The sequence below is a fragment of the Lentzea sp. NPDC005914 genome (genome assembly GCF_040629405.1).
In the GTDB taxonomy this organism is placed as follows: Bacteria; Actinomycetota; Actinomycetes; order Mycobacteriales; family Pseudonocardiaceae; genus Lentzea.
The window spans coordinates 57,672-98,156 of record NZ_JBEXVQ010000036.1; the positions used below are offsets into that span (position 1 = coordinate 57,672).

The 40,485-nt window shown below is 67.6% G+C and carries 34 protein-coding genes and 1 pseudogene (1 of these 35 cut by a window edge); 17 read left to right on the forward strand and 18 right to left on the reverse strand.

All coding sequences use genetic code 11. From position 1 onward, the window contains the following. Window positions 1-279: pseudogene (locus tag ABZ345_RS37330) on the reverse strand (aldehyde dehydrogenase family protein) (its annotated part extends 1,017 nt beyond the left edge of the window); the annotation flags it as partial. Window positions 280-290: 11 nt separating this feature from the next. Next, a complete protein-coding gene (gene gabT / locus ABZ345_RS37335) occupies window positions 291-1,574 on the reverse strand; it encodes a 4-aminobutyrate--2-oxoglutarate transaminase (protein ID WP_359859403.1) in 1,284 nt (427 codons plus the stop codon). Between the two features lie 81 nt (window positions 1,575-1,655). On the opposite strand from gabT, the gene ABZ345_RS37340 reads away from it, so the two are divergent. Both ABZ345_RS37340 and ABZ345_RS37345 read left to right on the forward strand, forming a co-directional pair. Next, window positions 1,656-2,927, forward strand: coding sequence for a PucR family transcriptional regulator (locus ABZ345_RS37340; RefSeq protein ID WP_359859405.1), 1,272 nt, complete (start codon window positions 1,656-1,658; stop codon window positions 2,925-2,927). 259 nt (window positions 2,928-3,186) lie between these two features. After that, entirely contained in the window at window positions 3,187-5,280 is a 2,094-nt protein-coding gene (locus ABZ345_RS37345) for a peroxidase family protein (protein ID WP_359859406.1), read from the forward strand. Here ABZ345_RS37345 and ABZ345_RS37350 read toward each other — a convergent pair. Then, entirely contained in the window at window positions 5,270-6,070 is an 801-nt protein-coding gene (locus ABZ345_RS37350; RefSeq protein WP_359859408.1) for an intradiol ring-cleavage dioxygenase, read from the reverse strand. The genes ABZ345_RS37345 and ABZ345_RS37350 overlap by 11 nt on opposite strands. A gap of 48 nt (window positions 6,071-6,118) precedes the next feature. Continuing rightward, entirely contained in the window at window positions 6,119-7,291 is a 1,173-nt protein-coding gene (locus ABZ345_RS37355) for an FAD-dependent monooxygenase (RefSeq protein WP_359859410.1), read from the reverse strand. 77 nt (window positions 7,292-7,368) lie between these two features. Here ABZ345_RS37355 and ABZ345_RS37360 point away from each other — a divergent pair, with 77 nt between their 5' ends. Further along, window positions 7,369-7,827 (forward strand): MarR family transcriptional regulator, encoded by a 459-nt coding sequence (locus ABZ345_RS37360; protein ID WP_359859412.1) that lies wholly within the window; start codon window positions 7,369-7,371, stop codon window positions 7,825-7,827. On the opposite strand, the gene ABZ345_RS37365 is transcribed toward ABZ345_RS37360, so the two are convergent. From ABZ345_RS37365 to ABZ345_RS37375, 3 genes are read right to left on the reverse strand one after another with little or no spacing between them, the layout of a single operon-like run. Continuing rightward, complete coding sequence (locus ABZ345_RS37365) at window positions 7,814-10,192, reverse strand: TIM-barrel domain-containing protein (RefSeq protein ID WP_359859414.1); 2,379 nt, start codon at window positions 10,190-10,192, stop codon at window positions 7,814-7,816. The genes ABZ345_RS37360 and ABZ345_RS37365 overlap by 14 nt on opposite strands. Next, window positions 10,189-11,586, reverse strand: coding sequence for a glycoside hydrolase family 28 protein (locus ABZ345_RS37370; protein ID WP_359859416.1), 1,398 nt, complete (start codon window positions 11,584-11,586; stop codon window positions 10,189-10,191). Before ABZ345_RS37370 ends, ABZ345_RS37365 begins: the two co-directional genes overlap by 4 nt. 17 nt (window positions 11,587-11,603) lie before the next feature. Then, window positions 11,604-13,028, reverse strand: coding sequence for a glycoside hydrolase family 28 protein (locus ABZ345_RS37375; RefSeq protein ID WP_359859418.1), 1,425 nt, complete (start codon window positions 13,026-13,028; stop codon window positions 11,604-11,606). Between the two features lie 142 nt (window positions 13,029-13,170). Here ABZ345_RS37375 and ABZ345_RS37380 point away from each other — a divergent pair, with 142 nt between their 5' ends. Beyond that, a complete protein-coding gene (locus ABZ345_RS37380; RefSeq protein ID WP_359859419.1) occupies window positions 13,171-14,175 on the forward strand; it encodes a helix-turn-helix domain-containing protein in 1,005 nt (334 codons plus the stop codon). On the opposite strand, the gene ABZ345_RS37385 is transcribed toward ABZ345_RS37380, so the two are convergent. The 4 genes from ABZ345_RS37385 to ABZ345_RS37400 form a co-directional block, all read right to left on the reverse strand. Further along, the gene (locus ABZ345_RS37385) at window positions 14,160-17,909 is read right to left on the reverse strand and encodes a S8 family serine peptidase (protein WP_359859421.1); all 3,750 of its coding nucleotides are present in this window, start codon (window positions 17,907-17,909) and stop codon (window positions 14,160-14,162) included. The genes ABZ345_RS37380 and ABZ345_RS37385 overlap by 16 nt on opposite strands. A 195-nt stretch (window positions 17,910-18,104) precedes the next feature. Then, window positions 18,105-18,740, reverse strand: coding sequence for a lamin tail domain-containing protein (locus ABZ345_RS37390; RefSeq protein ID WP_359859423.1), 636 nt, complete (start codon window positions 18,738-18,740; stop codon window positions 18,105-18,107). Between the two features lie 148 nt (window positions 18,741-18,888). Continuing rightward, window positions 18,889-19,407, reverse strand: a complete 519-nt coding sequence (locus ABZ345_RS37395) for a lamin tail domain-containing protein (protein WP_359859425.1) — start codon at window positions 19,405-19,407, stop codon at window positions 18,889-18,891. 148 nt (window positions 19,408-19,555) lie between these two features. Then, complete coding sequence (locus tag ABZ345_RS37400) at window positions 19,556-19,864, reverse strand: helix-turn-helix transcriptional regulator (protein ID WP_359859426.1); 309 nt, start codon at window positions 19,862-19,864, stop codon at window positions 19,556-19,558. A 254-nt stretch (window positions 19,865-20,118) separates the two neighbouring features. Between ABZ345_RS37400 and ABZ345_RS37405 the strand changes: the two genes are divergently transcribed. The 4 genes from ABZ345_RS37405 (at window position 20,119) to ABZ345_RS37420 (ending at window position 23,815) form a co-directional block, all read left to right on the forward strand. Beyond that, complete coding sequence (locus ABZ345_RS37405) at window positions 20,119-20,529, forward strand: nuclear transport factor 2 family protein (protein ID WP_359859428.1); 411 nt, start codon at window positions 20,119-20,121, stop codon at window positions 20,527-20,529. Then, the gene (locus ABZ345_RS37410) at window positions 20,526-21,143 is read left to right on the forward strand and encodes a ScbR family autoregulator-binding transcription factor (protein WP_359859430.1); all 618 of its coding nucleotides are present in this window, start codon (window positions 20,526-20,528) and stop codon (window positions 21,141-21,143) included. The genes ABZ345_RS37405 and ABZ345_RS37410 overlap by 4 nt, the downstream gene beginning before the upstream one ends. Window positions 21,144-21,241: 98 nt before the next feature. Then, window positions 21,242-22,474: an ATP-grasp domain-containing protein gene (locus ABZ345_RS37415; RefSeq protein WP_359859432.1), complete on the forward strand. Its 1,233-nt coding sequence runs from the start codon at window positions 21,242-21,244 to the stop codon at window positions 22,472-22,474. Between the two features lie 69 nt (window positions 22,475-22,543). After that, window positions 22,544-23,815, forward strand: a complete 1,272-nt coding sequence (locus tag ABZ345_RS37420; protein WP_359859433.1) for a serine/threonine-protein kinase — start codon at window positions 22,544-22,546, stop codon at window positions 23,813-23,815. Between the two features lie 344 nt (window positions 23,816-24,159). On the opposite strand, the gene ABZ345_RS37425 is transcribed toward ABZ345_RS37420, so the two are convergent. The 4 genes from ABZ345_RS37425 to ABZ345_RS37440 all read right to left on the reverse strand — a co-directional run bounded on the left by ABZ345_RS37425 (window position 24,160) and on the right by ABZ345_RS37440 (window position 28,030). After that, a complete protein-coding gene (locus tag ABZ345_RS37425) occupies window positions 24,160-24,825 on the reverse strand; it encodes an HAD family hydrolase (RefSeq protein WP_359859435.1) in 666 nt (221 codons plus the stop codon). A gap of 22 nt (window positions 24,826-24,847) precedes the next feature. Beyond that, window positions 24,848-26,146 (reverse strand): wax ester/triacylglycerol synthase family O-acyltransferase, encoded by a 1,299-nt coding sequence (locus ABZ345_RS37430; RefSeq protein ID WP_359859437.1) that lies wholly within the window; start codon window positions 26,144-26,146, stop codon window positions 24,848-24,850. A 61-nt stretch (window positions 26,147-26,207) separates the two neighbouring features. Further along, window positions 26,208-27,107 carry an anti-sigma factor RsbA family regulatory protein gene (locus ABZ345_RS37435; RefSeq protein WP_359859439.1) on the reverse strand — a complete coding sequence of 300 codons (900 nt, stop codon included), beginning with the start codon at window positions 27,105-27,107 and terminating at the stop codon, window positions 26,208-26,210. Window positions 27,108-27,211: 104 nt separating this feature from the next. Beyond that, window positions 27,212-28,030 carry a hypothetical protein gene (locus ABZ345_RS37440; protein WP_359859441.1) on the reverse strand — a complete coding sequence of 273 codons (819 nt, stop codon included), beginning with the start codon at window positions 28,028-28,030 and terminating at the stop codon, window positions 27,212-27,214. Window positions 28,031-28,193: 163 nt separating this feature from the next. On the opposite strand from ABZ345_RS37440, the gene ABZ345_RS37445 reads away from it, so the two are divergent. Continuing rightward, window positions 28,194-28,925 (forward strand): alpha/beta fold hydrolase, encoded by a 732-nt coding sequence (locus ABZ345_RS37445; RefSeq protein ID WP_359859443.1) that lies wholly within the window; start codon window positions 28,194-28,196, stop codon window positions 28,923-28,925. On the opposite strand, the gene ABZ345_RS37450 is transcribed toward ABZ345_RS37445, so the two are convergent. From ABZ345_RS37450 to ABZ345_RS37460, 3 genes are all read right to left on the reverse strand, one after another. Further along, on the reverse strand, window positions 28,922-29,098 hold the full coding sequence (locus ABZ345_RS37450) for a DUF397 domain-containing protein (RefSeq protein WP_359859445.1): 177 nt from the start codon (window positions 29,096-29,098) through the stop codon (window positions 28,922-28,924). The two genes, ABZ345_RS37445 and ABZ345_RS37450, sit on opposite strands and share 4 nt — an antisense overlap. Then, window positions 29,073-29,924 (reverse strand): helix-turn-helix transcriptional regulator, encoded by an 852-nt coding sequence (locus ABZ345_RS37455; protein WP_359859447.1) that lies wholly within the window; start codon window positions 29,922-29,924, stop codon window positions 29,073-29,075. Before ABZ345_RS37455 ends, ABZ345_RS37450 begins: the two co-directional genes overlap by 26 nt. Before the next feature lie 66 nt (window positions 29,925-29,990). After that, a complete protein-coding gene (locus tag ABZ345_RS37460; protein WP_359859449.1) occupies window positions 29,991-30,530 on the reverse strand; it encodes an MOSC domain-containing protein in 540 nt (179 codons plus the stop codon). A gap of 358 nt (window positions 30,531-30,888) precedes the next feature. Between ABZ345_RS37460 and ABZ345_RS37465 the strand changes: the two genes are divergently transcribed. The 8 genes from ABZ345_RS37465 to ABZ345_RS37500 all read left to right on the forward strand — a co-directional run bounded on the left by ABZ345_RS37465 (window position 30,889) and on the right by ABZ345_RS37500 (window position 40,389). Continuing rightward, window positions 30,889-31,884 carry a LacI family DNA-binding transcriptional regulator gene (locus tag ABZ345_RS37465; protein WP_359859451.1) on the forward strand — a complete coding sequence of 332 codons (996 nt, stop codon included), beginning with the start codon at window positions 30,889-30,891 and terminating at the stop codon, window positions 31,882-31,884. 115 nt (window positions 31,885-31,999) lie between these two features. Further along, entirely contained in the window at window positions 32,000-33,640 is a 1,641-nt protein-coding gene (locus tag ABZ345_RS37470; RefSeq protein ID WP_359859453.1) for an ABC transporter substrate-binding protein, read from the forward strand. Next, the gene (locus ABZ345_RS37475) at window positions 33,640-34,542 is read left to right on the forward strand and encodes an ABC transporter ATP-binding protein (RefSeq protein ID WP_359859455.1); all 903 of its coding nucleotides are present in this window, start codon (window positions 33,640-33,642) and stop codon (window positions 34,540-34,542) included. Before ABZ345_RS37470 ends, ABZ345_RS37475 begins: the two co-directional genes overlap by 1 nt. Next, a complete protein-coding gene (locus ABZ345_RS37480; RefSeq protein ID WP_359859457.1) occupies window positions 34,539-35,519 on the forward strand; it encodes an ABC transporter permease in 981 nt (326 codons plus the stop codon). Before ABZ345_RS37475 ends, ABZ345_RS37480 begins: the two co-directional genes overlap by 4 nt. A gap of 3 nt (window positions 35,520-35,522) precedes the next feature. Beyond that, the gene (locus ABZ345_RS37485; RefSeq protein ID WP_359859459.1) at window positions 35,523-36,341 is read left to right on the forward strand and encodes an ABC transporter permease; all 819 of its coding nucleotides are present in this window, start codon (window positions 35,523-35,525) and stop codon (window positions 36,339-36,341) included. Next, entirely contained in the window at window positions 36,338-37,294 is a 957-nt protein-coding gene (locus ABZ345_RS37490; RefSeq protein WP_359859461.1) for an ABC transporter ATP-binding protein, read from the forward strand. Before ABZ345_RS37485 ends, ABZ345_RS37490 begins: the two co-directional genes overlap by 4 nt. Next, window positions 37,287-38,618 (forward strand): GH1 family beta-glucosidase, encoded by a 1,332-nt coding sequence (locus ABZ345_RS37495; RefSeq protein ID WP_359859463.1) that lies wholly within the window; start codon window positions 37,287-37,289, stop codon window positions 38,616-38,618. The genes ABZ345_RS37490 and ABZ345_RS37495 overlap by 8 nt, the downstream gene beginning before the upstream one ends. Window positions 38,619-39,135: 517 nt before the next feature. Next, window positions 39,136-40,389 (forward strand): SidA/IucD/PvdA family monooxygenase, encoded by a 1,254-nt coding sequence (locus tag ABZ345_RS37500; RefSeq protein ID WP_359859465.1) that lies wholly within the window; start codon window positions 39,136-39,138, stop codon window positions 40,387-40,389. Window positions 40,390-40,485: the final 96 nt, after the last annotated feature.

The following is a 40,485-nucleotide window of genomic DNA, read 5'->3' on the forward strand; positions in this document are numbered from 1 at the left end:
GGACGCGTCGGTGTCGAGGCGCTGCAGCTCGCCGGAGAACCGGCGGGCCTCCTCGGCGGCCCAGCGGAACGTGGAGATCGCGCGGGTCACCTCGACGCGCGCCCACTTCAGCGGCTTGCCCGAGTCGTCGTTGATGGCCTGCGCGAACTCCTCGGCGCGCTCGGCCAGGCGTCGCGACACGTGGTCGAGCGCGGCGGCGCGGCGGTGGGCGGGCAATGAGGCGAGTTCGGGAGCAACGGCAGCAGCAGCGGCGACCGCGCGTTCGACGTCTTCGGGGGTGTGGAACGGAATCATGCGAGCAGAGCTCCTTCGAGCACGTCGAGGCCTTCGGCGAGCAGGTCGTCCGGGATGACCAGCGGGGGCAGCAGACGGATCACGTTGCCGTAAGTGCCGCACGTCAGCACGACGACACCCTGGTCGTGGCACGCCTTCGCGACGCGGGCAGCGACCTCGGGCGTGCGTTCGGTGAACTCGATGGCGAGCATCGCACCACGGCCGCGGATGTCGGCGATGATGTCGGTCTTCTCGGCGACGGCCTTCAGGCGTGAAACGACGGTCTCCTCGATGCGGCGGGCCTGAGCGTTGAGGTCGCGCTCGCGCATCGTGCGGATGGCACCCAACGCAGCAGCACACGCCACCGGGTTACCGCCGTAGGTGCCGCCCAACCCGCCGACGTGCACGGCGTCCATGATCTCGGCACGACCCGTCACGGCCGCCAGTGGCAGGCCGCCCGCGATGCCCTTGGCCGTGGTGATCAGGTCGGGCACCACGCCCTCGTGGTCGGAGGCGAACCACGAACCGGTGCGGCAGAAGCCGGTCTGGATCTCGTCGGCGACGAACAGCACGCCGCGCTCGCGGCACCACTGCGCGACCGCGGGCAGGAAGCCTTCAGCCGGTGCGATGAAGCCACCTTCGCCCTGGATCGGCTCGATCACGACGGCGGCGGTGTTGTCCGCGCCGACCTGCTTCTCGATGGCGGCGATCGCCTTCTGGGCTGCCTCAGCACCGGTCAGGCCGTCGTGCAGCGGGTAGGACGCCGGCACCCGGTACACCTCGGGCGCGAACGGCCCGAACCGGTGCTTGTACGGCATGTTCTTGGCGGTCAGCGCCATCGTGAGGTTCGTGCGGCCGTGGTAGCCGTGGTCGAACACCACGACGGCCTGCCTGCCGGTGACGTGCCGGGCGATCTTGACGGCGTTCTCGACGGCTTCGGCGCCGGAGTTGAAGAGCACCGACCGCTTCTCGTGGTCGCCGGGGGTGAGCGCGTTGAGCTCCTCGCACACCTCGAGGTAGCCCTCGTACGGCGTGATCATGAAGCAGGTGTGGCTGAACCTGTCGATCTGCGCGTGCACGGCCTCGGCCACGGCGGGCGCGGGGTTGCCGACGTTGGTGACGGCGATGCCCGAACCGAGGTCGATGAGCTGGTTGCCATCGACGTCGATCAGCAGACCGTCGTCGGCGGACTCGATGTAGACCGGCAGCGTGCTGCCGACCCCCGAGGCGACGGCTGCTTTTCGCCGCGCCTGGAGTTCCAGCGATTTGGGACCGGGGATCGCGGTGCGCAGTCGGGTCATGTCCTCAGCATGACCCTGGTCAGCGGCGTGCGCAGTGCCTGAAATGGCGATCTGTGCACGAGAGGTTGTACAAAGTGGCACATGCCCATCACGCTGCAGGAACTCGCCCGCCAGCTCCGGCTCCCGGTGCTCGCCGGGGACGTCTCGAAGCCCGTGGGGTGGGTGCACGGGACGGAGCTCGCGGACCCGGCGCCGTTCCTGGAGGGCGGGGAGCTGCTGCTCACCACAGGCCTGCGGCCTCTCAGCGACGACTACGTCGAACGGCTCGTGCGCGCTGGAGTCGTCGGACTCGGGTTCGGCACCGGCCTCGGCCACGACGTCGTTCCGGACGCGCTGGTGCGGGCAGCGGGCGAGGCCGGTCTCGGGCTCGTCGAGGTGCCGCGCGAGGTCCCGTTCATCGCGATCAGCAAGGCGGTGTCGAAAGCCGTTGCCGCCGACGAGTACGCGGCGCTGACCCGGACCAGCGAGGCCCAGCGAGCGCTGACCAGAGCCGCCGTCCGCGCCGGGGTGGCCGGTGTGGTGCGCAGGCTCGGCCAATGGATCGACGGGTGGGTCGTGCTGCTCGACGCGACGGGTCAGCCGGTGCACGCTCACAACCCCCGCCTGGTCCCGGATCTGGCTGCCGAGCTGGCCCGGTTGAAGACCGCCGGTGGCCTCGCCAGCGCGTCGTTCGAGGTTTCCTCGACGCACGTCTTCCTGCAGGTGCTCGGCAGCAGGGCCAGGGGAGTGCTGGCGGTGGGTGCGCAAGACCCGCTCGACGCCGCCGACCTGAGCATCGTGAACACCGCGGCGTCGTTGCTCGCGCTGGCGTTGGTGCAGAACGACTCCGTGGACGCGGCCAGGCGGGAGCTGCGCACCGGGCAGTTCCGGCTGCTGCTCGCCGGACTGCCGGTCGACGGCCTTCCCGCGAGGTTCCGGGTGTACCTCGTCGACGAACCGCCGGAGCAGGACGTGTTCTGGGCCGAGTACGACGGCCGGATCGTCGTGCTGGCCGAGGACTTCGACGGCTTCGCATCGTCCGAAGTGGACATAACCGGGGTCGCGAGGGGCTACCGGGAAGCCCGGCAGGCCCGTCAGGCAGGCATCAGGAGGTTCGAGGACTTCGCCGGCAGCGCGATCATGCTTCCGGACGGGTTCGCCGACGCGTTGCTCCGCCCGCTCGACGACGAGACGCGCGAAACCCTCAAGGTCTGGCTGTCCCACCACGGCGCGTGGGACCCGGCCGCGACGGCGTTGGGCGTCCACCGGCACACGCTCCGAAACCGTGTGCGCAAGGCAGAACAGGCCCTCGGCAGGTCGCTCGACTCGCCGGGTCTGCGCGCGGAACTGTGGCTGGCGCTGGCGGCCACTTAGGCCGTGTCCTGCGAGTCTCGTCCGCGATAGCCGCGGCCGAGGGGCGCGGAGGCGGCACCGCCGAAGCACCCCAATACGCCCGGTATGAGGGCGCTCCGGCGGCACCGCCTCCGCGCCTCTCGCCCGTGACTCTCATCGAACGGACTCGCAGGACACGGCCTAAGGGGTTCGCGTCCTTATTCCGCCCCACCACACCCGCGTAGCCTGCGGAAACCGCCGTCGTGCCAACAGAAGGGGAATCGAAAGAAGGCAATCCCTCATGGCAAGACTCACCGGCGCATGGCTGCCCATGGCCGCCACTGCCGCGCTGGTTCTCACCGGTTCCGCCGGTACCTCCGCCGCGACGCCGTTCGACGACACCGTCCTCGCGTGCAGCGATCCTGCCGCGCGCACGCTCGACGGAAGCTGCAACAACTTGGTCCATCCCGAGTGGGGCAAGACCAACACCGAGTACCTGCGGGTCGCCCCAGCGCGCTATGCCGACGGCGTCGCCCGTCCGCTCGGCGGTCCGAGTCCCCGCTACGTCAGCAACCGCCTCTACAACGACACCTCGCAGAACCTGTTCTCCGAACGCGGGGTCTCGCAGTGGGGGTTCGTGTGGGGTCAGTTCATGGACCACACCTTCGGGCTGCGCCAGGAGGCCGGAGGGGAGAACGCGCCACTTCCGTTCGACCGCAACGATCCGATCGAGTCGTTCCGCAACGACCTCGGCTCCATCGGGTTCACGCGCACCCCGGCCGCTCCGGGAACGGGTACCGGGACCACGGCCAGGCAGCAGCTGAACACCGTCGACAGCTACATCGACGGCTCCAGCGTCTACGGCCCGGACACGACGCGACTCGAGTGGCTGCGCGAGGGCACGGTCGACGGCAACCTCGCCAACAACGGCGCGCGTTTGTTGCTGGACAGAGGACTTCTGCCGCGACGGGACTCACGTGGTGACGCGTCGAAGGCTCCGATCATGGCCGCGGATGGCCGCCTCCAGGGGACACCCGGCAGGGCGATGGTCGCGGGAGACGTGCGGGCCAACGAGAACATGGCCCTCACCGCCACGCACACGTTGTTCGCGTTGGAGCACAACAGGATCGTCAACGCGTTGCCGCGAACCCTGTCCGCGCAGGCCGCGTTCGACATCGCGCGCAGGGTCGTCGGTGCCGAACAGCAGTGGATCACGTACACGGAGTTCCTGCCCGCGCTCGGTGTGCAGCTCGCGCCGTACAGCGGTTACAAGTCGACGGTGAATGCGAGCTTGTCCAACGAGTTCGCGGTCGTCGGCTATCGGGCGCACAGCTTCATCCACGGTGAGATGGAGCCGATCGCACCCGAGGGCACCTACACCGACGCGCAGCTGAAAGCCTTTGCGGCGCAAGGCATCGAGGTCGAGCACGAGGACGGCGAGGTCGTGCTCGTCGTGCCGTTGAACATGGCCTTCTTCAACCCCGACCTGCTGGCGGGCATCGGCGTCGCACCGGTGCTGCGGGGCATCGGCGCCGAGCCGGAGTACCGCAACGACGCGCAGATCGACAACCAGCTGCGCAGCGTCCTGTTCCAGGTTCCCGTGCCCGGCAACCCCGGCTGTCTCGACGGACCGCAGCTGCCGCAGTGCTTCCGGGGCGTCGTGGACCTCGCCGCGATCGACATCGCCCGCGGCCGCGACCACGGCATGCCGCTGTACAACGACCTGCGCAGGGCGTACGGGCTCGCTCCGAGAACCAGTTTCACCGCGGTCACCGGCGAGTCCACGAGCTCGTTCCCGAACGACCCGCTCATCGACCAGCGCGACCCGGTCAACGACCCGAACATCATCGACTTCGTCCGGTTGCGGGACGGCGCGGGCAACATCGTGCCGCTCGACGTGCCCGACGCGGCCGAGACGATGGGCGTGACGGGCACCCGCCGGTCCTCGGACGCCGCGAGGCTCAGCGCGATGTACGGCGACGTGAACAAGCTCGACTCGTTCGTCGGCATGTCCGCCGAGCCGCACCGCAGCGGCCACGAGCTCGGTGAGCTGCAGGAAGCCATCTGGAAGAAGCAGTTCGAGAACCTGCGCGACGGCGACAGGTTCTTCTACAGCAACGATCCAGTCCTGCAGGACATCCAGACCCGTTACGGCATCACGTACCGGCACACGCTGGGCGAGATCATCGAGATGAACACCAACGCTGAGGTGGAGGACCACGTGTTCCTCTCGGACATCCCGATCCTGCCCGCGTGGGCGAACGCCACGGCGTACGCGGTCAACGACGTGATCGTCTACCGCGGCAGCACCTACGTGTGCCGCCAGGCACACAGGTCGCAACTGGACTGGACGCCACCGGTGACGCCGGCGCTCTGGCGGCAGGTCACACCTTGAAGGTGAGTGCAGCCGTGTAGCCGGACTGGACGTTCCCCGACATCGTGGCCATCTGCTGGTCCGTGCCGTCCCGGAACACCATGTCCTGCTTGAGGGAGGTCCGCGACATGTTCTGGACGCTCTGCGTGTAGCCGGTCGTGCCGTAGACCTCCTTGCAGGTCGACTCCGGCAGGGCGAGCTGCGAGGTCGTGATCTTGTTGCCCGCCTTGGTGGCCTCGGCCAGTGACGGGTAGACCTCGAAGTGGATGTGCGGCCAACGCCCGGAGTACGCGCCGGGGAAGATGCTCACGAACTTCAGCTTGCCCGACGCGTCGGCTTCCTGGACTCCGCGCAGGAAGTTCTCGTTCTTCACGCGGTCGGAGTACATCGAGTAGTCGCCGTTGATGTCGCAGTGCCACAGGTACACGGCGGCACCGGCATACGGCTTGCCGTCCTCGTTCTGGACTGCGAGCTCGATGTTCAGCTGCACACCCTCGGCCGTGCGGGTCGAGGAGCCGAAGCTGGAACGGAGGTCCGAACGCACGATCCCGCTCTGCGTCAGCGCGTTCGGGCCGTTGGAGCCGTCGCCGGTGAACGGGCCGGCGGTCTCCTCGGGGATGGTCTCCAGCACGTCGGAGGTCGTTCCCCGGGAGGACGGCGACGTGGTGGTGGGATCGGCCGAGGTCGTGATCGACGGCGCGCAGGCCACGAGAGTGAGGCCTGCCGCGCCGCCGAGCAGCGACAACGCCCGCCGGCGCCCGAAGAGCGTGGCGAGGTCGAACTGGAGGCCGCGGTCGTGGTTGTCGGTCATGGCACCCAGCCTGCGGTCGTTTCCTGTGAGCCGCCTGTGCACGAGCTGTTAGGGAGTTAGCGACCCGAACTCCGGGAGCGTCAGCGCGGAGTGCTCGGGACGCGGCACGTCGGCTGGCACGGTCGTGAGCTCACGCAGAGCGGCGTTGCGAGCAGCCAACGCCTCGGGAGTGCCGGGGAACAGCTGCGCGTTGCCCTCCTCGACCAGGCCCTGGTTCGCCTCGGCGAACGGCCGGATCTCGCGTTCGTACGCATCGTATGCGTGATCGGAAGTGGCCAGGTGACCTGCAAGCACGTAAGCACCGACCAGTGCGAGGCTCGACCCCTGCCCCGTGAGGAACGACGGAGCGTAGGCGGCGTCACCGACCAGCGCGACCCGCCCGGACGACCAGCGCGGCAGGTGGATCTGGCTGACCGTGTCGAAGAACAGGTCGTCGGCCTCCCGCATCGCCGCGACCATCCGAGGCACCTCCCACCCGGCCCCGGCGAACGTCGTCGCCACCAGTTCCCGCTGCGCCTCGGGATCGCGGAACGCCCCGAACGGTGCCTCGGAACGCGTGAAGCTCAGAAATCCGTGCACGCTCTCACCCGAGCCCACCGCGTACAGGGTCGCGGAGCGACCAGGCTCGTTCCACATCAGGCCTTCCCGCGTCAACCCGAGGTGGTTCGGCATGGTGAACCCCGCGAAGCAGTAGCCGAGGTAGCGGTGGAACTGCTCCTCCGGCCCGAACGTCAGCGCCCGCACCGCCGAGTGCAGCCCGTCCGCGCCGATGACGTGGTCGTAGGTGCGCTGGAGTCCACTTCGGAACGTCACGTCCACGCCGCCGGAGTGCTCGGTCATCGCCACGATGGTGTTGTCGAACAAGAACTCCACGTCGTCCCGCACGGTGGAGTAGAGGATCTCGGCGAGGTCGCCGCGCCGCACCTCCAGGTCCCGGTCGTCGCTGCGGGTGAGCGACTCGGGCCGGATCGACGCCACCAGGCTGCCGTCCGCGTTGAGGAACGTGAGCTGCCGCGTGTGCACGTGGGCCTCGCGCAGCCGGGGGAGCAGGCCCATCCGCTCGACCACTCCTAAAGCCGTGCCGCGGATGTCGATGGGGTAGCCACCCCCGCGCAACGCGTGAGACTTCTCCACCACGGTGACGTCGAAACCGTGTCGCCGCAGCCAGAACGCGAGCGCGGGCCCGGCGATGCTGGCGCCGGAGACCAGGACGGAACTCATGAAGAACCTCCAATTAGCTAACTTAGGTATCCTTCTCCGACCGTACCAGGCATATACCTAAGTTAGGTAGGTAATTGGTGGGCAGTCCGGACCCCGCCGCGATGCTGCGGCAACTGATGCAACTGGGCACCGTGCTCAACAAGAGCCAGCTCGTCGAGCGGGCGATGGAGCACGTGGGGATCGCGATCGACCGTCCCGGCCTCACCGTGCTGATCACGTTGCGCATGGCCGGGGAGCCGCTGCGGGTGGGGGAGATCGCCACGCGGATGCAGGTCGTCGGCCCGCACGTCACCAGGCACCTGCACGATCTGGAGCGCGCGGATCTCGTTCGGCGCGTTGCCGATCCGGACGACCAGCGGGCGCGCCTGGTCGAATTGACCGACCAGGGCGCCGCGGCGGCCGGGCGCTACCTGGAGGCCGTCCTCGGGTGGTTCACCGGCGCGATCGCCGACTGGCCGGACGAGGACCAGCGGACGTTCGGCCGGCTGCTCAGCCGGTTCGTGGACGACCTCCAGGCGCGCCTCAGCTCAGAGTGAGCAGCACGGTGCTGGAGCCATGTCGGGGTAGGAGCTTCAGCACCGTGCCGCCGAACGTGCCGGGCGTTGAGGAGACAGCCGCCCAGCCCGTCGTCTTCTGGCGGAGTTCGTCGACGGTCGAGGCCTTGAGGACCTTCCCGTCGATCACCACCTGTTTCACCCCGGCGGGCAGCATCAGCTGCGACTCCGCGGGTGCGTCCCGCAGCGTCACGAGCATGTGCCCGCCGAACGAGCGGACCCGCAGGTTGCCGAACTTGCCGTCCGCTCCGGGCGACACGAGCCAGCCCGCGCGGTCCTTGCGGTCGAGGTCGTTCACGCCCCACGCCTCGGACCAGATGTCGGGCGTGCGGAAGTTGAACGGCATGGCCGACGAAGCCCGCAGGTACAGCGGGAACTCGTCGAGCCCGGCCTCCCGCGTGATCGTCCGTCCGCCGGTCACGCGCTCACCGGAGAACAGGTCGATCCACTCGCCCTGCGGTAGCCACACGTCGACCGGTGTCGGCTTCCCGGCCGCACCGTCGGCTTCGGCGCGGTCCGCGGTCACGGGAGCCGCGAGCAGGTCCGGTCCGACCATGAACTGCTGGTCAGCCTTCCAAGCGGCTTCTTCCCGAGGGTATTGGAACGCCATCGGCTGCGTGATCGGCGTGCCGTCCTTCGAAGCGTGCACAGCCTGCGCGTACAGGTACGGGAACAGCTCGTAGTGCAGCACCGCGGCGCGCTTGAACCGGTCGAACGTCGTCGTGTCGTACACCCACGGCGTCGAGTTGCGGCCGGAGCTGCCGACCTGGAACACCGGCGACACCGCGGACATCTGCGACCACCGCACGAAAAGCGACTCCGACGGCCCGCCACCGAGGTTGCGGTAGCCGCCGGTGTCCGAGCCCTGCACCGGGTGGCCGGAGATCCACGAGTTGATGCCGCGCCGGGTCGAGAGGCGCAGACCGTCGAAGCTCATGTCCGCGTCGGCCTGCCAGAACCCGTGCAGGATCGCCGGCATCCCGTCGCCGCCCGCGCGGAACAACGTCGTGTAGTCGTCGCCGTGCACCTTCCGCAGCATCTTCACCACGGATTCCGCGTACAGCAACGGGTACTGGTTGTGGATCAGCGTGCCGGGCCCGCCCGCGAACGTCGTCTCCTCGAAATTGTGCTCCTCGCCCCGGTCGCCCTTGACGAAGTTGACGCCCATCCGGAACACGGATTCGAGCTTCGCCTCGTAGTGAGCGCGCGCGACCGGGTTCGTGAGGTCGATGTCCCAGACGTTCGTGCGGTCGGACTGCGCGAACGAGCCGGCGGGGTAGTCGTGCGGGCATTCCTTGCCGTCAGAGGTCTTGTTCAGGAACGGCGCCACCCACACACCCATGTTGACGCCACGAGAACGCATCCAGTCGATCGTGCCCTGCGCGTCCGGGTACATCGTCTTGTCGAACTTCAACGCGCCGATGCACGCATACGTCGGCCGGGCGCCCTCAGGACCTTGCTCCCACGGGTTGTCGACCCACAAAGTCGAAAGCGGGACCCCGCGCGACTGGAACTGCGTGACGTCCTCGACGACCTCGTCTGAGTGGTTGTACTTGTCGCGCCACTTCGTCAGCGCGAACTGCCGCGCGGGCGGCAAGGTGGGCATGCCGACGCGATTGAAGTACGACGAGTTGACCTGTGCCGGTGAGCCCGCATAGATCTCGTAGTCCAGCCGGGAGGTCTTGAAGCACAACTGGATCCGGTCCGGCACGCCGAACGTCACCGGACAGGGCGCGGGCTTGTCCGCGCAGTGGTCGTCGGCGAGAGCACCGGGGAACGCCGTCCGCCCGATCGCCTTGGTGTCGGCGTAGACGCCGTACCCCGAGTTGGAGATGAAGAACGTCGAAGGCGCGCCGTTCTTGTTGCACTTGCCGAACGTCGACGCACCGACGAACACGGCCTTGTTCAGCAGCACACGTCGTTGCAGGTCAACGAACATCGTGTGCGCGCCACCGCCGAGGAAGTGCTCCTCCAGCGACCCGGTGAGGTTCGCGGACACCTGGGCGACGCCCGCGGAAGGCTCCAGCGTCCAGCCCACCCGCAGCCCGCGTTCGGTGCGGGTCACGACCACGGAGGCGGTCCTGGACGCCTCCGTGGTCGCCACGACGTACCGCACACCGCCCGGAACCCGTTTCTGCGCAACGACGCTGGTCAACGAGTGCTGCGTGCCGTCCGCGAGTCGGTAGAACGTCTCGCGCTGCCCGGTCAGGGTCCGCCTGCCGTCCTGGAAATCCAGAGCGAACGGGGAGTTGACGGCCTTCCACGACAGCCCCTGGTGGGCCGTCGCGATCGGCGAACCGGCAGAAAGCCCGGCAGCGACCAGCAACAGTGCCAGCAGGTATCTCATGCCGGCACCACCCCGTTGATCGTGGTGTTGCGGAACACCAGGTTGTCGGTGTTCTCGATGAGGTTCGGCTCGGTGATGCCGGTGAACGCCGAGTTCGTGATCCGCACGTTCTTGATGTGCTGCTCCGGGAAGCCGCGGAAGCACGCCGCGAGCTTGCCGTTGGTGATCTTCATCCGGTCGACCGTCACGTTGTTGATCTGCGGGAAGAAGCCCTTCGTGCCGCCGTTCTGGTAGTACATCGACACGAACAGGATCTCGCGCTCGACGTTCTGCCCGAACACGTTGCGCAGATGAACCCCGTCGATCACGCCGCCGCGGTCCTGGTTGCACTTGATGTAGAGCGCGTGCTTGATCGGGTAGCGGCCGGGGAAGTCCGGCGCGTTGATCTCGCAGTCGCGGCAGAAGACCTTGGAGACGCCACCGGACATCTCGCTGCCGATCGTGATCCCGCCCCAGCGCCCGGAGAACTTGTTGCGCTCCGCCACGATGTGGGAGGACGGGATGCCGACCCGCCGTCCGTCGGCATCCCGTCCGCTCTTGATGACGACGCAGTCGTCATTGGTGTTGAACTTCGAGTCGTGCACGTGGGCGTAGGAGGACGAGTCGAGGTCGACGCCGTCGCCCTGGGAGTTCGTCGAGTAGACCTCGATCCGCCGCACGGTGATGTTCTGCGAGAACACGAAGTGCAGCGACCACATCGCCGGGTTCTTGATCAGCACGTCCTCGACGAGGAGGTTCCGGCAGCGGAAGAACTGGATCATGTTCGGCCGCATGTTCTTGCCGGGGCCCATGATGCGTTCCTCGACCGGGACGCCGTCCTCGCCCCACTGGCGCAGCAACGGCGTGGAGCCCGCGCCCCAGCTCGCCCACTTGCCGGAGACCGCGTCGCCGTCGATCGTTCCCTTGCCGGTGATCGCGATGTTCTTCTGCTCGAAGGCGTAGATGAACGGCTGGTAGTTGTAGCAGAGCGTGCCCTCCCAGCGGGTGAGCACGAGCGGCAGGTAGTCGTCGGGATCGGTGGAGAACTTGACCGTGGCGCCCTCGCCGACGTGGAGCTCTACATTGGACAGAAGCCTGATGCCGCCGGTGAGGAACGTGCCCGCGGGAACGACCACACGTCCCCCACCGGCTCGGTGGCACGCCGTGATCGCGCGGGAGAACGCCTCGGTGTTCTTGGTGAGGCCGTCACCCTTCGCGCCGTACGCGGTGACGTCGTAGTCCCTCCTGCGGAAGCGTGGTGGGCAGATGCGCGCCAGGATCAGCGGCACCTCTCGCCACGGGTCTTTGCCGAAGCCCCAAGAGGAGGTGGAGGGTTCGGCAGCCGCAACGCCTGCAGGGAGCAGGAGACCAGCGGCCGTCAGGCCGGACACACGCGCGAAATCACGACGTGACAAGGACACAGGTTTTCCCCTCAGACCTTCTTGCCGTTGATGGTGACGTTCGTGAACGTGGTGCCGTCAGCGTTCTTGAGGCTGGGCTTCGCGGTCGTGACGTTGGTGAACGTGCTGTTCGAGATCGCCACGTTCTTGATGTGCGACTCGGACATGCCGTCCAGGGTGACCGCGGTCTTCTTGACCCCGTTGACGGTGAAGCCGTCGACCGTGATGTTCTGCACCTTGGGGTTCACGATCGGGCCGTAGCCGGGGCCGGTGAGGCTGTAGTTCAGCGTCACCATGATCGCCTCGCGGTCGACGTCCGTCGCCTTGATGCGCCGGGCGTGGATGTTCTCCACGGTGCCGCCGCGCCGCTTGTTCGTCTTGATGTACAGCACGTGGAACGGCTTGTACGACGAGCCCTTCTTCACCGTGCAGTCCTGGAAGAACACGTTGCGCACGCCACCGGACATCTCGCTGCCGACCGTCAGCGCGCCCCAGCGGCCCTCGAACGAGCAGTTCTCGATGACGATGTTCTCGCTCGCCACGCCGATCCTGCGGCCGTCGATGTCGCGGCCGGCCTTGATCGCGATGCCGTCGTCACCGCAGTCGAACCGGCACCCGGTGATGTGGACGTACTGCGAGGCCTCGGGGTCGCAGCCGTCGACCATGCCGCCGCGGCTGTAGACGAAGATGTCGCGGATCGTGACGTTGGTGCACAGCACCGGGTGCACGTTCCACATCGCGGAGTTCCGCAGCTGCACGCCCTCGATGAGGATGTTCTTGCACTCGTAGAGCGTGACCATGTTCGGCTTGAGGTAGTGGCCCATGCCGAACTTGCGCTCGGTCACCGGCTTGTTGTCCACGGCCCACTTCTGCAGCTGCTCCCAGTCGGGCTGCCGCTTGCCGTCGTAGTCGAACCACGGTCCGGACGGGCCCTGGCCGTCGATCAGGCCGGGGCCGGTGATCGCGATGTTCTCGGCCTTGCGGGCGTAGATGAACGACGAGAAGTTCATGCACTCGATGCCCTGCCACCGCGTGAAGACCAGCGGGAAGTCCTTGGGATCGATGGAGAACTTGATGGTCGCGCCTTCGGAGACGACGAGGTTCACGTTGCTCAGCAGGGTGATCGCGCCGGTGAGGAAGCTGCCCTTGGGCACGACGACCTGACCGCCGCCCGCCGCGTTGCACGCCTCGATGGCCTTCTTGAACGCGTCGGTGTTCTTCGTCTTGCCGTCACCCTTGGCGCCGTAGGAGGTGATGTCGAACTTGGCGCTGGGGAACGTGGGCGGGACGATCTTGGCGAGGATCGCGGGCACCTGGTCCCACGGCGAGTCGGCCATCGGGATCGCCGCGTGCTCTTCCGCCGCCGCGACCGGTGCGTTGAGGAACGAGCCCGACAACATCGTGACACCAGCGGTGGTACCGGCGACCTTGAGGAAGTCGCGGCGGTTGGTCTCCATTGCCGTCCTTTCGCGCGCATGCAGTGACTCGACAGCGGCGGCGTGGCGGCATGAAAAGATGCTGTAAACCTTTTCAACGGTAGGTTTACACCTGTTTCCGGCCCCGCGTCAACGGCTGCCCGAAGTCGGCATACTGGCTTGTGTGCTCGGATTGCGGCCGGCGGAACTGGCGGTTTACGAGACGCTCGTGGACTCGTATCAACTGGGTGTGACGGAGCTTTGTCTTGCCACAGAACTGGCTGAGCGGGCCGTTCGCGCCGCACTGAGGACCTTGACCGATCTCGGTTTCGTCCACCACGTCAACGGGCTGCACACGGCCGTCGCGCCCGACGTGGCCCTCGCGATGTACTTCCTGCGCCGTGAGGACGATCTGCGGCGGGAGCGGTTGCTGGCCGGGGAACTGCAGGTGCGGTACGAACGCGCGGCCGTTGTGCGCGCTCCCGCGGACCTCGTCGAGGTGGTGCACGGGGCCGAGGCGATCTCCCATCGGGTCGACCAGGTCATGCGCACGGCCCGGCACGAGGTGAGGTTCGTGGACAAGCCTCCCTACGCCAACGCGCCCTCCTCGTTGCATCCCGTCGAGGAGGAGCTGCTGCAGCGAGGTGTGCGGTTTCGCGGGATCTACGAGCGGCAGGCGCTGGAGCTGCACGACCTGCGAGCCGACCTGGAAATGGGGCTGTCGCTGGGGGAGGAGGCGCGGGTCGTGGCGGTCGCTCCGACGAAGATGATCCTGGCCGACTCGCACCTGGGGCTGATCCCGTTGCACAGCACGGAGACGTCGCTGGAGAGCGCGGTCATCGTGCACCGGTCGGCGTTGCTGGACTCGCTCGGGGCCTTGTTCACCCGGCTGTGGGACGACGCGGTGCCTCTGGCGTTGCCCGGTGAGCGGACCGGCGACGCCGTGACGGGCAGCGCCGAGATCTCGATCTCGGACGCACGGCTGCTCGCGTTGCTGGCCACCGGACTGCCGGATCGCAGCATCGCGAAGCAGCTCGGGCTGAGCTACCGGACGTTCCAGCGCCGGCTGCACCGGCTGATGACCGAACTGGGCGCGCAGACCCGTTTTCAGGCGGGCCTGCGCGCCGCGGCACGGGGCGCGGGATCACTGCTGCCCCCGGCCCAGGGCCCGGATCAGCCGGCGGACTGAGTCCGGAACGCCTTCTGCACGGTCTGCGTGACCGTGTTGCCCGCGCCGTCCCTGGCCTCGGTGCGCAGCCACACCTCACCGCCTGGCTGGTCGATCGTGACCTGCCAGTGGTCGCCGCCCGGCTTGATCGCCGCTGGTCGCCACGTCACGCCGTCCGCCGACCACTGCACCTTCACGACCGTCACGGGCGCGCTGCTCGACGCGTACAGGCCGTAGACGAACGGTTTGCCCGCGGGAGCGGAGTTCGTCAGGTCGAGCGGCAGGTCGTGGCGGAGCTGGATCAGCGGCTGGAACTGGCAGGTCGCCTGACCCGCGTGGCACGAGTAGCCGCGCGGTGGCGGGTTGAGCGACCGGCGTGACGTGAACGTCCACGTCGTGTCGGTGCGGGGAGCCAGGGTGAACAGGACCGGGTTGACCGCTCCCGCGACGGCTCCCGGTGCGTGGGTCTCGATCTTCTCGAGGCGGTAGGTGGCCTGGTCCGGGGACAGCGGGAAGGTCGGGTAGAACGCCAGCGGTTCCTGGTTCGCGGCGATCTCCCGATCGCCCTGGAACAGCCTGACCTTGGTCGTCGTGAAGAACTTGCTGTTCTGGTAGGGATTCGTGTAGTGGCCGGGGTTGCCGTCCGTCCACTGCAGAGCGGGGACGAAGGTGTCGCCCGCCCGGCAGTCCGAGCAGAGCTGGCGCCACGCGTCACCGGCCGCCGGATAGCGGGCCGGGTGGTCGGACTGCAGGTCGATCGCGGTGCTGTGCATCGGGCCCGCGAACCAGCGTTCGACGGCCGGTGCCTGGCCTTCGCGGAACACGTTCTCCTGGTACAGGGCCATGGCGGCCCGTTGTCCCTTGGTGTCCGTGCCGCTCAGCGTGACCGAGCGCTTCCAGACGATCCGGTCGTCGCCGGGGCCGATGTACTCGTTCCACGCGGCGGGCGGCGTGAACGTGGTGCCGCGCATGATCTGGGTCTGCCACAGGCCTGTGGGGAACGGGTACCACAGCTTCTGCACGGTCAGACCGGGTTTGTCCGCGTGGTAGGAGGTCCTGCGCAGGACGAGCTTGGCCGGATCTACGACCTTGCGGTGGTTCGCGGGAATGCCGTTGCCGTCGAGGTAGCTGAGGTTGAAGACGGATTCGGGCGTCTGCCTGATGCTGAGCTTGAGCGTGGTCTGCCCGGAGAGGAACTCGCCGTCGGCGTTGCCGATGCTCAACGACGGCAGCGCGGTGCTCGTGAGTCCGGTGAGCGGCAGTGCGCCCAGAGCGTCTACATAGGACACTAAAGCCTTCTTGCCCTTCTGCGCCGCGGCGGTCGCGGCGGCGGTGGCGGCCTTCACCATGTTCGCCGGGGTGTCGAGCTTGATCTTCGCCAGCTCGAGGTCGCCGCCGACGGTCAGGTCCCGGTCGCCCGCCCACTTCGCGGACAGCACCGCCACGTCGCCGTCGGTCCTCAGCATCCGTCCCGCCGAGGTCGCGGTCACCGTGGCGGTCTGCAGGGTCACGTTGTCCTGCAAGGAGATCGCACCCAGCTTCGCGGCCGCGGCCGGCATCGCACGGACCTCCCACGGCGACGTTCCCAGCACTGCGGCGGTCTCGGCGATCAACGGCAGTTTCTCGCCCGCGGCCGGCAGCACGCGCCGCATCGTGATGGTGCGGTCCCGTTGCTCGGCCGGGCCCGGCGGCACGACCTCGATCGGGACGGTCTTCCGCGCGTCGAGTGAAACGTCGGCGGCGCTCGAGACGGCCAGCTCCGGTGCGGCGAGCGCGGACCAGCGGCGCACTCCCGCCGTGTTCTCGGTAGCCCAGCTCACGGCGGAGTAGTGGCCGCTCGGAACGTTCGCGACACCCTCGCCGTTCACGACGTCGAAGGCATAGCTGACGATGTCGTCGAACGGGTCGTTGATGTCGTCACCGCCGTTGGTGTCGTCGATCAGTTGCCCGAACGCCGGTGCCGGTGCCTTGCCCGCGGTGTCCCGCACGTGCACGGACACCGGGAACGTCTGCGGTGCCTCGTAAACGCTGACCGGAGTGCGCAGGACGGTTCCCGCGCTCGTGGCCGTGACGACGCCGCCGTACACACCCGCCGGGCCGGCTTCGGGATCGAGCGTGAGTGTCGAGGTGGACTTCGAGCGGGCCGGAATTGTCAGGCGTGCCGTGCTGAGGTGGAAGGCGGTGGTGGGGTTGCCGTCCCAGCCCTTCATGGTCGCGGCCAGGTCGAGGGTGAGGGGCGCGTCAGAACTGTTGGTGTAGCTGAGTTCTCGTGTGAGCACGCTGTTGGCTGTCCCGGAACCGCGGTCGTAGCGTCCGAAGCTCGCCGACGCGGTGGCGGTGGCCTTCTGCGTGACGGCCCTGGCCACGTCGAGCCGGCCTCCTCCCTGTTCGTACCAGGACATTCCGACGTCGGCGGCGCTGGTCACGAGCGCGTTCTTCATCGTCTCCGCGGACCAGTCCGGATGTTGCTGGGCGAGCAGCGCGGCGGCACCCGCGACGTGCGGCGTGGCCATCGAGGTGCCGGACGCCGCGGTGTAGAGGTCGTCGACAGGAGCGCCCATCGAGGTGCCCGCGGCACGGGCGGCCACGACACCGACGCCCGGCGCGTTGATCTCGGGCTTCACGAGGGCGTCGCCGACGCGCGGGCCGGTGCTGCTGAACTGCGCCAGCCTGTTCTGCCGGTCGACGGCGCCGACGGTGAGCGCGGAGGCGGCGGCACCGGGAGAGGTGACCGAACGTCCGGCCGGGCCGTTGTTGCCCGCCGCCACCACGAACAGCGCGCCCGTCTCGGAGGAGAGCCTGTCGACCAGCGCGCTGAGGTCGTCGCTCCCGTCCGTCACGTCGCCGCCGAGGCTGAGGTTGACGATCTTCGCGCCGGACCGGGCCGCCCACTCGATGCCCGCCATCACCTGGGAGGTGTCGGCGTCGCCCGCGCCGTTGAACACCTTGGCGATGACCAGCTTCGCGCCCGGCGCGACACCCTTGTACTTGCCGGCGGCACCCGCGCCGGTGCTCGCGATGGTCGCGGCGACGTGCGTGCCGTGGCCGTGCCGGTCGACGACGTCGGGTTCGTCGGAGAAGTTCTCCGCCGCGGTGATCTTCGAGGCGATGTCGGGGTGGGTCGCGTCGATGCCGGTGTCGACGACGGCGACCGTGACACCGGTGCCGTCCAGGCCCGCCTTCCAGGCTTCGGGAGCGCCGATCTGCTTCGTCGTCTGGTCGAGCGCGACGTGGATCGGGCGGTCGTACTTCACCCGCTGCCCGGATTTCACGCTCATGTCGAGGGACTGCCAGAAGTCCCGTGCTTTCGCTTTCTCCACGTGGACGCCGGAAGCGTCGAGGCTGCTGATCCTGGTGTGGGCGCTCGCGCTGAAGCCGCCGGTCATGAGAACCGGGAGAGTGGCCGTGCGGTCGTCGGACTGGCCGGTGCGCACGAGCTCGGTGACGTTGAAGAGGGTGCGGTCGACGGTGCCGGACGTGACGGAGCCGATCGCGTCCGAGGGGTAGACGTGCAGACCTTCTGCCGTCGTCATGGTGTGGAAGACCGGTTGCTCGCCGTCCCTCGGCGCCGCGTGGATCTGCGCGGTCTTGCGGCCGTCTGAGCGTTCGGTGTAGTCCACGACGTCACCGGTGATCAGCGTGATCCGGTGCGACGCCTCGGACGTCTGCGCCGGGTGCGGGGGTGCTGCTGCGGACGCGGGTGGTGCGACGAGCGTTGCCGCGGCAATGGCCGATGCCAGGACCTGTCGTATCACGGCGCCCTCCTTGTGATCAGTTCACAGCAGGATGAGGGGCCGGAATTCCTTGCGGAACAGCGATAGGCGGCGGTTAGTCGCCGTTGGCGACTTCGCGCCACACGCGGAAGTGCCCCGGGCCATCGAGGGGCGATGGCCCGGGGCACGAGGTGCACCCGCCGAGTGGCTCTCTGTCCAGATCTCCGGGTAGATCTCTTAGAAGGTGCGTTCCTGCAGCGAGAAGTCGCGCTGGTTGTTGTTCGTGTCCTGGCTCAGGATGTTGCGCGTGTTCGAGCCGTTCAGCTGCGCGGTCTGCGCGGTTTCAGGAGCGGCGTTGGTGCCTTCCTTGGGCGTGACCGCACTCGCCGAGAACGCGACGCCGTCGATCTTGAAAGCGGTCGGGGCGTTGCTGCCGAAGATCGCGACACCGCCGTAGACCGGAATTCCCTCCACGCCGAGGAAGTTCACCGGCAGGACGTGGGGCGTGGACGTGGTGCCGGAGAACTCGGCGCCCGTCAGCACGAGCGTGCTGCCCACGTTGTTCTTGGGCGCCAGCACGATCGGCTGGCCGACCACGTCGACCATCGGGATCGTCTGGATGACCTGGTTCTGCTGGTTGTAGATCTTGAGCACCCAGTTGGTGAGGTCGAGCTGCTCGTCCGTGGTGTTGATGATCTCGATGGCCTCGTCGAGCGGCCCGTTCGGGCCCATGGTCGAGACCTCGTTGATGAGCACAGCCGGAAGCGCCATGACCTCGGGGCCCGCGGGCTCCTGGGCCGCGGACGCCATCCCCGCGAACGCGATGGTGCTCGCGATTGCGAGAGCAGCGGCTCCGCTCAGCAGTCGACGCATTGTTCCAGTCCCTTCGAGAAGTTAATTCGGGGTATTTCTCGCAGTGATCTCAAACGGCCTGTCTGGCCTGGGGGATCGGCCAGTCTTGCCGCCGGGACTGACTTTGCTCGTATTCGTTCGGACTCGAAAGGGGCCATTCTCCGATTGGCTAGAGATTGATTTCTCCGGGAGAAGGAATCCGGCAGGTGAAGTCAGCGGCGTTCTCGTCGGTGTCTAGCGAGGTGCTGTCGCGGCCGAGTGAGGAATCGACGCAGAGGGTCGCGGGCCGAGCTTCCCGGCACGGTGAGGAGGAGCTCAGCCCGACGCTGTCGGTGTGTGCGCCGTGCTGGTTCCGGGCGATTACTCCGGTTCCTTCCACCGTGGCCACCACGATCCCGTTCGGCACGGTTCCGCTGAATGCGCTGCCGACTATCACGAAGTATTCACCCGCTGGTAGGACGGTGTTGGGGGAGATGGTTGCGAGGATTCGAGAAGAGCCGCCGACACACGACTGGACCGCCCATCCTCCGATGTCTGCGGTGGTGGCGCCCGTGTTGCGCAGTTCGACGAATCCGGCCGGTCCGAGCGCGATCTCGTTCACTTTGACCGGGGATACCCCCGGTGTGCTGCCGAACGCGCTACCGGTGAGTAGCAGTAACGTTGCGACGCTGTTTCCGAAGGGTGTCACGACACGCAGTCTGGCCCCCTGTGCTGGTGCGCACAGGGGGCCAAAGGCCTATGCGGCCTGGGACTTGTGGGGAGGGCGGCGCCCACGGCGGCCGCCGGGCGCCGCCCTCCTGCGGGCGGGCAGGCCCCTGCCGCCTGCCCGCACTCCGCTAGGGGGAGTGGTCTTCGTTCCGGGTCCTTCGACATTCCCGTTCGATCACCGCTGCCCGGTCGACCTCCGCGTGCGGCACGTCGAGCACCGCGCTGATCCAGGCACGCCAGTAGGGGCCGGGAATGCGCTTGCCGCGTTCCCATCTCGACACTTCTTCACGGGTGAGGCTGTCGTTTTGTGAGATCTCGCACAACAGGTCCGCAAGTTCGCGCTGAGTGAGGCCTTGCTCTCGCCGAGCCTGTGGAATCAAGGCGGTAATCGGCGGCGGGTCCTGGTGCTCGTGGGCTTGATGGGCTGCCTTGAGCACGGTTCTGCTCCGTTTCAGTGTGATGTCGGGTGCATCAACCACCCTGCCGCACGGTGCGGAAGTTCGGTCCGTGCATTGCGGTGATACCGGCGGTCGTTGAAAGTTCGCGTACTGCCGGAATCATCCAATCGGATGTTTGGGGGAAACGGAGCTGGGCCAATGGGGTGTGCGCGCCCACATTGTGCGCATCTGGCTAGTGTGATCGCCAGTGGGTTCGTTGCCACCGCAATGACCGAGATGAGAAGGTGACTAAAATGCTCTCGACGGTCGAAGTGGTGCAGGTGTTCCTGTCGCGACTCGCAGCGCAGGACGCGCCGGGCATCGCGCGCTTGTGCGCACCGACCGTGGAATGGGAGGCGCCCGATCCGAACGTCGCCCGATGGGGACCCGGCCCGCGTACCCGCCGCGAGGTCGAGTCCCAGTTCCTGACCCTGTTCGCCACGTTCGACCTGGAGCAGCTCTCGGTGCGCCAGGTGATCGTCGACGGAGGTGACGCGGCCGTGGTCGGCTTGGCGCGCTGGAGGGTGAGCGCTACCGGGGAGCTCGCGCACGTGCGGTTCGCCGCGGTGCTCTCGATACACCTGGGGGAGATCGAGCAGTACTGGCAGATGCCGGACACGTTGGCCGTCGCCGTCGCGACTGGGGCCGCGCGGATCGAGGAATGAGCTCGCTGCGGCACAGGGCGACGCAGACGCGAGCCAAGCTCCTGCGCGCCGCCACCGAGGTGTTCGACCGCGACGGGTTCGCGGGCTCCAGCCTCGCGGAGGTGTGCGCGCGGGCCGGCGTGTCGAAAGGCGCTCTCTACTGCCACTTCCGCTCCAAGGAGGCGCTCGGCGTCGCGATCATCGAGGAGCAGTCGCTGCTGTGGCACCGGTTGCGCGACGACCAGCTCGCCGTCGAGCCGTCACCGACGCAGGCGCTGATCTCGATGTCGTTCGAGTTCGCCCGCAGGCTGGACTCCGACCTCACCGTGCGGGTGAGCTCGAAGCTGTTGCGGGAGGCGGTGTTCTTCGACGTCGCGGCCGCCGCCCAGGTCGTCGGGTGGATCGCCGTCGTGCGGGATCTGCTGTCGCTCGCCCAGGAACGCGGTGAACTCAAGGACGGGGTGAACGTGCGGCACGCGGCCGAGCAGATCGTCGCGGAGCTGCTCGGGCTGCAGTTCGTCGCGCAGGCGCTGAGTGGCGGCACGGACCTGCGCTCCCGGCTCGCGCGGGTATGGCGGGCGTCTTCTGGCTGTCTGGTGACACCTTCCGTCTGCGAAAAGCTGCGATTCGAGTGACGGTCGTCTCGACCCAATCGAGACAGGAATGCCTGGTCACGCCGCTGCTGTTGTGCTCCTCGTTCGGAAGATGTCTTTACGATCTTGGAGGAGCAACGGTGGCGAGCATCGTCGTGGTGGATCCGTACTCGGCCGGCAAGGGCATCGCGCCCGCCTTCGCCGAGCGTGGCGTCGAGGCGATCGCGGTGCTGACCACCCCCGAGCCACCCGCCGGGCTCGCCAGGTCGTGGATCCCGGAGAACTACCGCGAGGTCCACGTCCTGACCGACCTCGACGAGCTGGCCGCGAAGCTCGCCGTGCACGACCCGATCGCCGTGGTGCCGGGAACCGAGACCGGCGTCGAGACCGCCGAGGCGCTGTCCGAGCTGATCGCGCCGGGCCGGTCGAACGTGCTGTCGCTCTCGTCCGCTCGCCGGGACAAGTGGCAGATGGCCGTGGCGCTGCGGTCGGCCGGCGTCCCGCACCTGCGTCAGATCAGCTCCGACAACGCCGGCGAGGTGGCCGCGTGGCTGCGTCGTGAGGGTCTCTCGGAGTCGCCGATCGTGCTGAAGCCGCAGGAGAGCGGCGGCACGGACGACGTGTTCGTGGCGCAGCTCGGTGACGACTGGCGGGCCAAGTTCGACCGGATCCTCGGCAGCGTCAACAAGCTCGGCCTGCGCAACGACCGCGTGCTCGTGCAGGAGCTCGCGCTCGGCACCGAGTACGAGGTCGACACCTACTCGATCGACGGACGGCACGGCCTGGCCGCGGTGTGGCGCTACGCCAAGGAGTGCCGCGGCGACCGGCTGGGCATCTACCTGTCCAACACGCTGGTCCCCGCGGACGAGCCGGTGGTCGACGTGCTGTTCGAGTACGTGTGCCAGGTGCTGGACGCGACCGGCGTGCGCAACGGCCCCGCGCACGTCGAGGTCATGATCACGCCCGACGGCCCCCGCCTGATCGAGATCGGCGCGCGGCTGGCCGGTGCCGAGCAGCAGGAGCTGACGATGATCGGCGCCCAGGAAAGCCAGATCACCCGAATGGTCCGCCACCGAGTGGATGACTCGTCCGACGTGTGGCGGTACACGCAGCATCAGCACGTGAAGTCGGTCTACCTGTCCTCGCCGGCGGCGGGAGAGCTGGGCAACGCCGTGCGGTTCGACTCGCTGGAATCGCTGCTGCCGAGCTTCCAGCGTGCGGTTTTGCCGTACCGCGAGGGTTCTCGGGTGCCGCGCACCATCGACCTGTGGACGTCGCTCGGTTACGTCGTGCTGGCCACGACCGATATCTCTTTGCTGGAACGCGACGAGGCGATGGTCCGCGAGATCGAGGCCGGCCTGATCGTAGTTTGATCTTCAGGTTGGCCGGGTAGCCGGAATTCCACGCGACCCGTTAGGTTGCTGCGGGACGAGCGGAGGGCAATGAGCGCACCTTGGGACGGCGACCTGACCGGGGCGGTGATCGACGACCGGTACGTCGTCGGCTCCCTGCTCGGCTCCGGTGGCATGGCCGAGGTCTACCGCGCCTACGACCGCTCGACCACGTCCTCGGTAGCGATCAAGATCTTCTCCGGCCCCGGCCTGCCCGACGACGAACTGCGGCTGCAGCGCGAGGCCACGATGCTCTCGTCGGTGGACTGCCCCGGCATCATCCCGGTGTACTCGTCCGGCACGGTGTCGCGCCGCCCGTACTTCGTGATGCGCGAGATCACCGGCGGCACGCTGCGCCAGCGCATGCGCGAGCCGCTGCCGCCCCGGTTCGTGGCGCGGATCGGCGGCCAGATCGCGTCCGTGCTGGACCACGTGCACGGCCTGGGCGTGGTGCACCGCGACATCAAGCCGTCGAACATCCTCCTGGACGACACCGAGAAGCAGGCGTACCTGGCCGACTTCGGGCTGGCTCTGGTGGCCGAGGTGACGCGGGTGACGACGTCCGGGGTGCTGGTCGGCACCGCCGGGTACCTGTCGCCGGAGCAGGTGCGCGGCTCGACCGTCGGCCCACCTTCCGATGTCTACGCGCTGGGCCTGGTGCTGCTGGAGTGCCTGACCGGCCGCGCCGAGTACCCCGGTGGCGACGCCGAGGCCGCGCTGGCCCGCCTGGCCCGCCCGCCGCGCATTCCCGTCGACCTGCCGCTGGCCTGGGTGTCGTTGTTGTCGGCGATGACCGAGACGGATCCTCGGCGTCGTCCTACTGCCGAGATGTGCGCGCGATCGCTGTCCGCGGCGCACGAGGTGAGCCGCGGGCTACCGGCGCTGCTGCCGGACGCGCCCGTCTCGGCCGATCCTTCGGAAGTGCCGCGGCCTCGTCGGGGCAAGCGTTTGGCGCTCACCGGTGCGGCGGCGGTGGCTGTCGCGGCGGTGGCCGTGGCGGTGGCGAACTTCGGTGGCGGCGGCAGTGAGGCGCCGGCGGCGGACCAGCCGGTGGTGCCGGACGCGCAGACCCACGTGGTGACGGTGTCGGCGTCGACGGTGACCGTGGTGCAGACGCCGGACGCGCCTGGTGCGCCGCAGCCCGGGAACACGGCTGCGGGGAGGACGTCTGGGAGCTCTCAGGCCGCTACTGGGTCTCCTGGCTCGCCGGGGTCGAGCGTGGTGCCGACGCAGGGGCCGGCCACGACGTCGGATCCGGTCAAGTCGACGAAGGACCGGGATCCGGGCAAGCCGACGAAGAAGTCCGACACGCCCAAGCCCTGAGCACGCTCACGCCCTGATCGCACGCACCACACACACGACGCGCGCCGGGTACCCCCAGTTTCGATTCTAGGGAGCGGGTCGGACACCTCCGCCCGCGACGGGTCGAGGTTCGAGTACACCGCTGAAGCCCTGCGGCGGAACAGTTCGTCCTCGCCGAACCCCCGGTGAGCAGCCCGATCGCCGGCAGTCCGGCGGCTTGCAGTCCCCGCTCCGAGTCGTCGGCGAAGAAGTCGGACACGCCCAAGCCCTAGGCGCACGCACCACACACACGACTCGCGCCGGGTGCCCCCAATTTCGATTCTAGGGAGCGGGTCTGACAGTTCTCGGGCGTCGGGTCCGGCGCCTCAGGCGTCCGGGGCGGTCACCTCGGCGAACGGCAGGTCGGACAGCTCCGCCCGCAACGTGTCCAGGTCCGAGTACACCGCCGATGCCCCGCGGTCGAACAGCTCGTCCTCGCCGAACCCACCCGTCAGCAGCCCGATCGACGGCAACCCGGCCCGCGCGGCCGCCTCGCAGTCCCACACCGAGTCGCCGACGACGACCGCGCGCGAGCCTTGCACCTCGCGCAACGCCACCTCGATCAGGTCCGGCGCCGGCTTCGAGTCCTCGACGTCGTCCGATGAGGTCCAGGCGATGTCGCCGGGGTCGAGCAGCTTCAGGTAGTGCTCGATGTGCTTGCGCTTGCCCGACGACGCCAGCACCACGGCCAGGCCCAGGTCCGTGGCGGCGCGGACGAGGCGGTGTGCGCCCTCGAACGGCTGCACCTCGTCCAGCATCTCGTCGAAGTAGCGTTCCCACGCCTCGCGCAGCGTGTCGCCGTGGTCCCGTTCCACCTGGTCGCCCGCCACGGCGGCTACCAGGCGGTCGCCGCCCATGCCGATCGAGCGGTGCACCCTCCACGCCGGCACGGTGAGGTCGACGCTGCGGAAGGCGCGCAGCCACGCCACCGTGTGGTGGTAGTTGGTGTCGACCAGGGTGCCGTCCACGTCGAGGACCAGGGTGTTGCTCATGAGACAGGGTTTGCCCGGCGTCCTACCTAGGCAAACCCACCAGCTCGCGTGCGTCCTGAAGGGACGACAGTTCGCGTCGCAGCACACTGTCGAGCCACTGCGCGTCGGACATCCACGACTGGTTGGTGTTCAAGCAGACGTGCACGGAGGACCGGTACACCGACAGTGCGACACCCACGGCGTGGCCTGGGGCGACAGGCGCGATCGGGTACATCTCGCACAAGCCGGCGCCGTCCAGCGACAGCGGAACTGAAGGCAGCGGCACCGACGTCACGAGCGTGTCGAACAGCAGCGGTGCGCACCGGGCGGCGACCGGAGCGGCCAGGCGGTGCACCAGCGGCGGCACCTTGTCGGCGAGCAGCGGCAACGCGCCGGCGCCGCGGTCCGGTCCGAGAGCCTTGGCCGACTCCATCTGTGCCCGCACGTTGCGCAAGCGCTCCACCGGGTCCGGCTCGCCCACGGGCAGCGCCACGAGGAAACCGGAGATGGAGTTGCCTGCCGACCCGTCGCCGGAGCGTGAGCGCTGGTTAACCGGTATCAACGCCCGCACGACCGAGGAGGGAGCAGCGCTGTCGTGCGCGGAAAGCCAGTGCCGCAACGCACCGGTGACCAGCGCGAGCAACACGTCGTTCACCGTGCCGCCGTGTGTTCGGCGAATTCGGTGCACTTCCGCGAGATCCAGGCGCGACATCACCACGCGGCGTGGCCGGGTGGACGAGGTGAGCACGGGCGAGTTCAGCGTCGGCGGCCGGGTGTTCATCAGCACCGACGAGGCGATGTCGAACGTGTCCTTGATCCCGCGCAGCGACGGCATCGACGGGATGATCGACTTCGCGGTCGGCGCCGGAGCGTCCGGAATGGACAGACGGGACGGGTCGAAGAGCTGAAGTCCCAGGCCAACGGCCTTCATGCCGTCGCACAACGAGTGGTGCAGCTTCGCGACGACGGCGAACCGCCCGCCCGCGAGACCGGTGATGACGTGCAGCTCCCACGGCGGCCGGGCGAGGTCCAGCGACTGCGCCATGAGGTGGGACACCAGGGTGGCGAACCGTTCCCGGCCGCGCACGTGATGCGTGAAGACGTGATCCTCAGGCGCGAAGCCGGGATCCTCCACCCAGCGCGCACCGCCCAGCAACGAGGTGCGCGCACGCTGGCGGAGGCGCGGAATCTCCTGCGCCCGTTCGCACAGCACGGCGGCGATGCGGGCCGGATGCACCGGAGTGGAGGGTGCGAAGGTCGCCACCGCGCCCAGGTGCAACGGGTTGCTGTTGCCCTCCATGGCGAGGAAAGCGATGTCGAGGGGGGAGAGGTGCTCTGTCATAGATGTGCCAGGCAACCAGGTTCGCGTGTCGGGCGCATTTCTATGAGATGGCGCTGACTCTCTACCGGCCCAAGTACACTCGAACGGTGGTACCGCTGTGACTCGTGTGGGTGCGAACCAGGTCACACAACAGGTTCACCATCACGATCCCGAAGCCGGACAGGCCGGTGAACGAGGGCGGGAACCCCGTGCCCGAGTCGCTCACCTCACACACGATGGTGTCGTCCTCGCGCCACATCCGCAGCACCCCGCGGCCCGACGCGTGCAGGATGCTGTTCGTCGCGAGCTCGTTCACCGCGAGCACCAGGTCGTCGACCTGTTCGCGGCGCATCCAGCTCGCGTAGGCCGTCACGACCTTGCGCATGTGTGCGAGCGTGCCGACGGAGAAGGAATGCTCCTCGGCGGACGAGGGCGGCGGGGGTAACGGCACGTTGTAGATGTCGATCAGACCGGACGGGTCGGTGTACCACTCGCTCGCGACCCGTTTGGTCCCTTCGGTCACGACCGGATGCGTGCGCCAGGCGTCCTTCAGCATCCGGACGGGCAGTGAGCCCGCGTCGTACAGGCACAGCAGAGTGCCCTCGCGCCCCTCGAACGCCGTGTTGATCAACGCCTCGTGCTGCACGCACGCCGGGTACTCGAGCTCGCTGCGGCCGGGCCACACCGGCTCGCCCACCATCCGGACGCGGCTCTGCGGGGCGCTCGCGCTGAACGCCATCAGCACGCCCGGGATGATCCGGCCCGGGTTGCGGCCCGCCTCGGTCATGTCGATGAAGTGCACCTGGTCGGCTTGGTCGCCCAGCCGTCCGCGCAGCAGGCCGATGCTCGCCTCCGGTACCGCCACCAGCACGGGTTCGCCTCTGTTCACGCCGTCCGCGACGAATCTGGCCGTGCCGGTGACGAAGTCGTCCTCGTCCCGGTAGAACAGGGCTTCGTGCGCGAACGGAGCATCGGAGTACATCGGCTCCCCGGTGGGTAGGCGGCGGAGGCAAGCCTTCATTCTGCTACTCGTAACAGCGTTACGGCGGGGGCCAGGCCGGTGGTTTGTTGCAGAACGCGCAGCGTTCAGTAGGTGAACGTGAAGTCGGCGGGGCCACCGCTCAGGCTGTTGCGCATCTGCCATTCGCGTTTGCCGTCGACCACCCGGACGATGCCGGTCGAGTCGATGCCGTTGCCGTCCCAGTCGCCGGTGATCTGACAGTCGGTCCTGCCGTTGCCGAACGTGAAGTTCCGGTTCGCCGACCCGGCACTCGCGCTGTCGCGGAGCTTCCACTCCAGTCCGATGGCGCGGTGCGTGGTGCCGATCCCGTCGCCGTTCTTCCCGTCCCAGTCCCCGGTCTGCGGCCCGTCGCCCTTCGCGCCGTGGGTGAAGATGCTGAACGGCGACCCGGCGTCGGCGGACTGCCGGAGCTGCCACTGCAGGGTGGTGCCCGAGACGCGGGTGATCCCGATGCCGTCCCCGCCCTTGCCGTCCCAGTTGCCCGTCACGGGCAGGTCGGTCGCGCTGGTGCCGAACGTGAAGTCGGCGTCCGGGCTGCCCAGCTCGAGCGTGTTCCTGAGCTGCCAGCGCAGGTTCTTGTCCTTGTTGATCACCACACCGACGCCGTCGCCGTTCTTCGCGTCCCAGTCGCCGACCACGGGCATCGCGCCCTTGGGCCCGAACGAGAACTGGATGTCGACGGGCCCCGAGCCGGGGTCGTTGCGCAGGAACCACTCCAGGCCCGCGTCGGACTCCTGCACGATGCCGGGCCCGTCGACGCCGTCGCCGTCCCAGTCACCGCTGATCATCCACTGGTTGCCGAACCGGCAGAGGCTGCTGGACGTGCCGACGTCACCGGCAGGGGTGGGCGCGATGAGGATCATTGCCAGGATCAATGCCTTCATGGCAGTCATCCCAGCGCGTTCCAGGCGTCTTGTTTCGAGGTCTGGACCAAGGTGACGGCCCGTCACGCTTACGGCCGAACCCGTCTGGCTCAGTCTCATGTGGATTCGGGGTGCGGCCTGGGAAACCTCCCTGCACACTCGCACCGATGGGAGGTGACCGCCGGTGATCCCGCATCACACGCTGACCGGCCCGGACGACGCGCCGGTGCTGGTGCTGGGCAACGCGCTCGGCACGACGACCGAACTGTGGCGTGAGTTCTCGCTGCCGTTCCGGTTGTTGCGCTTCGACCACCGCGGTCACGGACTCAGCGAGCCCGGGCCGTGTTCGATCGAAGCCCTGGCGAACGACGTCGTGGAGCTGTTGGACCACTTGGGACTGCGCCAGGTGTACTACTGCGGTGTGTCGCTCGGCGGGATGGTCGGCATGTGGCTCGCCGCGCACACCGACCGGATCTCACGGCTGGCGCTCGTCTGCACGGCCGCCTGGTACCCGGACAAGACCATGTGGGACGAACGGATCTCGCTGATCCGCGAGCTCGGAATGGAGCCGGCGGCCGACGCGATCGTGTCGCGGTGGTTCACGCCCTCGTTCTCGCCGGCGGTGGTCTCGCACTTCCGGTCGGAACTGCTGAAGGTCGACGTGCCGTCGTACCTCGGGTGCGCCGAGGCGATCCGGGACATGGACCTGCGCGCCGATCTCGCGAAGATCGACGTGCCGACCGTGGTGATCGCGGCGGCCCAGGACCACGCGACACCGCCGGACGTCGTGCGGCACATCGCGGACGAGCTGACGGACTCGGAGCTCTACATCGTGGGCGACGCCGCGCACCTGGCCGTCGTCGAGGCGCCCCGGACGATCTCGGTGATCCTCGACGACCACTTCGGCAACTGCTAGACCAGCCAGTCGACCAACGCGCGCCAGGCGGGCGTGGAGAACGCGAGCACAGCGCCCGCCGTGTTCTTGGAGTCCCGTACCAGTGCGTCGTGGGCGAGTGACACTTCCACGCAGTTGTCGTCGATCGTGCCACCGCTGTAAGTGCTCTTACGCCAGGTCCGACCGTGGCTCATGAGGTTCCTCTCGCAGTCCGCTGACATACGCTGCCAGCTTCCTCCGAGATTGTTCCTCATCCAACGCCACGGTATCCAAGCGCTCGAACACCTTCCGAGACCGTTCAACAGCAACGTGGTCCTGGACGAAGATCTTGGCGGTGTCCGTGGAGCTGAATGCCACCGGCGGAGCCTTGTCGAACTCGTACAGCGTGCGCGTCGACAGCAGGGCGGCCTTCCTTGCGCTGGCGGGAACCAGTCGCAGCACGTGTGTTCTGAAGAGCAGGCGCAGGTACTGTTCCTCCATCAACTTGGCGCCGCCGAGTTGCGTCTGGAGCGCGAGCTCGTGGATGTAGAAGACGCATTCGGGGCGGTCGTGCCGTCGCATGATCGCCTGCCGCTCCGCGCGGAACTCGACACCCTTCTTGATGTTCGCGGGCGTCTCGATGCCGGTCGCGATGAACAGCTCGCAGGTGTAGTCCCGGGTCTGGAGAAGGCCAGGCACGGTCAGGACGTCGTAGCTGGTGATCTTGGTGGCTATCGACTCGGTCATCGCGAGGGTGCGGAGGTTGTCCGGTACCTGGGCGAAGTAGAGATCGAACGCGTGCCGGTAGCGGTGGCGGAACTCGTCGTAGTAGTCGAGATCCTTGCCGCACGCCGTCAGGTACTGGATGAGGTCGATCTCGCTCGCGCTGGCCCTGCCGTGCTCTATTGTCGAGACCTTGCTGGGATCCCAGCCGAGCTTCGCGGCGAACGAACGACCGTTGAGGCCCGTGCAGGTCTTGCGCAGCAGCCGCAGCTCGTCGCCCAGGTCCCTGCTGTACGCGGTAGAGGTGATGGCCGTCATGACCTCGGACGCTAAGCCTTGTATTCAATCCAAGGCAGGAGCTCGTTCGGGTGAAAACGGCCGCGACTAGACCTTCTCCAGCGGCCGGTGCGGCTGCGCGGGAAGCTCAACCCGGATCTCGTCCCCCGGACGCACGACCCCGCCCACGATCACCACGGACATGATCCCCGCGCGCCGGATCAGCTCCCCGCCCGGACTCTTGCCCACGACCTCCTTGAGCAGGCCTTTCGAGAACCCGTCGATCTGGAGGCACGGGTTGCGCAGCCCGGTCACCTCGACCACGGCCTCGGGTCCAAGATGGAGCAACGTCCCCGTGGGCAGACCGAGCAGGTCGACGCCGCGCGTGGTGACGTTCTCCCCGATCTGGCCGGGCTCCACGGCGAACCCCTTGTCCCGCAGCTCGTCGAAGAGCTCGGCGTGCATCAGGTGCACCTGGCGCAGGTTCGGCTGCGTCGGGTCCTGAGCGACCCGCGACCGGTGCTTCACCGTGACGCCCTGGTGGACGTCGCCCTCGACACCGAGCCCGGCGAGCAGCGTGATGCTCGTGCGGACGGGCTTGGTGAACGTGTACTCGTCGCTGCGGCTGACCGCTGTCACAACCCCCATGCCACGATTCTGCATGATCAGCGGGGTTTGGTCTCGCCCTCGCGGGCCGCGCGTTCGATGGCACGGCGGACCTCGTCCCAGGTCAGGTCGCGGCCCGTGGTCTGATCCTGTTGCGCCATGCTGTCCTCCGTCCGGTCGATCGGTGACGCGGACACGGGGCTGATCAAGGTGAGGTTCGGCGTCTCGATTCGGTTCACCCGATCGGCGCGACCTGCGGGAATGACGAAAGCCGTGGAAACGCTCCCACGAAGTTCGGGCAAGAGTCTTGACTAATCCTCACGTCACGCTGTTGACTCCGTCACACCTCGTCGGAACCGGTTACGGAACCGGTTTCAGAGGCGGCGGAAGGAAGTTCGGCATGCGTGTCACGATCGCAGAGGTCGCCCAACGCGCCCAGGTGTCCAAAGCGACCGTGTCACGTGTGCTGAACGGTAAGCCGGACGTGGACGCCTCCACCGCGCAGCGCGTTCGCAAGGTCATCGACGAGATCGGGTACGTGCCGAGCGCGCGTGCCGTCGGCCTGGCGCGGGGACGCACCCGCACGGTCGGCATGCTGGCACCGAGCCTGACGTGGCCGTGGATGGGCGTGGTCCTGCAGGGCATCGTCGACACGCTCGAGGCCGACGGGTACGGGCTGCTGCTCTACACGATCAACCGCGGGCCGGAGTCGCTGAACCAGTTCGCGAACCACGTGTCCGCCAACGCTTTCGACGGCCTGCTGGTCATAGAGCCGCCGGACACCCTGCACTACATCTCCACGCTCTACCGGGCGGGGCTGCCGGTCGTCATGATCGACGACCGCGGCTCGCACCCGGAGTTCCCCTCGGTGACGACGACGAACCGGCAGGGAGGCGCGGATGTCGCGAGGCATCTCGTCGCGGCCGGTCGCCGCAGGTTCGCCGTCGTCACCGGACCACCGCACTTCGGGTGCACTCAGGCGAGGCTGGACGGGTTCCGGCTCGCTTTGGCGGAAGCGGGCCTGACGCTGCACCCGGACCTCATCGTCGACGGCGACTTCACCACCGAGGGGGGTGAAGTCGCCGTCGACAAGCTCGTCGCGAGCGGAATCCCGTTCGACGCCGTGTTCGCGCACAACGACCTCTCGGCGGTCGGCGTGCTGCGGGCGCTGCGCGAGGCAGGCCGGTCCGTCCCCGAGGACGTGTCCGTGGTCGGCTTCGACGACGTCCCGGTCGCGGGACACACCGAACCCCGGCTGACGACGATCCGCCAGCCGTTGCAGGAGATGGGCGCCGCCGCCGCGCGGATGCTGCTCTCCACGCTCGAGGGACAGCCGATGCCCGACCATCCGCTGGTGCTGCCGACCTCGTTGATCGTGCGCGAATCCGCGCCCTGACCCACCTGCAACACCACAACTGAAACGAACCGCCGGGCTTCTGCACGCCGCCCGGCGAGTTCGCCGTACGTGTGGGAGAGCGCTCTCACACGCCGTCGTATCGGGAGATTCCCCCATGCGCAGAACAATCATCGTCGCAGTAGCACTGGCGCTCGCGGCGACAGGTTGCTCCTCCGGTAGCGCCACCAAGGCTTCCGGGGTGCTGACCGTGGGCATGCCCAACGGGCCGCTGACCGAGAACCACAACCCGTTCCTGCCCACGTCGGCGGCGGGTTCGCTCGGCTACCGCTACCAGATCTACGAGCCACTGGCGTTCGTGAACAACACGCGGCCGGCTCAGGAACCGGTGCCGTGGCTCGCGACGAAGTGGGACTGGGCGGACAACTACAAGAAGGTCACCTTCACGATCCGGGAGAACGTGAAGTGGTCCGACGGCAAGCCGCTCACGGCCGCTGACGTCGCCTTCTCGTACGAGATCCTGAAGAAGTGGCCGGCGCTCAACAACCGCGACTCGCTCAAGGTCGAGACCGCGACGGCCACGCCCGACGGCAAGGTCGAGGTGACGTTCGCGAACCCGCAGTTCGTGAACCGCAACAAGGTCATCAGCGCGATGGTGATCCCCCAGCACATCTGGAGCACCGTCGCCGACCCGACGACCTACACGAACCCGAAGCCCGTCGGCACCGGCCCGTACGAGCTGAAGTCGTTCACCTCGCAGACCGTCACGATCGCGCGGCGTGCCGAGTACTGGCAGGAACTGCCGAAGGTGCCGGAGATCCAGTACACCTCGTACAACGACAACACGGCGCAGACCACCGCGCTGGCGTCCGGTGCGAGCCAGTGGTCGTACGTCTTCATCCCGGACTACCAAAAGCTTTACGTCGACAAGGACCCGAAGAACCACAAGCTCTGGTTCCCGGCCGGTCTCGGCATTCACGGCCTGTGGCTGAACAACACCGTTGCGCCGTTCGACAACCCAGCGTTGCGCGCGGCGATGAGCGACGTGATCGACCGCGAGGCGATCTTCGTCCGCGGTGAGGCCCGTCTGTTCCCGAAGCTGGAATCGCCGACCGGTATGCCGTTGCCCGCCGGTGACTCGTTCCTCGCGCCGGAGTACAAGGACGCGCGGTTCAAGGTCGACGTCGACAAGGCGAAGCAGAAGCTCGCGGGCGCCGGGTTCACTTTGGACGGTGGCGTGCTCAAGGCACCGGGCGGCAAGCCGGTGACCATCGAGCTGACCAACCCGTCCGGCTGGTCGGACTACCTGACGGTGCTGGACATCATCAAGAGCGACCTCAAGAAGATCGGCATCGAGGCGACCGTGCGCACGCAGACCGCGGACGCGTGGACGACCGACTTCGCGAACGGCGCGTTCCAGGGTTCGCTGCGGTGGACCAACACCGGCGCCACGCCGTACGAGATGTACCAGAACATCATGGACGGCGCGGAGATCAAGCCGATCGGGCAGACCGCCGCGGTGAACTTCGGGCGCTACAACAGCCCCGAGGCCACGGCCGCGCTGGCCGAGTACGCGAACGCCGCCGACGACGCGACACGGGCGAAGAGCCTCGCGGTGCTGCAGAAGATCATGGTCGAGCAGGTGCCGATGATCCCGACCTCTGCGGGCCCGATCGGTGCCGAGTACAGCACGAAGAACTGGGTCGGCTGGCCGTCGGACGAGGACCCGTACGGTCCGCCGCAGGCCACGCTGCCCAACGCGCTGCAGATCGTCATGAAGCTGAAGCCGGCTGCGTAATGACTGATGTCGCGCTGGAAGCGAAAGGTCTGGTCAAGACCTACAAGCGCGTGCGCGCGGTGCAGGACGTCTCCATCGTCCTGCGCCGCGGGCGCGTGACCGCCCTCGTCGGCGAATCGGGATCGGGCAAGTCGACGGTGGCGAAGCTGCTGGCGCGGCTGGTGGACCCCACCGCGGGCGAGATCCTGCTGGACGGCAAGAAGGTGCGGCGGGTCCGGGAGTACCGGCGCAAGGTCCAGATGGTGTTCCAGGACCCGTTCGCCTCGCTCAACCCCGTGCACACGATCCGCTACCACCTGACCCGGCCGCTGAAGATCCACAAGCGGCCGGAGACGGTGGAGCAGCTGCTGGAGCGGGTGAACCTGCCCGCCGACTTCGCCTCGCGGTACCCGCACGAGCTCTCGGGTGGCCAACGGCAGCGCGTGGCGATCGCGCGAGCGCTTGCGGCTCATCCCGAGGTGCTGCTGGCGGACGAACCGGTGTCCATGTTGGACGTCTCGATCCGGCTCGGCGTGCTGAACCTGTTGCTGGACCTGAAGGAACGGCTCAAGCTCGCCGTTCTCTACATCACGCACGACATCGCGTCGGCGCGCTACTTCGCCGACGAGACGTTCGTGATGTACGGCGGGCAGATCGTCGAGGGCGGCGACAGCGAGTCCGTGACGCAGAAGCCCGCGCACCCGTACACGCAGTTGCTGATCGAGTCTGCGCCGGATCCGGAACGCGCGGTGGTGGCTTTGGACGCACCGGTCGAGGAGGTCGCGGCGGTGTCCGCGGGCTGTCAGTTCGCGGCCCGGTGCCCGAAGGTCCAGGCGCGTTGCTGGACCGACGCGCCACCCCGTTCGGACGTCGGGGAAGGCCACTGGGCGGCGTGCTGGCTCTACGTGGAGGCGGCGGCATGACGTTCCTGCTGCGTCGCGGGTTGTTCTACCTGATCACGCTCTGGGCGGCGATCACGGCGAACTTCCTGCTGCCACGCCTGCTGCCGGGCGACCCGGTGCAGGCGATGATCACCAAGCTGGGCGGGCGGCTGAACAGCGACGCGATGGCCTCGCTCTACATCCTGTTCGGCCTGGACGAGAAGAAGTCGATCTGGGAGCAGTACGTCGACTACTGGGGTGCGCTGGCACGTGGTGACCTCGGGCTGTCGTTCACGTTCTTCCCGACCCCGGTCGCCGACGTGCTCTCGCAGTCGCTGCCGTGGACTTTGGGCCTGGTCGGTGTCACCACCGTCATCGCGTTCCTGCTGGGCACCCTGATGGGCGTCTACGCGGGGTGGAAGCGCGGTTCGTGGATGGACTCGCTGATCCCGGTGACGACGTTCCTGTCGTCGATCCCGTACTTCTGGCTCGGGCTGATCGCGATCTCGGTGTTCGCCGTGACGTTCCCGCTGCTGCCGGCCTCCGGTGGCTACGCGGCCGGGCTCGTGCCGGAGTGGTCTGGCGAGTTCATCGGCAGCGTGCTGGAACACGCCGTGCTGCCGGGGATCACGATCGTCGTGAGCTCGGTGGCGGGGTGGATCCTGGGCATGCGCAACATGATGGTGACCGTCACGGCCGAGGACTACGTGCTGGTCGCGCGGGCCAAGGGACTCTCGCAGAAGCGGATCATGTTCGCCTACGCCGCGCGCAACGCCGTGCTGCCGTCGATCTCCGGTTTCGCCCTGTCGCTGGGTTTCATCGTCGGGGGCGCGTTGCTGGTGGAGATGGTGTTCTCGTATCCGGGCCTGGGCTATGTGCTCTTCCAGGGCATCGGGGCGAAGGACTACCCGCTGATGCAGGGGGTCTTCCTGGTGATCACGCTGGCCGTGCTGGTGGCGAACCTGCTCGCGGACATCGGCTATCTGCTGCTGGACCCGCGCACGCGGCGGGAGGGCTGATCCGTGAACTTCAAGACTCGGTTGGGCCTGGGAATTCTGGCCTTCTTCACCTTGATCGCCGTGATCGGCTCGTGGATCGCGCCGTACGACCCGTCTGCGATGGGCGACGATCTCTTGTCGCCGCCGTCGGGCGCTCATTGGTTCGGGACGACCATGACCGGGCAGGACATCTTCTCGCAGGTGCTCGTGGGTACTCGCGGGGTGATGGTCGTCGGGCTGGTCTGCGGTGTGCTCGCGACTTTCCTGTCCATTCTGGTCGGGGTGACCGCCGGGTTCCTCGGTGGCGCGGCCGACGAGGCGTTGTCCATGCTGTCCAACGTCTTCCTGGTGATCCCGGCGCTGCCGCTGATCATCATCGTGGCGTCGATGCTGCCGTCCGCGGACACCGTGCTGATCGCGGCGGTGATCTCGCTGACCGCCTGGGCGTGGGGCGCGCGGGTGCTGCGCGCGCAAACGATGTCGTTGCGGCGCCGCGACTTCGTGGAGGCCGCGCGGGCGTCCGGTGAACGCACCTGGCGCATCATCGTGTTCGAGGTGTTGCCGAACCTGACGGCCGTGATCGCGTCCGGTTTCGTCGGCACGGTGATCTTCGCGGTGATGCTGCAGATCACGCTGTCGTTCGTCGGTGTGGTGTCGCTGTCGACCTGGAACTGGGGAACGATCCTGTTCTGGGCGCAGAGCAACCAGGCTTTGGGGCAGGGCGCCTGGTGGTGGTTCGTCCCCGCCGGCCTGTGCATCGCTCTGCTGGGCACCGCGCTGGCCCTGATCAACTTCGGGATCGACGAGTACGCGAATCCCCGGCTGCGGAAGGTGCGCGCATGAGCCCGGTGCTGGAGATCCGCGATCTCTCGGTGGACTACGGCTCCCTGAGGGCCGTGCACAACGTGTCCTTGTCGTTGGAGGCCGGAGAGGTTCTCGGACTCGCGGGCGAGAGCGGCAGCGGCAAATCCACGTTGGCCTATGCCGCGACCCGGCTGCTGCAACCGCCTGGGCACGTGCCGTCCGGTCAGGTGCTGTTCAAGGGGCAGGACCTGCTGGCGTTGACCGAGCGGCAGCTGCAGGTGCTGCGGTGGAACGAGATCGCGATCGTGTTCCAGGGCGCGATGAACGCCCTGAACCCGGTGATCTCGGTCGCCACCCAGATCGACGACGTGCTGCGCACCCACCGGCCTTCGATGAAGCGCCCGGAGCGGGTTTCTCGTGCTCGTGAGCTGTTGTCGCTGGTCGGGATTCCGGTCGACCGGCTGTCGTCGTACCCGCATCAGCTGTCCGGTGGCATGCGGCAGCGGGTGATGATCGCGATGGCTTTGGCGCTGGAACCCGAGATCGTGATCATGGACGAGCCGACCACGGCGTTGGACGTGGTGGTGCAGCGGCAGATCCTCGGCCAGATGATGAGGCTGCGGGAGACGTTGGGGTTCTCGATCGTCTTCATCACGCACGACATCTCGTTGCTGGTCGAGTTCTCGGACCGGATCGCGATCATGTACGGCGGGCGGGTGGTGGAGGAGGCGCCCGCCGCCGAGATCTACCAGGCCGCCAAGCACCCGTACAGCCAAGGCCTGCTCGGGTCGTTCCCCGCCTTGCGCGGGCCGCGGCGGGAGCTGCGGGGGATTCCCGGGTCCCCGCCGGATTTGCGCTCGATGCCGTCCGGGTGCCCGTTCCACCCGCGTTGTCCTTCCGCGATGGACGTGTGCGGGGAGCGGATGCCGTCGCTGAGTTCGGTCTCGGAACGCCGCCGGGTGGCGTGCTGGTTGGAGGAAGTGCATGTCTGAGGTGACTGCCGGGCTGCCCGCGGACTTCTTCTGGGGTGTGGCCACGTCGGCCTACCAGATCGAAGGGGCGTTCGACGAGGACGGTCGGACGTTGTCCATTTGGGACACGTTCTCGCGGAGGCCTGGGGCGGTTGCCAACGGGGAGAACGGGGACGTGGCCTGCGACCACTACCACCGGATGCCTTCCGATGTGGCGATGATTGCTCGGCTCGGGGTGGACACGTACCGGTTCTCTGTTTCGTGGCCTCGGGTTCAGCCGGGTGGGCGTGGTGCTGTCAACGCCAAGGGGATGGACTTCTACTCGCGGCTCGTGGATGAGTTGCTGGAGAAGGGGGTCGATCCCTGGCTGACGTTGTATCACTGGGATTTGCCGCAGGAGCTCGAGGATGCTGGTGGGTGGCCGGCGCGGGACACGGCTTACCGGTTTGCCGAGTATGCGGGGCTGGTGCATGACTCGCTGGGGGATCGGGTTCCTACCTGGACCACTTTGAACGAGCCCTGGTGTTCGGCGATGCTCGGGTATGACACGGGGCGGCATGCGCCTGGGCGTCAGAACTTTTCTGAGGCCATGCGGGCTGTTCATCATCTGCTGCTGGGGCATGGGCTGGCTGTTCAGGAGTTGCGGTCGCGTGGGGTTTCGTCCCTGGGGATCACGTTGAACATGGGCTCGCATTCTGCCGCTTCGGAGGATCCGCGGGATGTGGATGCGGCTCGGCAGGCCGATGGGCTGGGTACTCGGATTTACCTGGATCCGTTGGTGTACGGGCGGTATCCCGAGGATGTGCTCGTGGACGTCGCTGGGCGTGGGGGTGAGATTCCTGTTCTGTCTGGGGATTTGGAGATCATTTCTGCGCCGATCGACGTGTTGGGGGTCAACTACTACACGTCGCATGTGTGGAAGGCGACTGGGGATCCGTTTGTGGCTGAGCTTGTTCCGCAGGGGCGGGCGGTTACCGCCATGGGGTGGGAGATCGTTCCTGAGGGGTTCACTGCGCTGTTGGTGCGGTTGCAGCGGGATTACGGGGTTCCCATGGTGATCACTGAGAACGGGGCGGCGTTTGATGACCTGGATGTTGAGGACGGGTACGTCGCTGATGGGGATCGGGTTTCGTACCTGAGTTCGCACATCTCGGCTGTTGCTGCTGCGGTTCGGGGTGGGGCTGATGTGCGCGGGTATCTGGCTTGGTCGTTGATGGACAACTTTGAGTGGGGGTACGGGTATGCCAAGAGGTTTGGCATTGTCCGGGTGGACTACTCGACTCAGGAGCGGACGTTCAAGCAGAGTGCGCAGTGGTATCGAGAGTTGATCGGTCGGGGGCGCTGACGCGACCGGGCGGGTGGTCGGCTTGCGTTGGGCGAGTCCCGTTTAGGGCGCGGGGCTCCGCCCCGGACCCCGCCAATCTGATCAAAGACCAGCCAGCGCCGCTTGCGGGTTGATGGCACGCCTGTTGCTTTCGGCGGCTGCCAGTTCCGTAGGTGGTGCGGTCCGGGTGGGCTCCCATCACGAGCCGGGCCAGAGCGAGCCACACCAGGATCGGGGTGTCAACCGGACACGTGTCGAGTTGACACCCCTCCTCGGGCGCGGCAAGTGCTGAGGCACGACTCGTGACGGGACCCCACCCGAGCGCACGTTAAGAGCTTGCCTCGGCTTCGCCGTCGGTACTGCTCGCCTTCGGCTTCGCTTGAGGGCGCCGCCTTCGGCGTGCGTGGGTGGTGTTGGGCTTGAGGTGTGGTTGAGCGCGGGGTCAGCGGTGTAGATCACGTCCGAATGCACTAGCTAAGGTATGCCTAAGTTAAGTTAGGGTTGCTTTAGAGTTCGGGAGGCCCACGAGAGGACCGCGATGGAACCGGTGTTAGACCTGGCCGGAGTCGGCTTCGGGCCGTCCAACCTCGCGCTCGCTATCGCGGTCGAAGAGCATGCGGTGGGGGTGCGGGCTCGGTTCTTCGAGCGGCAGGCTCGGTTCGGGTGGCATCGGGGGATGTTGCTCGAGGACGCGACCACGCAGGTGTCGTTCCTCAAGGATTTGGTTACGCTGCGCAACCCCACCAGCAGTTATAGCTTCCTGTGTTATTTGAGGGACCGGGGGCGGTTGATCGACTTCGTCAACCACAAGAATCTGTTTCCGCTGCGCAAGGAGTTCCACGACTACTTCGAGTGGGCGGCTGAGCAGGTCTCGCACCACGTGTCGTACGGGGCCGAGGTCTCGCGGGTGCGTGCGGACGGTGACGGGTTTGTGTTCTCGGCGGGTGGGGAGACGGTTCGGGCGCGCAACCTGGTGTTGGCCACTGGGCTTGAGGCCAACCTGCCCGACGGGGTGGAGGCCGGTGAGCGGATTTGGCACAACAAGGATCTTCTGACGCGTGTTGACGGGCTTGAGGATCCCCGGCAGGTGGTTGTGGTGGGGGCTGGGCAGAGTGCGGCCGAGGCGGTGGCGTTCTTCCATGAGCGGTTTCCTGCGGCTGAGGTGCACGGGGTGTTCGCGCGGTACGGGTACAGCCCGGCCGATGACAGTTCGTTTGCGAACAGGATCTTTGATCCGGCTGCTGTGGACGATTTTTACGGGGCGCCGGAAGAGGTCAAGCAGAGGTTGATGGGGTACCACGCGAACACGAACTACGGCGTGGTGGACGGGGACCTCATCGAGGAGCTGTATCGGCGGGTGTACCGGGAGAAGGTTGTTGGGCGGCAGAGGTTGTTGCTGCACAACACTTCTCGGCTGGTGGAGGTCGGAGCCGACGGCAAGTGCGTGATCGAGTCGCTGGCGGACGGTGGGCGGGTGCCGGTTGATGCGGACGTGATCGTGTTCGCCACCGGGTATCGGCCGGCTGACCCGGTTCGGGTGCTGGGTGAACTGGCTGAGCATTGTGAGCGGGATGAGTTGGGGCGGTTGAAGATCACGCGGGATTATCGGGTGGTCACTGGGGGAGCGGTTCGGGGCGGGATTTATCTGCAGGGCGGTACCGAGCACACGCATGGGATCACGTCGTCGTTGTTGTCGAACACGGCTGTGCGTGTTGGGGAGATTCTTGGGTCGATCTTGCGGCGTGTTCGGCAGCAGCAGGTTGGGCCGCAGCTTCAGGCAGTCAAAGGGTGAGGAAGGAATCTGAATGATCGTGTCAAGCCGCTGCGGTAGCGGGTTGTGGCGCGGTCGGGGTGAACTTCCGGCCGTCGCGCAGCAGCGCCCAGAGCA

What these genes read in the sequence shown, in the direction of transcription:
- ABZ345_RS37490 (WP_359859461.1), top strand. Translation starts at nt 36,338, where the DNA reads ATGAGCCCGGTGCTGGAGATCCGCGATCTCTCGGTGGACTACGGCTCC.
- ABZ345_RS37495 (WP_359859463.1), top strand. Translation starts at nt 37,287, where the DNA reads ATGTCTGAGGTGACTGCCGGGCTGCCCGCGGACTTCTTCTGGGGTGTG.
- ABZ345_RS37345 (WP_359859406.1), top strand. Translation starts at nt 3,187, where the DNA reads ATGGCAAGACTCACCGGCGCATGGCTGCCCATGGCCGCCACTGCCGCG.
- ABZ345_RS37465 (WP_359859451.1), top strand. Translation starts at nt 30,889, where the DNA reads ATGCGTGTCACGATCGCAGAGGTCGCCCAACGCGCCCAGGTGTCCAAA.
- ABZ345_RS37425 (WP_359859435.1), bottom strand. Translation starts at nt 24,825, where the DNA reads ATGAGCAACACCCTGGTCCTCGACGTGGACGGCACCCTGGTCGACACC.
- ABZ345_RS37420 (WP_359859433.1), top strand. Translation starts at nt 22,544, where the DNA reads ATGAGCGCACCTTGGGACGGCGACCTGACCGGGGCGGTGATCGACGAC.
- ABZ345_RS37480 (WP_359859457.1), top strand. Translation starts at nt 34,539, where the DNA reads ATGACGTTCCTGCTGCGTCGCGGGTTGTTCTACCTGATCACGCTCTGG.
- ABZ345_RS37365 (WP_359859414.1), bottom strand. Translation starts at nt 10,192, where the DNA reads ATGAGATACCTGCTGGCACTGTTGCTGGTCGCTGCCGGGCTTTCTGCC.
- ABZ345_RS37455 (WP_359859447.1), bottom strand. Translation starts at nt 29,924, where the DNA reads ATGACGGCCATCACCTCTACCGCGTACAGCAGGGACCTGGGCGACGAG.
- ABZ345_RS37435 (WP_359859439.1), bottom strand. Translation starts at nt 27,107, where the DNA reads ATGTACTCCGATGCTCCGTTCGCGCACGAAGCCCTGTTCTACCGGGAC.
- ABZ345_RS37475 (WP_359859455.1), top strand. Translation starts at nt 33,640, where the DNA reads ATGACTGATGTCGCGCTGGAAGCGAAAGGTCTGGTCAAGACCTACAAG.
- ABZ345_RS37355 (WP_359859410.1), bottom strand. Translation starts at nt 7,291, where the DNA reads ATGAGTTCCGTCCTGGTCTCCGGCGCCAGCATCGCCGGGCCCGCGCTC.
- ABZ345_RS37450 (WP_359859445.1), bottom strand. Translation starts at nt 29,098, where the DNA reads ATGAGCCACGGTCGGACCTGGCGTAAGAGCACTTACAGCGGTGGCACG.
- ABZ345_RS37460 (WP_359859449.1), bottom strand. Translation starts at nt 30,530, where the DNA reads ATGGGGGTTGTGACAGCGGTCAGCCGCAGCGACGAGTACACGTTCACC.
- ABZ345_RS37340 (WP_359859405.1), top strand. Translation starts at nt 1,656, where the DNA reads ATGCCCATCACGCTGCAGGAACTCGCCCGCCAGCTCCGGCTCCCGGTG.
- ABZ345_RS37375 (WP_359859418.1), bottom strand. Translation starts at nt 13,028, where the DNA reads ATGGAGACCAACCGCCGCGACTTCCTCAAGGTCGCCGGTACCACCGCT.
- ABZ345_RS37390 (WP_359859423.1), bottom strand. Translation starts at nt 18,740, where the DNA reads ATGCGTCGACTGCTGAGCGGAGCCGCTGCTCTCGCAATCGCGAGCACC.
- gabT (WP_359859403.1), bottom strand. Translation starts at nt 1,574, where the DNA reads ATGACCCGACTGCGCACCGCGATCCCCGGTCCCAAATCGCTGGAACTC.
- ABZ345_RS37405 (WP_359859428.1), top strand. Translation starts at nt 20,119, where the DNA reads ATGCTCTCGACGGTCGAAGTGGTGCAGGTGTTCCTGTCGCGACTCGCA.
- ABZ345_RS37440 (WP_359859441.1), bottom strand. Translation starts at nt 28,030, where the DNA reads ATGAAGGCATTGATCCTGGCAATGATCCTCATCGCGCCCACCCCTGCC.
- ABZ345_RS37500 (WP_359859465.1), top strand. Translation starts at nt 39,136, where the DNA reads ATGGAACCGGTGTTAGACCTGGCCGGAGTCGGCTTCGGGCCGTCCAAC.
- ABZ345_RS37350 (WP_359859408.1), bottom strand. Translation starts at nt 6,070, where the DNA reads ATGACCGACAACCACGACCGCGGCCTCCAGTTCGACCTCGCCACGCTC.
- ABZ345_RS37470 (WP_359859453.1), top strand. Translation starts at nt 32,000, where the DNA reads ATGCGCAGAACAATCATCGTCGCAGTAGCACTGGCGCTCGCGGCGACA.
- ABZ345_RS37430 (WP_359859437.1), bottom strand. Translation starts at nt 26,146, where the DNA reads ATGACAGAGCACCTCTCCCCCCTCGACATCGCTTTCCTCGCCATGGAG.
- ABZ345_RS37410 (WP_359859430.1), top strand. Translation starts at nt 20,526, where the DNA reads ATGAGCTCGCTGCGGCACAGGGCGACGCAGACGCGAGCCAAGCTCCTG.